Source organism: Streptomyces sp. NPDC055254 (assembly GCF_053606025.1).
This window is the reverse complement of record NZ_JBSGQV010000019.1, coordinates 1-56,035: the sequence shown is the minus strand read 5'-3', so window position 1 is coordinate 56,035 and position 56,035 is coordinate 1. Positions and strand designations below refer to the sequence as shown.

At 71.8% G+C, this 56,035-nt stretch carries 48 protein-coding genes, 3 tRNA genes and 2 pseudogenes (1 of these 53 cut by a window edge); 27 read left to right on the top strand and 26 right to left on the bottom strand.

Going from position 1 to position 56,035, the window contains the following annotated elements; all coding sequences use genetic code 11:
• Both ACWFQ8_RS19585 and ACWFQ8_RS19580 read left to right on the top strand, forming a co-directional pair.
• Positions 1-414 carry the 3' portion of an isoprenyl transferase gene (locus ACWFQ8_RS19585; protein ID WP_030162777.1) on the top strand. The gene continues 408 nt to the left of window position 1, outside the view, so only the last 414 of its 822 coding nucleotides appear in the window; its start codon lies off the left edge, out of view; it ends in the stop codon at positions 412-414.
• A 22-nt stretch (positions 415-436) separates the two neighbouring features.
• Positions 437-961, top strand: a complete 525-nt coding sequence (locus ACWFQ8_RS19580) for a hypothetical protein (RefSeq protein WP_453787503.1) — start codon at positions 437-439, stop codon at positions 959-961.
• A 37-nt stretch (positions 962-998) separates the two neighbouring features.
• Here ACWFQ8_RS19580 and ACWFQ8_RS19575 read toward each other — a convergent pair whose 3' ends face one another.
• The 4 genes from ACWFQ8_RS19575 to ACWFQ8_RS19560 are packed head-to-tail and all read right to left on the bottom strand — an operon-like array spanning position 999 to position 4,167.
• The gene (locus ACWFQ8_RS19575; RefSeq protein ID WP_453787502.1) at positions 999-1,427 is read right to left on the bottom strand and encodes a Fur family transcriptional regulator; all 429 of its coding nucleotides are present in this window, start codon (positions 1,425-1,427) and stop codon (positions 999-1,001) included.
• A gap of 51 nt (positions 1,428-1,478) precedes the next feature.
• On the bottom strand, positions 1,479-2,342 hold the full coding sequence (locus tag ACWFQ8_RS19570; protein WP_453787501.1) for a metal ABC transporter permease: 864 nt from the start codon (positions 2,340-2,342) through the stop codon (positions 1,479-1,481).
• Positions 2,342-3,133, bottom strand: coding sequence for a metal ABC transporter ATP-binding protein (locus ACWFQ8_RS19565; protein ID WP_453787500.1), 792 nt, complete (start codon positions 3,131-3,133; stop codon positions 2,342-2,344). The genes ACWFQ8_RS19570 and ACWFQ8_RS19565 overlap by 1 nt, the downstream gene beginning before the upstream one ends.
• 29 nt (positions 3,134-3,162) lie before the next feature.
• Entirely contained in the window at positions 3,163-4,167 is a 1,005-nt protein-coding gene (locus tag ACWFQ8_RS19560; protein ID WP_453787499.1) for a metal ABC transporter substrate-binding protein, read from the bottom strand.
• Positions 4,168-4,322: 155 nt separating this feature from the next.
• Between ACWFQ8_RS19560 and ACWFQ8_RS19555 the strand changes: the two genes are divergently transcribed.
• Positions 4,323-5,705, top strand: a complete 1,383-nt coding sequence (locus ACWFQ8_RS19555) for a glycine--tRNA ligase (protein ID WP_453787498.1) — start codon at positions 4,323-4,325, stop codon at positions 5,703-5,705.
• Positions 5,706-5,846: 141 nt separating this feature from the next.
• Here the strand turns inward: ACWFQ8_RS19555 and ACWFQ8_RS19550 are convergent, their stop codons facing one another.
• Positions 5,847-6,191, bottom strand: coding sequence for a DoxX family protein (locus ACWFQ8_RS19550; RefSeq protein WP_453787497.1), 345 nt, complete (start codon positions 6,189-6,191; stop codon positions 5,847-5,849).
• A gap of 91 nt (positions 6,192-6,282) precedes the next feature.
• Between ACWFQ8_RS19550 and ACWFQ8_RS19545 the strand changes: the two genes are divergently transcribed.
• Complete coding sequence (locus tag ACWFQ8_RS19545) at positions 6,283-6,738, top strand: MarR family winged helix-turn-helix transcriptional regulator (protein ID WP_453787496.1); 456 nt, start codon at positions 6,283-6,285, stop codon at positions 6,736-6,738.
• 138 nt (positions 6,739-6,876) lie between these two features.
• On the opposite strand, the gene ACWFQ8_RS19540 is transcribed toward ACWFQ8_RS19545, so the two are convergent.
• On the bottom strand, positions 6,877-8,325 hold the full coding sequence (locus ACWFQ8_RS19540) for an MFS transporter (protein ID WP_453787495.1): 1,449 nt from the start codon (positions 8,323-8,325) through the stop codon (positions 6,877-6,879).
• Positions 8,326-8,359: 34 nt separating this feature from the next.
• Here ACWFQ8_RS19540 and dusB point away from each other — a divergent pair, with 34 nt between their 5' ends.
• The 3 genes from dusB (at position 8,360) to ACWFQ8_RS19525 (ending at position 14,069) form a co-directional block, all read left to right on the top strand.
• Complete coding sequence (gene dusB / locus ACWFQ8_RS19535) at positions 8,360-9,520, top strand: tRNA dihydrouridine synthase DusB (protein WP_453787557.1); 1,161 nt, start codon at positions 8,360-8,362, stop codon at positions 9,518-9,520.
• Between the two features lie 376 nt (positions 9,521-9,896).
• On the top strand, positions 9,897-12,605 hold the full coding sequence (gene ppdK / locus ACWFQ8_RS19530) for a pyruvate, phosphate dikinase (RefSeq protein ID WP_453787494.1): 2,709 nt from the start codon (positions 9,897-9,899) through the stop codon (positions 12,603-12,605).
• A 378-nt stretch (positions 12,606-12,983) separates the two neighbouring features.
• A complete protein-coding gene (locus tag ACWFQ8_RS19525) occupies positions 12,984-14,069 on the top strand; it encodes a helix-turn-helix domain-containing protein (protein WP_453787493.1) in 1,086 nt (361 codons plus the stop codon).
• Between the two features lie 56 nt (positions 14,070-14,125).
• On the opposite strand, the gene ACWFQ8_RS19520 is transcribed toward ACWFQ8_RS19525, so the two are convergent.
• Positions 14,126-15,286 carry an alkaline phosphatase PhoX gene (locus ACWFQ8_RS19520; protein WP_453787492.1) on the bottom strand — a complete coding sequence of 387 codons (1,161 nt, stop codon included), beginning with the start codon at positions 15,284-15,286 and terminating at the stop codon, positions 14,126-14,128.
• 265 nt (positions 15,287-15,551) lie between these two features.
• On the opposite strand from ACWFQ8_RS19520, the gene ACWFQ8_RS19515 reads away from it, so the two are divergent.
• Together ACWFQ8_RS19515 and ACWFQ8_RS19510 are read left to right on the top strand one after the other, a co-directional pair.
• Positions 15,552-16,034, top strand: coding sequence for a group III truncated hemoglobin (locus tag ACWFQ8_RS19515; protein ID WP_453787491.1), 483 nt, complete (start codon positions 15,552-15,554; stop codon positions 16,032-16,034).
• 220 nt (positions 16,035-16,254) lie between these two features.
• The gene (locus ACWFQ8_RS19510) at positions 16,255-16,662 is read left to right on the top strand and encodes a VOC family protein (protein ID WP_453787490.1); all 408 of its coding nucleotides are present in this window, start codon (positions 16,255-16,257) and stop codon (positions 16,660-16,662) included.
• Between the two features lie 16 nt (positions 16,663-16,678).
• Here the strand turns inward: ACWFQ8_RS19510 and nirD are convergent, their stop codons facing one another.
• The 3 genes from nirD to ACWFQ8_RS19495 are packed head-to-tail and all read right to left on the bottom strand — an operon-like array spanning position 16,679 to position 20,902.
• Positions 16,679-17,011 carry a nitrite reductase small subunit NirD gene (gene nirD / locus ACWFQ8_RS19505; RefSeq protein WP_384541423.1) on the bottom strand — a complete coding sequence of 111 codons (333 nt, stop codon included), beginning with the start codon at positions 17,009-17,011 and terminating at the stop codon, positions 16,679-16,681.
• Positions 17,008-19,548, bottom strand: a complete 2,541-nt coding sequence (gene nirB / locus ACWFQ8_RS19500) for a nitrite reductase large subunit NirB (protein WP_453787489.1) — start codon at positions 19,546-19,548, stop codon at positions 17,008-17,010. Before nirB ends, nirD begins: the two co-directional genes overlap by 4 nt.
• 1 nt (position 19,549) lies before the next feature.
• Complete coding sequence (locus ACWFQ8_RS19495) at positions 19,550-20,902, bottom strand: NAD(P)/FAD-dependent oxidoreductase (protein WP_453787488.1); 1,353 nt, start codon at positions 20,900-20,902, stop codon at positions 19,550-19,552.
• Positions 20,903-21,059: 157 nt separating this feature from the next.
• On the opposite strand from ACWFQ8_RS19495, the gene ACWFQ8_RS19490 reads away from it, so the two are divergent.
• From ACWFQ8_RS19490 to ACWFQ8_RS19480, 3 genes are all read left to right on the top strand, one after another.
• The gene (locus tag ACWFQ8_RS19490; protein WP_453787487.1) at positions 21,060-22,355 is read left to right on the top strand and encodes a ferredoxin reductase family protein; all 1,296 of its coding nucleotides are present in this window, start codon (positions 21,060-21,062) and stop codon (positions 22,353-22,355) included.
• 67 nt (positions 22,356-22,422) lie between these two features.
• Entirely contained in the window at positions 22,423-22,710 is a 288-nt protein-coding gene (locus ACWFQ8_RS19485) for a hypothetical protein (protein ID WP_453787486.1), read from the top strand.
• A gap of 37 nt (positions 22,711-22,747) precedes the next feature.
• Positions 22,748-23,524 carry a sulfite exporter TauE/SafE family protein gene (locus tag ACWFQ8_RS19480; protein WP_453787485.1) on the top strand — a complete coding sequence of 259 codons (777 nt, stop codon included), beginning with the start codon at positions 22,748-22,750 and terminating at the stop codon, positions 23,522-23,524.
• A gap of 21 nt (positions 23,525-23,545) precedes the next feature.
• Here the strand turns inward: ACWFQ8_RS19480 and ACWFQ8_RS19475 are convergent, their stop codons facing one another.
• Entirely contained in the window at positions 23,546-24,280 is a 735-nt protein-coding gene (locus ACWFQ8_RS19475) for a class F sortase (RefSeq protein WP_453787484.1), read from the bottom strand.
• A gap of 132 nt (positions 24,281-24,412) precedes the next feature.
• Positions 24,413-24,955: a hypothetical protein gene (locus tag ACWFQ8_RS19470; RefSeq protein WP_453787483.1), complete on the bottom strand. Its 543-nt coding sequence runs from the start codon at positions 24,953-24,955 to the stop codon at positions 24,413-24,415.
• A gap of 340 nt (positions 24,956-25,295) precedes the next feature.
• On the opposite strand from ACWFQ8_RS19470, the gene ACWFQ8_RS19465 reads away from it, so the two are divergent.
• Positions 25,296-25,739, top strand: coding sequence for a gamma-glutamylcyclotransferase family protein (locus ACWFQ8_RS19465; RefSeq protein WP_453787482.1), 444 nt, complete (start codon positions 25,296-25,298; stop codon positions 25,737-25,739).
• 13 nt (positions 25,740-25,752) lie between these two features.
• Here ACWFQ8_RS19465 and dnaG read toward each other — a convergent pair whose 3' ends face one another.
• The 4 genes from dnaG to ACWFQ8_RS19445 all read right to left on the bottom strand — a co-directional run bounded on the left by dnaG (position 25,753) and on the right by ACWFQ8_RS19445 (position 31,248).
• Positions 25,753-27,660: a DNA primase gene (gene dnaG, locus ACWFQ8_RS19460; RefSeq protein ID WP_453787481.1), complete on the bottom strand. Its 1,908-nt coding sequence runs from the start codon at positions 27,658-27,660 to the stop codon at positions 25,753-25,755.
• A 34-nt stretch (positions 27,661-27,694) separates the two neighbouring features.
• Positions 27,695-28,969 carry an NAD(P)/FAD-dependent oxidoreductase gene (locus ACWFQ8_RS19455; RefSeq protein ID WP_453787480.1) on the bottom strand — a complete coding sequence of 425 codons (1,275 nt, stop codon included), beginning with the start codon at positions 28,967-28,969 and terminating at the stop codon, positions 27,695-27,697.
• 93 nt (positions 28,970-29,062) lie between these two features.
• Positions 29,063-30,457 (bottom strand): deoxyguanosinetriphosphate triphosphohydrolase, encoded by a 1,395-nt coding sequence (locus tag ACWFQ8_RS19450; protein ID WP_453787479.1) that lies wholly within the window; start codon positions 30,455-30,457, stop codon positions 29,063-29,065.
• A 68-nt stretch (positions 30,458-30,525) separates the two neighbouring features.
• Positions 30,526-31,248: a sirohydrochlorin chelatase gene (locus ACWFQ8_RS19445; protein WP_453787478.1), complete on the bottom strand. Its 723-nt coding sequence runs from the start codon at positions 31,246-31,248 to the stop codon at positions 30,526-30,528.
• Between the two features lie 591 nt (positions 31,249-31,839).
• On the opposite strand from ACWFQ8_RS19445, the gene ACWFQ8_RS19440 reads away from it, so the two are divergent.
• The 4 genes and pseudogenes from ACWFQ8_RS19440 (at position 31,840) to ACWFQ8_RS19425 (ending at position 37,326) form a co-directional block, all read left to right on the top strand.
• Positions 31,840-32,454, top strand: coding sequence for a SanA/YdcF family protein (locus tag ACWFQ8_RS19440; protein ID WP_453787556.1), 615 nt, complete (start codon positions 31,840-31,842; stop codon positions 32,452-32,454).
• Positions 32,455-32,469: 15 nt separating this feature from the next.
• A pseudogene (locus ACWFQ8_RS19435) lies at positions 32,470-33,252 on the top strand (SDR family oxidoreductase); the annotation flags it as partial.
• Between the two features lie 373 nt (positions 33,253-33,625).
• On the top strand, positions 33,626-35,716 hold the full coding sequence (locus ACWFQ8_RS19430; protein ID WP_453787477.1) for a molybdopterin oxidoreductase family protein: 2,091 nt from the start codon (positions 33,626-33,628) through the stop codon (positions 35,714-35,716).
• A gap of 491 nt (positions 35,717-36,207) precedes the next feature.
• The gene (locus ACWFQ8_RS19425) at positions 36,208-37,326 is read left to right on the top strand and encodes an RNA polymerase sigma factor (protein WP_453787476.1); all 1,119 of its coding nucleotides are present in this window, start codon (positions 36,208-36,210) and stop codon (positions 37,324-37,326) included.
• Between the two features lie 60 nt (positions 37,327-37,386).
• Here the strand turns inward: ACWFQ8_RS19425 and ACWFQ8_RS19420 are convergent, their stop codons facing one another.
• The 4 genes from ACWFQ8_RS19420 to ACWFQ8_RS19405 all read right to left on the bottom strand — a co-directional run bounded on the left by ACWFQ8_RS19420 (position 37,387) and on the right by ACWFQ8_RS19405 (position 43,127).
• Positions 37,387-39,309, bottom strand: a complete 1,923-nt coding sequence (locus ACWFQ8_RS19420) for an ABC transporter ATP-binding protein (RefSeq protein ID WP_453787475.1) — start codon at positions 39,307-39,309, stop codon at positions 37,387-37,389.
• On the bottom strand, positions 39,306-41,039 hold the full coding sequence (locus ACWFQ8_RS19415) for an ABC transporter ATP-binding protein (RefSeq protein ID WP_453787474.1): 1,734 nt from the start codon (positions 41,037-41,039) through the stop codon (positions 39,306-39,308). The genes ACWFQ8_RS19420 and ACWFQ8_RS19415 overlap by 4 nt, the downstream gene beginning before the upstream one ends.
• Positions 41,040-41,239: 200 nt before the next feature.
• Complete coding sequence (locus ACWFQ8_RS19410) at positions 41,240-42,709, bottom strand: FGGY family carbohydrate kinase (RefSeq protein ID WP_453787473.1); 1,470 nt, start codon at positions 42,707-42,709, stop codon at positions 41,240-41,242.
• 118 nt (positions 42,710-42,827) lie between these two features.
• A complete protein-coding gene (locus tag ACWFQ8_RS19405; protein WP_453787472.1) occupies positions 42,828-43,127 on the bottom strand; it encodes a YtxH domain-containing protein in 300 nt (99 codons plus the stop codon).
• A gap of 145 nt (positions 43,128-43,272) precedes the next feature.
• Here ACWFQ8_RS19405 and ACWFQ8_RS19400 point away from each other — a divergent pair.
• The 3 genes from ACWFQ8_RS19400 (at position 43,273) to ACWFQ8_RS19390 (ending at position 43,678) form a co-directional block, all read left to right on the top strand.
• Positions 43,273-43,345, top strand: a tRNA-Asn gene (locus ACWFQ8_RS19400).
• A gap of 5 nt (positions 43,346-43,350) precedes the next feature.
• Positions 43,351-43,423: transfer RNA gene (locus tag ACWFQ8_RS19395), tRNA-Asn, on the top strand.
• A gap of 181 nt (positions 43,424-43,604) precedes the next feature.
• Positions 43,605-43,678 (top strand) — tRNA-Ile (locus tag ACWFQ8_RS19390).
• A 613-nt stretch (positions 43,679-44,291) separates the two neighbouring features.
• Here the strand turns inward: ACWFQ8_RS19390 and ACWFQ8_RS19385 are convergent.
• A complete protein-coding gene (locus tag ACWFQ8_RS19385; RefSeq protein ID WP_453787471.1) occupies positions 44,292-44,618 on the bottom strand; it encodes a tyrosine-type recombinase/integrase in 327 nt (108 codons plus the stop codon).
• A 277-nt stretch (positions 44,619-44,895) separates the two neighbouring features.
• Positions 44,896-45,336 carry a hypothetical protein gene (locus tag ACWFQ8_RS19380; RefSeq protein WP_453787470.1) on the bottom strand — a complete coding sequence of 147 codons (441 nt, stop codon included), beginning with the start codon at positions 45,334-45,336 and terminating at the stop codon, positions 44,896-44,898.
• Positions 45,337-45,391: 55 nt separating this feature from the next.
• On the opposite strand from ACWFQ8_RS19380, the gene ACWFQ8_RS19375 reads away from it, so the two are divergent.
• The 4 genes from ACWFQ8_RS19375 (at position 45,392) to ACWFQ8_RS19360 (ending at position 51,067) form a co-directional block, all read left to right on the top strand.
• Positions 45,392-45,760 (top strand): hypothetical protein, encoded by a 369-nt coding sequence (locus ACWFQ8_RS19375; protein ID WP_453787469.1) that lies wholly within the window; start codon positions 45,392-45,394, stop codon positions 45,758-45,760.
• Between the two features lie 977 nt (positions 45,761-46,737).
• A complete protein-coding gene (locus ACWFQ8_RS19370; protein ID WP_453787468.1) occupies positions 46,738-49,488 on the top strand; it encodes an ATP-binding protein in 2,751 nt (916 codons plus the stop codon).
• A gap of 104 nt (positions 49,489-49,592) precedes the next feature.
• Positions 49,593-50,426 (top strand): alpha/beta fold hydrolase, encoded by an 834-nt coding sequence (locus ACWFQ8_RS19365; protein ID WP_453787467.1) that lies wholly within the window; start codon positions 49,593-49,595, stop codon positions 50,424-50,426.
• Between the two features lie 59 nt (positions 50,427-50,485).
• A complete protein-coding gene (locus tag ACWFQ8_RS19360; RefSeq protein WP_453787466.1) occupies positions 50,486-51,067 on the top strand; it encodes a sigma-70 family RNA polymerase sigma factor in 582 nt (193 codons plus the stop codon).
• A 65-nt stretch (positions 51,068-51,132) separates the two neighbouring features.
• Here ACWFQ8_RS19360 and ACWFQ8_RS19355 read toward each other — a convergent pair whose 3' ends face one another.
• Positions 51,133-51,615 carry a TetR/AcrR family transcriptional regulator C-terminal ligand-binding domain-containing protein gene (locus ACWFQ8_RS19355; RefSeq protein WP_453787465.1) on the bottom strand — a complete coding sequence of 161 codons (483 nt, stop codon included), beginning with the start codon at positions 51,613-51,615 and terminating at the stop codon, positions 51,133-51,135.
• Positions 51,616-51,728: 113 nt separating this feature from the next.
• Here ACWFQ8_RS19355 and ACWFQ8_RS19350 point away from each other — a divergent pair, with 113 nt between their 5' ends.
• Complete coding sequence (locus ACWFQ8_RS19350; protein WP_453787464.1) at positions 51,729-52,202, top strand: Dps family protein; 474 nt, start codon at positions 51,729-51,731, stop codon at positions 52,200-52,202.
• Between the two features lie 303 nt (positions 52,203-52,505).
• Here ACWFQ8_RS19350 and ACWFQ8_RS19345 read toward each other — a convergent pair whose 3' ends face one another.
• Positions 52,506-53,738, bottom strand: a complete 1,233-nt coding sequence (locus ACWFQ8_RS19345) for an amidohydrolase family protein (protein ID WP_453787463.1) — start codon at positions 53,736-53,738, stop codon at positions 52,506-52,508.
• Positions 53,739-53,871: 133 nt separating this feature from the next.
• Between ACWFQ8_RS19345 and ACWFQ8_RS19340 the strand changes: the two genes are divergently transcribed.
• Both ACWFQ8_RS19340 and ACWFQ8_RS19335 read left to right on the top strand, forming a co-directional pair.
• Positions 53,872-54,342, top strand: coding sequence for a MarR family winged helix-turn-helix transcriptional regulator (locus ACWFQ8_RS19340; protein WP_453787462.1), 471 nt, complete (start codon positions 53,872-53,874; stop codon positions 54,340-54,342).
• 82 nt (positions 54,343-54,424) lie between these two features.
• Positions 54,425-54,997: pseudogene (locus tag ACWFQ8_RS19335) on the top strand (transposase family protein); the annotation flags it as partial.
• Positions 54,998-55,034: 37 nt separating this feature from the next.
• Here the strand turns inward: ACWFQ8_RS19335 and ACWFQ8_RS19330 are convergent.
• The gene (locus ACWFQ8_RS19330) at positions 55,035-55,367 is read right to left on the bottom strand and encodes a beta/gamma crystallin domain-containing protein (RefSeq protein WP_250287146.1); all 333 of its coding nucleotides are present in this window, start codon (positions 55,365-55,367) and stop codon (positions 55,035-55,037) included.
• Between the two features lie 117 nt (positions 55,368-55,484).
• The gene (locus tag ACWFQ8_RS19325; RefSeq protein ID WP_453787461.1) at positions 55,485-55,811 is read right to left on the bottom strand and encodes a DUF5707 domain-containing protein; all 327 of its coding nucleotides are present in this window, start codon (positions 55,809-55,811) and stop codon (positions 55,485-55,487) included.
• Positions 55,812-56,035: the final 224 nt, after the last annotated feature.

The following is a 56,035-nucleotide window of genomic DNA, read 5'->3' as shown; positions in this document are numbered from 1 at the left end:
GTCGTCCAGGAGCTCCAGGTCGCCCAGGAGCAGACCGTCGACAACGACGCCATGACCCTGTACTTCTGCGTCAACTACGGCGGCCGCGCGGAGATCGCGGACGCGGCGCAGGCGATCGCCCGGGACGTGGCCGCGGGCCGGCTCGACCCGTCGAAGGTGAACGAGAAGACCTTCGCGAAGTACATGTACTACCCGGACATGCCGGACGTGGACCTGTTCCTGCGCCCGAGCGGTGAGCAGCGCACGTCCAACTACCTGCTCTGGCAGAGCGCGTACGCGGAGATGGTCTTCCAAGACGTGCTGTGGCCGGACTTCGACCGGCGCAACCTCTGGGCGGCCTGCCTGGAGTACGCCCAGCGCGACCGCCGCTTCGGCGGCGCCGTCCCGAACCAGGCGGAGGGCTCCGCGGGCTGACAGGCCGCTAGGCTCCACCGCCATGGACATGATGGACCGGGCGGTGGAGCTGCACTACGGCGCGGCCCGCCGCGACGTACGGGAGGTGCTGCGGTGGCGCGCGCTCGGGTCGCCCGCCGGGCGCACGCAGGCGCTGCTGTGGCTGGTGCTGGTTCCCCTGGTGCCGCTCGTGTTGATCGTGGTCCAGCACGGCCGGGGGACGGACCCGGCCGGCCTGGCCTTCGCGGGCGCGGTCGGGGCGGCGCTGGGCGCCCTCTGCCTCTTCCTGGACCTGCGCCGACTCGCACGCCGGATGTACCGCCGGGCGGCACGGCGCCCGGAGTACCGCTGCGTCCTCACCGAGCGGGGCGTCTGCGACCACCGGCCCGACGGCACGGTGATCGCGTACGGATGGGACAAGTACCGGGGCTGGACGGAGACCCGGAACCTGTTCGTCCTCGTCTTCGCCAACGGGGACCTGGGCTGGCTCCCGAAAAAGGCGGCAGCGGCCCCCGGGGACATCGACCGGATCCGTGCGGTCCTCGACCGGAACCTGCCCAGGATCTAGCCGGCAGCAGCCTCTGGCCGGCGGCGGCCTCCGGCTTCTAGCCGGCTGCGGCGCAGTCCGCGCAGGTGCCGAAGATCTCCACCGTGTGGGCGACGTTCACGTAGCCGTGCTCGGCGGCGATGGACTCCGCCCACTTCTCCACGGCCGGGCCCTCCACCTCGACGGCCTTGCCGCACTTGCGGCAGACCAGGTGGTGATGGTGGTCGCCGGTGGAGCAGCGGCGGTAGACGGATTCGCCGTCGCTGGTCCGCAGGACATCGACCTCGCCGGCGTCGGCGAGCGACTGGAGGGTGCGGTAGACGGTGGTCAGGCCCACGGAATCGCCACGGTGCTTGAGCATGTCGTGGAGGTCCTGGGCGCTGCGGAACTCGTCCACCTCGTCCAGCGCCGCCGCCACGGCGGCCCGCTGCCGGGTGGATCGTCCTCGTACTGGCGCGGTATTCATCTCGCCAGGCGCAGTCGCCACCGGTTCCTCCTCGTATCGGCCTCGGCCCATTGTGCCAGGAGACCGCTCCGGCTAGACCTTCACGTCGTCGCCGGTGCAGACCTCCTCGTTGGCACGGGCTGCCTTCGCCCGGCGCCGGGAGAGCGGTGCGGACAGGGCCGTCATCACGACGAAGACGCCGATCGCCAGCAGCACGATCATGGCGCCGGACGGCGCATCGACGTAGTACGTGGTGGCGGTGCCGGTCAGCGAGACGGCGAGGCTGATCGCGATGGCCAGGCCCAGGGTCGCGGCGAAGCCGCGGGTGAGCCGCTGGGCGGCCGCGACGGGGATCACCATCATGGCGCTGACGAGCAGCAGGCCCACGATGCGCATCGCCACGGTGACGGTGACGGCGGCGGTGACGGCGATCAGCAGGTTCAGTGCGCGCACCGGCAGGCCGGTGACCCGGGCGAACTCCTCGTCCTGGCAGACGGCGAAGAGCTGGCGGCGCAGGCCGATGGTGACGGCGAGGACGAAGGCGGCGAGGATGGCCATCGCGGTGACGTCCTCGGACGCGACCGTGGTGATCGAGCCGAACATCGAGCCGAGCAGGTTGGCGGTGGAGCCGCCGCCCACGTTGATGATCATCACGCCGCCGGCCAGACCGCCGTAGAACAACATGGCGAGGGCGACGTCACCGCTGGTCCGGCCGCGGGAGCGGATCAGCTCCATGCCGACCGCCCCGATGACCGCCACCAGCGTGGCCATCCACACGGGGCTGGTCTGGAGCACGAAGCCGAGGGCCACACCGGTCATGGCCACATGGCCGAGGCCGTCGCCCATGACCGCCTGGCGGCGCTGGACGAGGTACGTGCCGATCGCGGGCGCGGTGATGCCCACCAGTGCGGCGGCGATCAGCGCGCGCACCATGAAGGGGTAGTCGAGGAGGCCCATCAGCTCAGCAGTCCCGTCCGCAGGGGTTCGGCGTCGTGCGCCGCGTGGGGGTGTACGTGGTCGTGGCCGGGCAGGGCGTGCTGGCCCACGGCCTCCGGGGGCGGCCCGTCGTGCGTGACGCAGCCGTCGCGCAGGACCACGGCCCGGTCGATGAGCGGCTCCAGCGGGCCCAGCTCGTGCAGGACGAGCAGGACGGTCGTGCCGGCCTCCACCTGGCGGCGCAGGGCGTTGGCCAGGACCTCCTGGTTGGCCAGGTCCACGCCGGCCATCGGCTCGTCCATGATCAGCAGCTCCGGCTCGACGGCGAGCGCCCGGGCTATGAGGACGCGCTGGTGCTGGCCACCGGAGAGCGCGTTGACCGAGGCGTCGGCGTAGGAGTCCATGTCGACCAGGGCCAGGGCCCGCTCGACGGCGGCCTTGTCGGCCTTGCGCAGGACGCCGAAGCGGGTGCGGGCCAGCCGGCCGGCCGAGACGACCTCGCGGACGGTGGCCGGGACGCCGCTGGCGGCGGTGGTGCGCTGGGGGACGTACCCGATGCGCGACCAGTCGCGGAAGCGCTTGAAGTCGGTTCCGAAGAGGGAGATCGCGCCGCTGGACAGCGGGACCTGGCCGACGACGGCCCGAACCGCGGTGGACTTGCCGGAGCCGTTGGCTCCGAGCAGCGCGACGACCTCACCGCGGCGGACGGTGAGGTCGACCCCGCGCAGCACGGGGCGCGAGCCGAGCGAGGCCGTGGCCGCGCGCAGGGATATGACGGGCTGGTCATCCGCCTGTCGGGGCGTGGACTGCATGGCTCGCGCCTCCGTTGCTGCTGGTGTCATTACTTGGCTCCGAGCGCCTTCTGGAGGTTCTTCAGGTTGGACCGCATGACCTCGAAGTAGTCAGCGCCCTGGGACGTGTCGGTGATTCCCTCAAGCGGGTCGAGGACGTCGGTCTTCAGGCCGGTGTCCTGCGCGAGGGTCTTGGCCGTCTTGTCGCTGGCCAGCGTCTCGAAGAACACCGTGGAGACGTTGTCCTTCTTCGCGATGGCCTGGAGCTCCTTCATCCGCGCCGGGCTCGGCTCGGACTCGGGGTCGACGCCGGAGATGCCCTCCTGGTCGAGGCCGTAGCGCTCGGCGAGGTAGCCGAAGGCGGAGTGGGTGGTGATGAAGGTCTTGGAGGCCGTGTTCCCCAGGCCGTTCTTGAACTCGGTGTCCAGCGCGGTCAGCTTGGTGACGAGGTCGGCGGTGTTCTTCTTGTAGTCGGCCGCGTGGTCCGGGTCGGCCTTCTCCAGGGCGGCGCCGACGCCCTTGGCGATCTCCGCGTACTTGGCGGGGTCGAGCCAGACGTGCGGGTCCTCGCCCGCCGCGCCCTGCTCGTGGCCGTCGCCCTCGGTGTGGGCGCCGTCCTGGGCGTGCTCGTCGCCGTCGGTGTGCGCGTGGCCCTCTTCGCCGTGACCGGGGGCGCCGTGGACTTCGAGCCGGGTCAAGGTGGCGGCGTCGACGACGTTCTTCACGCCGGACTGGGTCACGGCCTTGTCGACGGCGGGCTGCAGGCTCTTGAGGTAGAGGACGACATCCGCCTCGGAGAGCTGCGCGGTCTGCTTGGGGGTGATCTCCAGGTCGTGCGGTTCGACACCCGGCTTGGTCAGGGTCTCCACCTTCACGTGGTCCTGGCCGATCTGCTCGGCGAGGAACTGCAGCGGATAGAACGACGCCGTCACGTCGAGCTTGCCGTCCGTGCCGCTCGCGGCACCGGCGTCCGCGGAGCAGGCGGTGAGGGCCGTGGCGCCGAGGGCGACGGCTCCGGCGAGGGCGGCGGTGGGTATGAGGCGTCGTACGTTCATGACATCCATTTTCATCAAAAATGGAAACGATTGTCAAAAACCCAGGTGAGCGGGCCCGGCGGAGGGCCTGGAGGGGGGATCCGATTTGAAAGGGGGGGTGCGGGCGCCGGTAACCTGAGGCATTCGCCGTTCGTCCTCGTAATGAAGAGAGCACCGTGGCCGCCGACAAGATCGACACCATCGTCAGCCTGAGCAAGCGCCGTGGCTTCGTTTTCCCGTGCAGTGAGATCTACGGCGGCTCCAAGGCCGCCTGGGATTACGGCCCGCTGGGTGTCGAGCTCAAGGAGAACATCAAGCGCCAGTGGTGGAAGGCGATGGTCACCGGCCGTGAGGACATCGTCGGTATCGACTCGTCCGTGATCCTGGCGCCCGAGGTCTGGGTGGCCTCCGGCCACGTCGCTACCTTCTCGGACCCGCTGACCGAGTGCACCTCCTGTCACAAGCGCCACCGCGCCGACCACCTTGAAGAGGCGTACGAGGCCAAGCACGGCCGCCTGCCCGCGAACGGCCTCGCCGACGTCAACTGCCCCAACTGCGGCGTGAAGGGCCAGTTCACCGAGCCCAAGCAGTTCTCCGGCATGCTGGAGACGCACCTCGGCCCGACCCAGGACACCGGCTCCAAGGCGTTCCTGCGCCCCGAGACCGCCCAGGGCATCTTCACCAACTTCGCCCAGGTGCAGACCACTTCGCGCAAGAAGCCCCCCTTCGGCATCGCGCAGATGGGCAAGTCCTTCCGCAACGAGATCACTCCGGGCAACTTCATCTTCCGCACGCGCGAGTTCGAGCAGATGGAGATGGAGTTCTTCGTCAAGCCGGGCGAGGACGAGCAGTGGCAGGAGTACTGGATGGCCGAGCGGTGGAACTGGTACCGCGACCTGGGCATCCGCGAGGAGAACATCCGCTGGTACGAGCACCCGGCGGAGAAGCTGTCCCACTACTCGAAGCGCACCGCCGACATCGAGTACCGCTTCAACTTCGGTGGCAACGAGTTCTCCGAGCTCGAAGGCGTGGCCAACCGCACCGACTTCGACCTCAAGGCCCACTCCGCCGCCTCCGGCCAGGACCTCACCTACTTCGACCAGGAGGCCGGTGAGCGCTACACCCCGTACGTCATCGAGCCGGCGGCCGGTGTCAACCGCGCCATGCTCGCCTTCATGCTCGACGCGTACAACGAGGACGAGGCCCCCAACGCCAAGGGCGTCATGGAGAAGCGCACCGTGATGCGCCTCGACCCGCGCCTCGCCCCGATCAAGGTCGCCGTCCTGCCGCTGTCCCGCAACCCGCAGCTGTCGCCGAAGGCCAAGGGCCTCGCCGCCGACCTGCGCAAGAACTGGAACATCGAGTTCGACGACGCCGGCGCCATCGGCCGCCGCTACCGCCGCCAGGACGAGATCGGTACGCCGTTCTGCGTCACCGTCGACTTCGACACCCTGGACGACAACGCCGTGACCGTGCGCGAGCGCGACACGATGAAGCAGGAGCGCGTCTCCCTGGACCAGATCCAGAGCTACCTCGGCAGCCGCCTGCTCGGCTGCTAGGTCCGTCGCGGCGGAGAGAAACCGGGTGGCCCGGTGCGCACGGCGCACCGGGCCACCGCTCCGTCCGGGCGGGGCCGGGTCGGGCCCGCAGGCCCCGGACGACCAGGGCGGTGACCGCCTCGAACTGTCCCGCGGGGAGGGCTATGCCAGGGCGCGCAGGGCGACGGCCGCCGCGGCGAGCAGGGCCAGGACGGCCGCCGGGGCCAGCTCGTAGTCCTTGACCCGCAGGTGGCTGATGACGGCGCCGACGAAGTAGAGGGTCACGCCGATCGCGGCCGCCACGCCGAGCGGCGCGATCCACAGGCCCGCTATCAGCCCGACCGCGCCCACCGCCTTGACCGCGGCCAGTCGTGGCAGCCAGGAGTCCGGCACCTCGACCTTGCGCATGCTCGCGACGATCTGGTCGTTGCGCTGGAGCGTGAAGGTGGCGGAGGCGGTGAGGGTGAGAGCGAGCAGGCCGCCGACGACGGCGTAGGCGATGAACATGGAGAGCTCCAACGGTCGATGAGCTCCAATCATTGAACACTGTCAATCATCTGTCCATCCCCATCGTTTCTCGGTTGTTACGATGGGGAACATGACGGCAGCTCAGGACGGACCGCACCCCCCGCAACGGCTCGGACTGCTGCTCGCCTGGCACGGCTCGGTCACCCAGGTCCGGATGAAGAAGGCCCTCACCGCGGCCGGACTCACCCCGCGGCACGCGATGACGCTGATGCATCTGGCGGACGGTCCCATCAGCCAGCGCGCCCTCGCCGACCGGCTGGAGGTGGACCCGAGCGTGCTCGTCGGGATCCTGAACGACCTGGAGGGCGACGGTCTGGCCGAGCGTCGCCGGGATCCGGCCGACCGGCGACGCCACAACGTGGCCATCACCGAGGCCGGCTCCACAGCCCTGGGTCGGACGAACACGGCGCTCGACGAGGTGGAGCTGGGGCTGTTCGCCGGCTTCTCGGAATCCGACCGGGACGCGCTGCGCGACCTGCTCGCGAGGATCGACGTGCACGCGGACGACTTCGACTGCCAGGAGTAGCGGCAGCGCCGCCCGGACCCGGGCGCGCCGCCTGAACTGGGGCGCGCCGTCCGGACTCGGGCATGGGCGGGCGCCGACCGGGCGAAGGCGGCGTCAGGCGCGCCGCCCGCCCTCAGGCGTCAGGATCACCGTCCGGGCTCACGCGTCCGCCGGCGTGCGGGCTGACCCCGCGGGGTCGAGGGTCCGGGCCGTGCGGGCCGCCGTCTCCCGGGCCCAGGCCCCGCTCGACGCCAGGCCCACCACCAGCACCAGCGCCCCGCAGAGGGTGATGATCCACCAGGCCGGCCGGGCCGCCGTCTCGAAGTCGGAGCCCCCCGCCAGCCCCGCCGCCAGCACCGCGCCGACGATCGCGATGCCCAGCATGCTGCCGGTCTGCCGGCTCGTGGAGGCGATGGCGGCCGCGACGCCCGCCTGGGAGCGAGGCATCCCCGACACCGCCGTGTTCGTGACCGGCGCGTTCACCATGCCGAAGCCCAGTCCGAACAGCACGTACCCGGTGAACAGCAGCGGCATGGACGTCTCGGCGGCGAAGACGGCGAACAGCAGCCCGCTCGCGGCCATCGCGACACCCGCGATCAGCAGCGGGAGCCGGGGCCCCCGGGTCCCCACCATCCGCCCCGACACCGGAGCGAACGCGAACGTCAGCGCCGCCATCGGCAGCATGTACAGACCGGCGTCCAGGGCGCTGAGCCCCTTCACGTCCTGGAGGTACAGGGTGTTCAGGAAGAGGAAGCCGGCCATGGCGGCGAAGGCGCTGACCGCGATCACGGTCGCGCCGCTGAACGGAGCGCTGCGGAAGAACCGCAGGTCGATCAGCGGCTCCTCCCGCCGAGGCTCGTAGATCAGCAGGCCCGCGAGCGAGCCGACGGCCACGACGGCGCAGGCCGCGATCAGCGGCGAGCGCCATCCGGCGGCCGGCGCCTCGATGATCCCGTACGTCAGGCTGCCCAGCAGCGCCATCACCAGCAGCTGGCCGACCGGATCGAACCGGCGCGGCCGCGCCGCCCGGGACTCCGGGATGTGGCGCAGGGTCAGTGCGAGGGCGAGCAGGCCGAAGGGCAGGTTGACCCAGAAGATGGAGCGCCAGCCCACCGAGTCCACGAGCACCCCGCCGATCAGCGGACCCGCGGCCATGGCGATGCCCGCGACCGCGCCCCACGCGCCGATGGCCCGGGCCCGCTCGGCGGGATCGGTGAAGGTGTTGGTGATGATCGACATCGCCACCGGGTTCAGCATCGCGCCGCCGACGGCCTGCACCATCCGGAAGACGACGAGCCAGCCCAGGCTCGGAGCCAGCGAGCACAGCACGGAGCCGGCGGTGAAGAGCACCAGGCCCGCGACGAACACCTTGCGGCGGCCGATCCGGTCGGCCGTGGAGCCCGCGAGCATCAGCAGCGAGGCCAGCACCAGGGTGTAGGCGTCGATGGTCCACTGCAGCCCGGCGACGGACGCGTCCAGATCCCGGCGCATCGAGGGGAGCGCCACGTTGAGCACGGTGTTGTCGAGGCTGACGATCAGCAGACTCATGCAGCAGACCGCCAGGACGATGACGCGCTGCCGGCGGCCCGGCTGACTCGGCTCGATCATGCGGCCGATGGTACGTCTGCCGCACCGGCCCGGCATGCGGGACAATGGGCGGATGACCACGCTCCCGCCGCCTCTCGCGATCGGCCCGCACACCGTGCAGCCGCCGGTGGTGCTCGCGCCCATGGCCGGCATCACCAATGCCCCGTTCCGTACCCTCTGCCGCGAGTTCTCGGGCGGCAAGGGGCTGTTCGTGAGCGAGATGATCACGACGCGCGCCCTGGTCGAGCGCAACGAGAAGACCATGCAGCTGATCCACTTCGACGAGACCGAGAAGCCCCGCTCGATCCAGCTGTACGGGGTCGACCCCGCGACGGTCGGGAAGGCGGTCCGCATGATCGTCGAAGAGGACCGCGCCGACCACATCGACCTGAACTTCGGCTGCCCGGTCCCCAAGGTGACCCGCAAGGGCGGTGGCTCGGCCCTCCCGTACAAGCGGAACCTGCTGCGCGCGATCCTGCGCGAGGCCGTCGCGGGCGCCGGCGACCTGCCGGTGACCATGAAGATGCGCAAGGGCATCAACGACGAGCACCTCACCTACCTCGACGCGGGCCGCATCGCCGTCGAGGAGGGGGTCACCGCCATCGCCCTGCACGGCCGCACCACCGCCCAGCACTACGGGGGCACCGCCGACTGGGACGCCATCGCGCGGCTCAAGGAGCACGTGCCGGAGATCCCGGTGCTCGGCAACGGCGACATTTGGTGCGCCGAGGACGCGCTGCGCATGGTCCGCGAGACGGGCTGCGACGGCGTGGTCGTAGGGCGCGGCTGCCTGGGGCGGCCGTGGCTGTTCAATGACCTGGTGGCGGCCTTCGAAGGGCGCCCGGAGGACTTCCACGAGCCGACGCTGCGCGAGGTGGCCGCGACCATGCACCGGCACGCGAAGCTGCTGGGGGAGTGGATCGGCGACGAGGCCCGCGGGGTGATCGACTTCCGTAAGCACGTGGCCTGGTACTTGAAGGGCTTCTCGGTGGGTTCCGAGATGCGCAAGAAGCTCGCGGTGACCTCGTCCCTGGCCGAGCTGGACGCTCATCTGAGCGAGCTGGACCTGGACCAGGCGTGGCCCGACAGTGCGGACGGTCCGCGCGGGCGGACGTCCGGAAACAACCGGGTTGTCCTGCCGGACGGCTGGCTGAACGATCCGTACGACTGTGCGGGCGTGAGCGAGGAAGCCGAACTGGACACGTCCGGAGGCTGAGCACGGCTGGCAAAGCGTGCCATTGGTGGCGTGACATACGCCACGCATGGGAGGCCTTGCGCTCACATGAGCGCGAAAGTCACGGGTATGACTTCCAAAGGGTGGCACTGGGTGCCACTCTTTGTGTGTTCAATTCTTGAACACAAAGGGATCGATGATCGCTCATCCGAGCAGGATCGAGCCTTGATGAGCACTACTCCCTTCGGGATGTGAAGACTCTTCGTATGTTCGGGCTACCGATGAGTTACTTTCGATCTCCTGGCGCACGGGTGGTTACAGCCGTATGACCGCCAAGTGGACGTACCCAGAAGCCTTCGATCTGGGTATGTTCCTGGCCGTCAGGGCAGCCACCCGAGTCCTCGAGGAGTCGAGACCCGTGTCGGAAAACAAAGATCAGAAGTTCGTCTACGACTTCACCGAGGGAAACCGCGACCTCAAGGACCTTCTCGGCGGCAAGGGAGCCAACCTCGCCGAGATGACCAACCTGGGCCTCCCGGTTCCTCCCGGCTTCACCATCACCACCGAGGCGTGCAAGGTCTACCTCGACAGCGGCACGGCCCCGGCCGCGCTGCGCGACGAGGTCAGCGCCCACCTGGACGCCCTCGAAGCGAAGATGGGCAAGAAGCTCGGCCAGTCGGACGACCCGCTGCTGGTCTCCGTGCGGTCCGGCGCCAAGTTCTCGATGCCCGGCATGATGGACACCGTCCTCAACATCGGCCTCTCCGACGAGTCCGTGACCGGCCTCGCCTCCCAGGCCGGTGACGAGCGCTTCGCGTGGGACTCCTACCGCCGCCTCATCCAGATGTTCGGCAAGACCGTCCTGGGTGTCGAGGGCGAGCTCTTCGAGGACGCCCTCGACGAGGCCAAGGCGGCCAAGAAGGTCACCGTCGACACCGACCTCGACGCCGCGGACCTGAAGAAGCTGGTCAAGCACTTCAAGAAGATCGTGGCGAAGGAAGCCGGCCGCGAGTTCCCGCAGGACGCCCGCGAGCAGATGGACCTCGCCGTCGAGGCCGTCTTCAACTCGTGGAACACCGACCGCGCCAAGCTCTACCGCCGCCAGGAACGCATCCCGAGCGACCTGGGCACCGCCGTCAACATCTGCTCCATGGTCTTCGGCAACCTGGGTCCCGACTCCGGCACCGGCGTCGCCTTCACCCGCGACCCCGCCAGCGGCCACGCGGGCGTCTACGGCGACTACCTCCAGAACGCCCAGGGCGAGGACGTCGTCGCGGGCATCCGCAACACCGTGCCGCTCGCGGACCTGGAGTCCATCGACAAGGCCTCGTACGACCAGCTCATGACGATCATGACGACGCTGGAGAACCACTACAAGGATCTCTGCGACATCGAGTTCACCATCGAGCGCGGCCAGCTGTGGATGCTCCAGACCCGCGTCGGAAAGCGCACCGCGGGCGCGGCCTTCCGGATCGCCACCCAGCTCGTGGACCAGGGCCTGATCGACGAGGCCGAGGCGCTCCAGCGCGTCAACGGCGCCCAGCTGGCGCAGCTGATGTTCCCGCGCTTCGACGAGGACGCCAAGACCACCCTCCTGGGCCGCGGCATCGCCGCCTCCCCGGGCGCGGCGGTCGGCAAGGCCGTCTTCGACTCGTACACGGCCGTCAAGTGGTCCCGCTCCGGCGAGAAGGTCATCCTGATCCGCCGCGAGACCAACCCGGACGACCTCGACGGCATGATCGCCTCCGAGGGCATCCTGACCTCGCGCGGCGGCAAGACCTCGCACGCCGCCGTCGTCGCCCGCGGCATGGGCAAGACCTGTGTCTGCGGCGCCGAGGAACTGGACGTCGACACCAAGCGCCGCCGGATGACCGTGGGCGGGACGGTGATCGAAGAGGGCGACGTCGTCTCCATCGACGGCTCCACCGGCAAGGTCTACCTGGGCGAGGTACCCGTCGTACCCTCCCCGGTCGTCGAGTACTTCGAGGGCCGCATGCACGCCGGCGCCGACGACGCCGATGAGCTCGTCGCCGCCGTGCACCGGGTCATGGCCTACGCCGACCGCGTCCGCCGGCTGCGGGTGCGCGCCAACGCCGACAACGCCGAGGACGCGCTGCGCGCCCGCCGCTTCGGCGCCCAGGGCATCGGCCTGTGCCGCACCGAGCACATGTTCCTCGGTGAGCGCCGCGAGATGGTCGAGCGCCTGATCCTCGCCGACACCGACGGCGAGCGCGAGGAGGCACTCAGTGCCCTCCTGCCGCTCCAGAAGAAGGACTTCATCGAGCTCTTCGAGGCGATGGACGGGCTGCCCGTCACCGTCCGGCTGCTCGACCCGCCGCTCCACGAGTTCCTGCCCGACATCACCGAGCTGTCGGTGCGCGTCGCCCTCGCCGAGTCCCGCAAGGACGCCAACGAGAACGACCTGCGGCTGCTCCAGGCCGTGCACAAGCTGCACGAGCAGAACCCGATGCTGGGTCTGCGCGGCGTCCGGCTGGGCCTGGTCATCCCCGGTCTGTTCGCCATGCAGGTACGGGCGATCGCCGAGGCCGCGGCCGAGCGCAAGAACGCCAAGGGCGACCCGCGCGCCGAGATCATGATCCCGCTCGTGGGCACCGTCCAGGAGCTGGAGATCGTCCGCGACGAGGCCGACCAGGTCATCGCCGAGGTCGAGGCAGCCACCGGCATCAGCCTCACGCTGCCCATCGGCACCATGATCGAGCTGCCCCGCGCCGCGCTGACCGCCGGTCAGATCGCCGAGGCCGCGCAGTTCTTCTCCTTCGGTACGAACGACCTGACCCAGACGGTGTGGGGCTTCTCCCGCGACGACGTCGAGGCCAGCTTCTTCACCGCGTACCTGGAGAAGGGCATCTTCGGGGTCTCGCCCTTCGAGACCATCGACAAGGACGGTGTCGGCGCGCTGGTCCGCAGCGCCGTCCAGGCCGGCCGGGCCGCCCGCCCCGACCTCAAGCTCGGCGTCTGCGGCGAGCACGGCGGCGACCCCGAGTCCGTCCACTTCTTCCACGAGGTGGGCCTCGACTACGTCTCCTGCTCGCCGTTCCGGATTCCGGTGGCGCGCCTGGAGGCCGGTCGCGCGGCCGCCGAGTCGAAGGGCAGCGACAGCCGCTGACCCCCGCCCGAGAGGGCCACTGACTGCGCCTGCCCCCGGGTTCCCTGACACCCTGGGGGCGGGCGCACCCATTTGTTGTTCAACAAATCTTTACGCCAGCAGGCGGTGGACGGATCCCCACCCGTCCACCGCCGCTGTCATTCTGCCGGGCACGTCGGCGCTTCCCGATGCGACCGACCGCCAGGCCCCGCAAAGCCCCCCACGGCCTTCGCGGAGCGTTTCGGTCGCACCGGAGTGTGCCCGGCGGAGTACAGGATTTCGGTTGTCACGCCCCTGCCGAAAGGGGTTTCAACTGTGGCTGAAAGGGCGTGGTGACCACGTGTGACGGCGTGCATACTCATGGGGCGGGGGGATTGCGGTTGCACAGGTGGGGGTTCGGTGCTGCGTATCCATTTCACTGGAGTGGACCTGGCACGCGTACGGATGGCAGGGCGTCCCGATGCGTTGTGGGAAACGATTCTCAGCTTTCACCGGTTAAGGGACCGGCGTGATGCGCGGTTGTTCGGTGAATGGCGGACAGAAACCCGGAGCAGGTTGAATAGTGAAACACGCATGCTCGGTATGCTCATACCGAGTCGCGGCTATTTCCCCGATTTCCTGACCCCCGTGGAGGGGCAGTACGGGTGGGACGTGGCCGTGGACGCCCTGCGCGGCATCAGGCCCGAGCGGATGCGGCGCGAGCTGCTGCTGCTCACCTCGGGGATCGGCGCGAGAGCGGCCGCGGGCTTCGGAGCGGGCCTCGGCGGCTCCGGGAGCCCGGCGGACGCGGGCGGCCGACCCGGCGCGGTCGCGCTGCTGCCGCCCAGACTGCGGGAGTTCCTCGACGACGGCCCCCGGCACCTGCCGAGGCTGCTGGGGGAGCTGCGCGCGTACCACCGGGCGGCCGTGGAGCCGTACTGGACCCACATCCAGGCCCAGATCGAGGCCGAGCGGGCCGCGCGCGGCCGTGCGCTGCTGGACGGCGGCGCGGACGAGCTGCTGGCCTCGCTGCCGCCGATGCTGCGGTGGCGGGCGCCGGTGCTGGAGTGCGACTACCCCGTGGACCGCGACGTGCGGCTGCGGGGGCGCGGGCTGCTGCTCCAGCCGTCCTTCTTCTGCCGGCGCACCGCCGTGACCCTGCACGACCCGGAGCTGCCGCCCGTACTGGTCTACCCGGCCGCCGCGCAGCTGGCCTCGGCACCCGCCGGCGGCGAGGCCGCCCGGCCGGTGGAGGAGCAGCGCCAGCGCACCCTGGGCAAGCTGGTCGGTCACACCCGCTCGGTGGTGCTGCGAGCCATCGGCGACGGGGCCACCACCAGCGAACTGGCCCGCCGGGCCGGGGTCTCACTGGCCTCGGCGAGCCAGCACGCCTGCGTGATGCGCGAAGCGGGCCTGGTCACCACCCTGCGCCACGGGAACGCGGTCCTGCACACGGTGACCCCGCTGGGGGCCGCCCTCCTCAAGGGCGGAGCCGTGGCCTCCTGACCAGGGGCCGCGGTGCCGTCCCCCGGACCGGGTCCGGGGGACGGCCGGGCCCGGTCCTAGACGCGGAAGGGGCCGGTGACCTCGTAGGTGATGCCGCCGGTGGAGCTGCCGCTCGTACCGCGCTGGCTGGAGAAGTACAGCCGGTTGCCGGCCGGGGAGAAGGCCGGGCCGCAGATCTCCGAGGAGGACTGGCCGGTGATCCGCAGGAACGGCGCCACCACGTCGTCCGGGGTGATCACGCAGATCTCCATGTTGCCCCCGTCCTCGGCGACGTACAGGTCCCCGTACGAAGAGCCGGTGACGTTGTCGACACCCGTCAGCGGGGCCGCGCCGCCGGGCACCAGCGAATCGTCGTAGGCCAGCTCGTAGGTGTTGTTGGTGAGGTTGAGCTGCCAGAGCCGGTTGTCGCCCTTGGTGGTGAACCAGACCGTGTCGTTGGCGTAGTGGCAGCCCTCGCCGCCGTTGAACTTCTTCGAGCCGGAGACCTGGCTGCGGGTCGCGGTCGGCGAGCCGTCCGGGTCGGGGACGTCGGCCCAGGTGAAGGAGCCGGAGGTGGCCGTGCCGGCCTTCAGGACCTGGAGGGTGCCGGAGGAGAGGTTGCCCCAGGTGTTCGGGATGAACCGGTAGAAGCAGCCGCTGCTCTCGTCCTCCGTCAGGTAGATCACCCGGCGGACCGGGTCGGCCGCCGCCGCCTCGTGCTTGAACCGGCCCATCGCGGGCCGCTGCACGGAGGCGTTCACGCCGTACGGGTCGGCCTCGTAGACGAAGCCCCGGTCGACCTCCTCACAGGACAGCCACGTGTTCCACGGGGTCTTGCCGCCGGCACAGTTCTGCCGGGTGTTGGAGAGGATGCGGTAGGCGCCGGTGACGGTGCCGGAGGAGTTGAACTTCACCGCGCTGGCACCGCCGCTCGGGTTGATCTCCGAGTTGGACACGTAGATCCAGCCGGAGCCGTCGACGTAGCAGGCGCCGCCGTCGGGAGCGCTGTGCCAGGTGTACGAGGTACCGCTGACGGTCTGGCCGGAGCGGGCGATCACCCGGCTGGTGAAGCCGCTGGGGAGCATGATGCCGTTCGTATCCGCCGCGCCCAGCGCCCCGTAGGGGCCGGGACCGGGCTGGGCGGGCGCCGCGTAGGCGGCGCCGCGCATCAGCGTGCCGCCGAAGGCGGCCGCCGACGTGCCGATGACGGCACCGCGAAGGAAGTTACGACGTTCCACGGTCACTCCTGTGGGAGGAAAGGCCCCGCAGCCGGTCGGACGCGGGGTCGCACGCGTCGAGGAACCTAGAAGACGCCAGTTGACGTGACGTCAACTCCTCATTACGCCCGAGCGACCGGTCGGGGTTCAATCCTCCGGCGGGGTACTTCGGCGCGCCGATGCGCTCCGCGCGCAGAGCCCCGCGCGCCGCCGGCCGGGCCGGTCGTGCCCCAGGAGGGGACTTTGCGCCCTGGGAGCGGGACCGGTGGGGGAGGATGGTGGAAGGATGAACCACTCCGTCGTTGCCGACATCTCCGGCCGCGCCGACCTGGAGGTCGTGCTGCGCCGCTTCTACACGGCCGCCTTCGCCGACCGGCGGATCGGGCCGTTCTTCACCGAGATCGCGGGCACGGACCTCGACGTCCACCTGGCCCGGATCGCCGACTTCTGGGAGCGCGCCCTCTTCCGCACCGCCGACTACCGCCACGACGCCTTCGCCCCGCACGCCGCCCTGAACTCGGTGCGGTCCATGACCGCCGCGGACTTCGGGCGCTGGGTGCAGCTGTGGACCGCGGCCGTCGACGGCCGGCACCGGGGGCCGCACGCGGAACGGGCCAAGGCGCAGGGCGAGCGGATCGCGCTGGCCCTGCACAAGCGGCTGTCGGGAGGCGACGGCGACGGCCGGGGCCCGGGCCCCGGCTCGCTGCGCGGCGAGGGCCGGCTGGGTTTCGTACCCCTGGCGGCGGTGGAGCTGCGCTCGGCCGCCTGAGGACCGTGCGGGGGCCGGCGCGGAGGACCCGCGGGGGCCCGTACTGCGGACCGTGCGGCGGCGCGTACCTTCCGCTCACGGCCCTGGCCTGCTCGTTCGCGCGGCCGCGCGGAAGACGCGAAAAACTTCGCCCGGCACCGATGATTTCCGCCCGGCCCCTCGGTCTGTCCCTCGAAGGCGCCGCACGACGCCCGAGTGATGCGAGAGAAGAGGAACCGAGATGTCCGCCACCATGATCTTCGTCAACCTGCCGGTCAAGGACCTGGACGCGAGCAAGGCCTTCTGGGGCAAGCTCGGCTACTCCTTGAACGCCCGGTTCAGCGACGAGAACTGCGCCTCCGTGGTGATCAGCGACACCATCGTCGCGATGCTGCTGACCGAGGCCCGCTACAAGGACTTCACCCACAAGGAGATCGCGGACGCCACTCGGACCTCCGAGGTCCTGCTCTGTCTGAGCGCCGAGAGCCGCACCGCCGTCGACGAGCTCGTCGACGGGGCCGTCGCGGCCGGGGCGACCGAGCCCCGGCCGGCCCAGGACCACGGGTTCATGTACGGCCGCGCCTTCGACGACCTGGACGGCCACACCTGGGAGATCATGTGGATGGACCCGGCGGCGGTCCAGGGCTGACCCGCCCGCGCGTCGCTCAGGAGGTCGCGGCGGTCCGCACCCGGTAGGTCCGGACCGCCACCTCCTCGTCGTCCAGGCAGCGCCCCGACTCCAGGTCGAAGCGCTGCTTGAGCAGCGGTGAGGCCACGAAGGGCCGCCCGCCCGCGCAGCCCAGCAGCCCCCGCGAGAGCACGTGCGCCCCGGTGAAGGGGTCCTGGTTGCCGATGGCGTACGTACGCCCGGAGCGGTCCACGAACACCGCGGCCTGGCTCCCGTCGGGCAGCAGGGCGGCCACCCCGCGCCCCGGGGTCAGCGAGGAAAGCTCGCACACCGTCAGCCAGCCCTCGGCCACGCGCAGCTCTACGGTCATCGGGTGCCTCCCAGGGATTCCAGCGGCTGAAGGGTGAGGACGGTCAGGTCCGGCTTGACCTGGTCCCGCTCGGGGACGAACCGCACGGTCGGGTCGGGGGCGCCGGGAGCGTTGACGAAGGAGACGAATCGGCGCAGCCGCTCCGGGTCCTCCAGCGTCTCGGCCCACTCGTCGCGGTAGTGCGCCACGTGGTCGGCCATCAGGGACTCCAGCTCGGCGCACAGGCCCAGGGAGTCGTGCACGACGACGTCCCGCAGGTGGTCCAGGCCGCCCTCCAGCCGCTCCAGCCAGGTGGAGGTCCGCTCCAGCCGGTCGGCGGTGCGGATGTAGAACATCAGGAACCGGTCGATGAGCCGGATCAGCTCGGCGTCGGAGAGGTCCTGCGCGAGCAGGTCGGCGTGGCGCGGGGTGGCGCCGCCGTTGCCGCCGACGTAGAGGTTCCAGCCGCTCGCCGTCGCGATGACCCCGAAGTCCTTGCTCTGTGCCTCCGCGCACTCGCGGGCGCAGCCGGACACCGCCGACTTGAGCTTGTGCGGGGCGCGCAGCCCCCGGTAGCGCAGCTCCAGGTCGATGGCCATCCGTACGCTGTCCTGCACCCCGTAGCGGCACCAGGTCTGCCCCACGCACGACTTCACCGTCCGCAGGGCCTTCCCGTACGCGTGCCCGGACTCGAAGCCGGCGTCGACGAGGCGGGCCCAGATGCGGGGGAGCTGGTCGACGCTCGCGCCGAACAGGTCGATCCGCTGGCCCCCGGTGATCTTCGTGTAGAGGCCGAAGTCGCGAGCCACCTCGCCGATCACGATCAGCTTGTCGGGGGTGATCTCACCGCCGGGGATGCGCGGGACGACCGAGTACGAGCCGTTGCGCTGCAGGTTCGCCAGGAAGTGGTCGTTGGTGTCCTGGAGGGAGGCCTGCTCGCCGTCCAGGACGTAGCCGCTCGCGCCCAGCGTCGCGGCGAGCGAGGCGATGATCGAGCCGACGGTCGGCTTGCAGACCTCGCAGCCGTCGCCACCGCGCGCCTCCGGGCGGCCGTGGCCGTCGAGCAGCTGCTCGTACGAGGTCAGCCGGCGGGTGCGGACGATCTCGTACAGCTCGGAGCGGGTGTACGGGAAGCAGCCGCACAGCCCCTGGTCGGCCGCGGCGGGCAGCAGCTGGCCGATCACCTTGAGGCAGCTGCCGCAGCCGGTGCCCGCCTTGGTGCACTTCTTGACCTCGGGGACGGTTGAGCAGGCGGTGATGGCCTTCTTGGTGACGTTGTGGCAGGAGCAGATCACCGCGTGGTCGGGGAGCGAGGAGGGGCCGAGGGCGACGGGCGCGCCGAGGCCGGCGGGCAGCACCAGCTGCTCGGGGGCGACCGGCGGCACGCTGCCGGTGAGCGGGCGCAGCAGCCCGTAGGAGTCCGCGTCGCCGACCAGCACCCCGCCGAGCAGGATGCCGTCGGGGGAGACGACCAGCTTCTTGTAGACCCCGGTGCGCGAGTCGGACCAGACGACGTCGAGGCTCCCGGGGGTGGCGCCGTGGGCGTCGCCGAAGGAGGCCACGTCGACGCCGAGCAGCTTGAGCTTGGTGGAGAGGTCGGCTCCGGTGAACTCCTTCTCCCGGCCCAGCAGGTCCTCGGCGGCCGTCTCGGCCATCTCGTAGCCGGGGGCGACCAGACCGTAGACGCGGCCGTCGCAGGCCAGCGCGCACTCGCCGATGGCGTAGACGTGCGGGTCGGAGGTGCGGCAGCGGGCGTCGACGGCGATGCCGCCGCGCTCGCCGACGTCCAGCCCCGCGTCGCGGGCCAGCTGGTCGCGGGGGCGGACGCCGGCGGAGAAGACGACGAGGTCGGCGTCGACGGTCGAGCCGTCGGAGAGCCGCATGCCGCTGACCGCGCCGTCCTCCCCGGTCACCACTTCCTGGGTGCCGACACCGGTGTGGACGGTCAGGCCCATGGACTCGATGGTGCGCAGCAGGGCGGCGCCGCCGCCGTCGTCGACCTGGACGGGCATCAGGCGCGGCGCGAACTCGACGACCCGCGTGGCGAGGCCGAGGCCCTGGAGCGCGCCCGCGGCTTCCAGCCCGAGGAGGCCGCCGCCGACGACCGCGCCGCTGGTGCGGTCCTTGGCGTACTCCTCGATGGCCAGGAGGTCCTCGATGGTGCGGTACACGAAGCAGCCGGGGGCGTCCTTGCCCGGAACGGGCGGCACGAAGGGGTAGCTGCCGGTGGCGAGGACGAGGACGTCGTACGGGAAGACCTGCCCCGAGCGGGAGGTGACGGTGCGGGCGTCGCGGTCGATGTGCTCGGCGGGGTCGTCGAGGTGGAGCGCGATGCCGTGCTCCGCCATGAACCCGGCCGGGGTCATCGACAGGTCCTCGGGGGTGCTTCCGGAGAAGTACGAGGTCAGGTGCACGCGGTCGTAGGCGGGCCGGGGCTCCTCGCAGAGCACGGTGATCCGGTGGGTCCGGGTCGCACCGCGCTCGGCGAGCGCCTCCAGGTAGCGCTGGCCGACCATGCCGTGCCCGATGAGCACGATCGTGGGCAGGGGCTTGGTCATGTCAGTGGCCTCCGTCGTCGGTGAGCAGATGGAACAGGTCGGCGGGGTCGTGCAGGGGTTCGTCGCCCTCCCAGCCGCGGGCGAGGGCGCCCACGGTGGAGAGCTCCCCGAGCAGCACGCCGCCGACGAGGCGGTCGCCGCGGACGACGACCTTCCGGTAGGTCCGGCGGGTGGCGTCGGCGAGGCGGACCACGTCGTCGCCCGGGAGGGCGGTGGTCTCGCCGAACGCGGCGAGGTCGAAGTGCCCGTGCGCGGTTGCGCCGAGGGTGAGACGGGTCAGGGCCCTGGTGCCGGCGTACGGGACCGGGGCGCCGGGCGGCGGGACGGCGCCGGCGCCGCCATCGGTTCCGGTTCCCGTGTCGGTGTCGGTGCCGGTGAGGACCGAGGCGAGCGCGTCGGCCTGCTCCAGTGCGGCGCCCGCCAGGCCGTACACCCGCCCGGCGTGCTCGGCGCAGTCGCCGATGGCGTGGACGCGCGGGTCGCTGGTGCGGAGCCGGTCGTCGACCACGATGCCCTTGCGGACCACCAGTCCGGCGGCCAGGGCGAGACCGGTGCGGGGCCGTACGCCGCAGGCCAGCACGACGAGGTCGGCGTCGAGCCGGTAGCCGTCGGCGAGCTCGACCCCGGTGACCCGGCGGTTCCCCCGGCCCCCTTCCGCCGACGGACCCTGGTGCGGGGCGCGGGATCCGGGCCGGGATCCCGGCAAAGGGGCCGCGGTGACGAGGCCGCGGACGCGGCACTCCGTGTGGATCTCCACGCCCAGAGCGGTGAGGTGGGTGTGCAGCAGGGCGGAGGCGTCCGCGTCCAGCTGGCGTTCCATCAGGCGCTCGCCCTGCTGCGCCAGGACCACCTGAGCACCGCGTGCGTTCAGGGCCCGGGCCGCCGAGACGCCCAGCAGGCCCCCGCCGATCACCACCGCCCGCACACCCGGGCGGACGGCCGCCGACAGGGCCAGGCAGTCGTCCATGGTGCGGAACGCGTGCACGCCGTCCGGGAGGTCCCGCCCCTCGGGCTCGAACAGCCCCCGCAGCGGCGGCAGCACGGGGTTGGACCCGGTGGCCATCACCAGCGTGTCGTACCGCTCCACCGTGCCGTCGTCGCAGTGCACCGCCCGCTCCGCGCGGTCGACGCGGACCGCCCGGACCCCCCGGCGCAGCACTGGGCCGGGGGACGGGAGCGCGGTGACCTCGGGGGCGTAGCGGCCCGCCAGCACTTCGGCGAGCAGCACGCGGTTGTACGGCGCGTGGCTCTCCTCGCCGAGGACGGTCACCGCCGCGGCCGGGCCCATCCGCTGCGCGAGCCGCAGGCCCGCCAGGCCGCCGCCGATCACCACCACACGCTGCTCCGAGGTCATGGCACGAGCGTGCGGTGCCGCTGTTTCCCCGCCGCATCGCTCCTGTTACCCGGACGGAACGCCGACCTCAGCACTGGGGTTAAGGGTCCGTGAGGCCTTCCTCAAGGCCGACTTAAGGACCATCCGCGTCACCGGCGGTGCCCTTAGCGTGACGCCCATGCGAGATGCTGCGGTGCGGGTCAGGAGCGCGATCCTGGGCGGGACGGGGGTGGTGGCCCTGCTCTGGGCGGTGCAGGTACGGCCCTCCGCCCGGCCCGAGGCCCTCTTCGCCACGGCCGCGCACCTGACGGGCCTGCTCGCCGGGTACGGAGTGCTGGTCGTGCTGTTCCTGATGGCCCGGGTGCCCGCCGTCGAGCACGGGGTCGGCGCCGATCGGCTCGCCCGCTGGCACGCCCGCGGCGGCCGGTACGTCCTGCTGCTCTGCTTCGGGCACGGACTCTTCGCCCTCCTCGGGTACGCCGTGCACGAAGGCGTCGACGTGGTCACCGCCGCCCGGGAGCTGCTCGGCTACCCCGCGCTCGCCGCCGCCGCGGCCGGGACCGTCCTCCTGGCCGCGGTCGGCGCCACATCCGCCCGCGCGGTACGCCGCCGGGTGCCGCACGAAACCTGGCGCGGGGTGCACCTGCTCGCCCACCTCGCCGCCGCGCTGGCTTTCGGCCACCAGCTCGCCGGGCCCGATCTGGCGCCGGTGGCCTGGTTCTGGGCGCTCGCCCACACCACGGTCGCCGTCCTGCTGCTCTGGTACCGGGTCGTGGTGCCCGTACGGCAGGCACTGCGGCACGGGCTGCGGGTCGCGGAGGTCCGGGTCGAGGGGCCCGGGGTGGTCTCCGTCGTCGTCCACGGGGAGCATCTGGCGGAACTGCGGGCCGAGCCGGGGCAGTTCCTGCGCTGGCGGTTCCTCCAGCGGCGGCTGTGGCACACCGCCCTGCCGTTCTCGCTCTCCGCGCCGGTCCGGGGGAACACCCTGCGGATCACCGTCAAGGGCCTGGGCGGCCACTCGCGCCGCATCCGCCGGCTGCGCCCCGGCACGCGGGTCCTCGCCACCGGGCCGTTCGGTGCGCTCACCGCCGCCCGGCGGACCCGGCCCAAGGTGCTGCTCATCGCCGGCGGAGTGGGCATCACCCCGATGCGGGCCCTGTTCGAGACCCTGCCGGGCGGCCCCGGGGACCTCACCCTGCTCTACCGGGCCGGGGGCGAGGAGCACCTGGTCCTGCGCACCGAGCTGGAGGCCATCGCCGCCGGGCGGCGGGCCGCACTGCACTACCTGCTCGGGCCGTCGGACGCGGCCCACGACCCGCTCGCTCCCCGGGCCCTGGCCGAACTGGTGCCGGACCTGGCCGATCACGACGTCTACCTGTGCGGGCCGCCCGGGATGACGGAGTCGACCCGGACCGCGCTGCTGCGGGCCGGGGTGCCGGCCGCCTCGATCCACAGCGAGTGCTTCACCGCCTGAACCCGCCCGCCCGGTTCCGTCACGCCGGGTCCCCGTTCCTCCTCGCGTTCCCGAGAGGCCACCGCTCATGCGCCATCCGCTGCACATCGCCCTGTCCGCGCCCGTCCCGGTGGGCGCTCCGGCCGGCCGCCGCCGCACCGCCCCGCCGCGCCACCGCAAGCCCTCCGCGGCGCGGACCGGGCTGGCCGCACTGGCCGCCGTACCGCCCGCACGGCGGCTGGCGGCCGGGCTCGGGCTGGCCGGCGTACTGGCCGCGAGCGTGCTCACGGCGGCCGTGGACCCGGCCGCTCCGGTGGCCCCGGACCGGGCGCCGGCCAGGCAAAGCTCAACGTTTGCGCAAGTTTCCGGAGATTGATGGGCCGTGCACCGAACGGGTCCATAGGGTCGTGGCCGTGCCTGACATATCAACGACCATGATCATCGTTCTGTGCGTGGCCGCCGCGGCGGCCGGCTGGATCGACGCGGTGGTGGGCGGCGGCGGCCTGCTGCTCCTGCCGGCCCTGCTGCTCGGCCTGCCGAACGCCCACCCGGCCACCGTCCTCGGGACCAACAAGGCGGTGGCGGTCGTCGGCACGGCCGGAGCGGCCGTGACGTACGTGCGCAAGGCGCCGGTGGACGTGAAGCTCGCCGTCCGCATCGGCCTGGCCGCGCTCGCCGGTTCGATGGGCGGCGCCGCCCTCGCCGGGGGCATCAGCAAGGACACGCTGCGCCCGCTGATCATGGTGGTGCTCGTCGTCGTCGCCGCCTTCGTCCTCTTCCGGCCCGGCTTCGGCACCGCCCCGGCCGCCTCGCCCGTCAGCCGGGGCCGCGTGCTGCTCGCCATCGGGCTGGCCGGTCTCGGCATCGGCTTCTACGACGGCCTCGTCGGGCCCGGCACCGGCACCTTCCTGGTGCTCGCGCTCACCGCGCTGCTCCACCTCGACCTGCTGACCGCCTCCGCGACCGCCAAGATCGTCAATGTCTGCACCAATGCCGGAGCGCTCGCGATGTTCGCCTACCAGGGCATGGTGCTCTGGCAGTTGGCCGCGCTGATGGCGGTGTTCAACCTGGCCGGCGGCATGGTCGGCGCCCGCATGGCGCTCAAGAAGGGCAGCGGCTTCGTCCGGGGCGTGCTGTTGACCGTCGTGGGCGCGCTGGTCGTCAAGCTCGGCTTCGAGCAGTGGGGCTGACGGCCGGCCCGGCGGGAAGCCTCAGTACGTACCGGTGAGGTGGGCGAAGACGACCACGTTCCCCCGGTAGCCCGTGCGCGGTGAGAACCCGCCGCCGCAGGTGATCACCCGCAGCTCCGCCCTCCGCGAGGGGCCGTACACACGGGAGTCGGGGAAGGCCCCGGCGTCGTACACCTCCACCGCGTGCACCGTGAAGACGGCCGTACGCCCGTCCGCGCGCGGGATCTCCACGGCGGCTCCCCGGCGCAGCGCGCCCAGGTGGTAGAAGACCGCCGGGCCCGCGGCGTCGTCCACGTGCCCCGCGACGACGGCCGTACCGGTGGCCCCCGGAGTGGTGCCCTCGCGGTACCAGCCGGCCAGGTCGCGCCGGGCGGGCGGGGGCACTTCGAGACTGCCGCCCGGCTCCAGGCCGAGCCCGGTCAGCGGGGCGTCGACCCGGATGGAGGGGATCCGGATCCGGGTGGGCGGTGAGCCGGGCAGCGGGGCGATGCCGGGGCCACCGAAGCCGTCGGCGGTCAGGGCCTCGGCGGGGGAGGGCAGGGGCGGCCCGACGGGCTCGCGGGAGCCGCTGGTCACGAGCCAGACACCGACGCAGGCGGCGAGGGCGACGAGCCCGGCGTGGCGGGCGGTGGGGGTGCTGCGGCCGGACGAGCCCGTACCGCATCCGGATCGACCGCCGCCGGGGCGGGGGTGGCCGCCGGCCGGGTGCCAGGGCCGCGGGCCCCGGCTGCCCGCGGCTCCGAATTCGCCACCCATGCGTAGGACCCCCTCCGCTTCCGTTTCGGGGTGACTGGCCGTCGCCCGGCCCCGCGAACGGGGGGACCTCGCGGGGCGGGCGACGGGGGACGGTACCGGTCGGACCGCGGCCGGAGCCGCGGTGGGCGTCCGTCAGCTCCGCGTGCCGCTCGCCCGGCGACGCAGGAGCCAGGTACCGCCGACGGCGGACACGGCCAGTACGGCCGCTCCCGCCGCGATCTTGACGGGGTCGGTGGTGGTGGTCGTGCCACCGCCCACCCCGGTTCGGACGTGGCCCTGCGGGCCGCGTTCGGTGACGACCAGGTCGCCGGTGGCGAACTTGCCGTTCGCGCAGGTCGCGCCGATGGCGTAGGTGCCGGGGCGGGTGCCGCGGGCGACCTGGAACTGCCCCACGACCACCTCCTTGTGCGTGCCCGGCACCAGCTTGAACCGGCCGCCGCCGACCGTCGTGGCATCGCCGTCGGCGTGGCTGCCACGGCCGCAGGCGGTGGTGTTCACGGTGACCGTGCCGCCGGGCGCGGCCGACTTGGGCCACACCTCCAGCGCGGCGAAATCACCGGGGGCGAAAGTCGCCGTACCCAGCTCCGCCGCCGCCACCGCACCGGCGACCGGGCAGGTGAACGCGGCGGCGGTCAGCGCGGCTGCGGTCAGCGCGTGGGCGGTACGTCGGCGCATGGCGGCTCTCCTGGAGACACGGGGTCGTGTTTCCGAGGTAACCCGGGCCGGGCGCCACCCGCCTGCTGAGGTCCCGTCAGCTCGGCCCGTTCGCCCTCCTCGGGCCGTCCGTCCCCGCAGGTCAGTGCCGATCCTGCGGCCATCCGGGGCGCCCGCGCCGTCCGGGTGACGCCGCTGCGGTCCCGACTCGCGTCGGACGGCGGCCGGTGCGCCCGAGCGGTACCGGCCCACGGGCGGCGGGAGGCCGTCCGGCAGCGGTGCGTACGGTGGTGGTGCGCGGGCGATCGGGGACGTCGGTCCGAGCCCGCCGACCGTGCCCGCACACCCGAGGGAGGGCCCCGTGACACCGGTCGTCCGGCCGAACGATCCCGGCGCGCCGCTGCCGTTCTTCGTCTACGGCACCTTGCGCCCGGGCGAGGTCAACCACGCCCTGTTCCTGCGCGGCCGCACGGCCTCGGAGGAGCCCGCCCGGCTCCCCGGCGCCGCCCTCTACGACGGTCCGGGATACCCCTTCGCGGTGGAGCGGCCCGGTTCCTCCGTGGCCGGCGAGCTGGTCACCGCCGCCCCGGGCGGCTACCCGGAGCTGCTGGCCGCGCTGGACCTGCTGGAGGAGTACGGGGGCCCGGGCCGCCCGGGGAACGTGTACGACCGGACGGCCCGCGAGGCCCTGCGCCCCGACGGCACCCCGGTACGGGCCTGGGTCTACCTGGCGTCCCCGCTGCTCGCCCGCGACCTGCGGCGATCCGGTACGGAGATACCCGGCGGGGACTGGCTCGCGCGCTGACGCGGCCGCGGGGCTACAGGCCCTCGGCGCCGCGGTTGCGCAGCCGCTGACCGTACTGCTGGAGCACCCACAGCTCCTCCTGGACCGCGGCCAGTTGCTCCGGGGGGGCCTGCGGGCCGAGCCGGGACAGCGTGCCCTGGATCTCGTGGACCCGGCGGTCGACGGCGCGCAACCGCACCTGGACCAGCTGGACCCCCGCGTAGATCTCGTCCACCGTCTTGGCGTGGATGGCCTCGACGGCCAGCTCCGTGACGAGCGCGCGGACGGTGTCGTTCGGCGCGGCCCCACGGACGCGCGCCAGGTAGTCCTCGGTGCCGAGCGAGGCGCCGCCCGCGTCCTGGATCGCCTGGCGCACGGCCGCGTAGGGCGGAGCGGTGAACTCGTCCATCCCGTACGCGTCGAAGGCCGGGGAGACCAGGGCCGGCCGCTGGAGGGCCAGCTTCAAGAGCTCCCGCTCGGTACGGTGGGCCGGGCTGCGCAGGTTCAGGGCCGGACCGCCGGCCGGCCGCGCGGCGGGCTCGGGGGCGGCCGCGTAGGACTGCCGGCCGCCGCCCCGACCCTGCTGCGGGGGCTGGTTGCCGCGCTCCCGGGCCCAGCGCGCGAGCTGCGCGACCCGCTTGACGACGAACTGCTCGTCGCGGATGCCCAGCATCCCCGCGAGCTGGACCGCCGACTCGTGCTGGATCGCGATGTTCTTGATGTTGGCCACCACCGGAGCCGCCTCGTCCAGCGCCGCCGCGCGGCCGGCCGGATTCTCCAGGTTGTGCCGGGCCACGATGTGCCGCAGCGCGAACTCGAACAGCGGAGTGCGGGACTCCACGAGCCCGGAAACCGCCGCGTCCCCCTGCGCCAGGCGCAGGTCGCACGGGTCCATACCGCCGGGGGTGACCGCGATGGAGGTCTCGGCCGCGAACTTCTGGTCGTCCTCGAAGGCGCGCAGCGCCGCCTTCTGGCCGGCCGCGTCGCCGTCGAAGGTGAAGATCACTTCGGCGGTGGCGTTGTCCATCAGCAGCCGGCGCAGGATCTTGATGTGGTCCCCGCCGAAGGCCGTGCCGCAGGTGGCGATCGCGGTGGTCACCCCGGCCATGTGGCAGGCCATCACGTCGGTGTAGCCCTCGACGACCACGGCCCGCGAGGTCTTCGCGATCTCCTTCTTCGCCAGGTCGATGCCGTACAGCACCTGGGACTTCTTGTAGATCGCCGTCTCGGGCGTGTTCAGGTACTTGGGGCCGTTGTCGTCGTCGCGCAGCTTGCGCGCGCCGAAGCCCACCACCTCGCCGCTGATGTCGCGGATCGGCCACATCAGCCGGCCCCGGAAGCGGTCGATGGGCTTTCCGCTGCGGCTGTCCTGGGCGAGCCCGGAGGTGATCAGTTCCTTGTCGCTGAAACCCTTGCCGCGCAGGAAGCGGGTCAGGTGGTCCCAGCCGGCCGGACTGTAGCCCACGCTGAAGTGCGCGGCCGCCCCCTGGTCGAAGCCGCGCTCCGCCAGGAAGGTGCGGCCGATCTCCGCCTCGGGGCTGCCCAGCTGGTCCATGTAGAACTGGGCGGCGGCCTTGTGCGCCTCGACCAGCCGGATCCGCTCGCCGCGGCCGCTGGTGCCGGCGGTGTAGCCGCCCTCTTCGTAGCGCAGGGTGATGCCGGCCTGGCCGGCGAGCCGCTCGACCGCCTCCGAGAAGGAGAGGTGGTCGATCTTCATGATGAAGTCGAGGGTGTCCCCGCCCGCCTGGCAGCCGAAGCAGTGGTAGAGACCCTTGCTGGGACTGACCTGGAAGGACGGGGACTTCTCGTCGTGGAAGGGGCAGAGGCCCTTGAGGTTGCCGCCGCCCGCGTTGCGCAACTGGAGGTAGTCGGAGACCACGGCGTCGATCGGGACCGCGTCCCGTACCGCCTTCACGTCGTCGTCATTGATCCGTCCTGCCACGCGTGAAGTCTACGGCCGGGCGCGGACAATCCCGTCAGGCCCCCCGGGACCCGATCAGCGACGTGAGCGGAACCGACGGGTCCGCCAGCGCTTCGCGGTCCACCGGCGCTTTCGACCTGATCAGGGCCTGGATGTGCTCGGTGACGTCCCACACGTTCACGTTCATTCCGGCCAGTACCCGCCCCTCCGAGAGCCAAAACGCGATGAACTCCCGCTTGCCCGCGTCGCCCCGGATCAGCACCTGGTCGTAGCCGCCGGGCGGCGCGTACCCCGAGTACTCGAGCCCCACGTCGTACTGGTCCGAGAAGAAGTACGGCACCCGGTCGTACGCCACCTCCTGCCCCAGCATCGCCCGCGCGGCGGCCGGACCGCCGTTGAGCGCGTTGGCCCAGTGCTCGACCCGCAGCCGGGTCCCGAGCACCGGGTGGTGGGCGGCCGCCACGTCCCCCACCGCGAAGACGTCCGGGTCGGAGGTCCGCAGCGAGGCGTCCACGGCGATCCCGCCGCCGTGCTCCCGGTCGACCAGGGACAGCCCGGAGGTCTCGGCGAGCGCGGTCCGGGGCGCGGCCCCGATCGCGGCGAGCACGGCGTGCGCCGGGTGCTCCTCCCCGTCATCCGTACGGGCGGCCAGCACCATGCCGTCGTGGCCGACGATCTCGGTCAGCCGCGCCCCGAAGTGGAAGCGCACCCCGTGGTCGGCGTGCAGGTCCCCGAAGAGCCGGCCGATCTCCGGGCCCAGCACCGCGTGCAGCGGCGTGGCCAGCGGTTCCACGACGGTGACCTCGGCCCCGTAGCCCCGGGCCGCGGCCGCGACCTCCAGGCCGATCCAGCCGGCACCCGCGATCAGCAGGTGGCCGTTGTCCCGGCCGAGGGTGCCCAGTACGTTGCGCAGCCGCTCGGCGTGGGCCAGCCGCCGCAGGTGGTGGACCCCCGCGAGGCCGGTGCCCGGGATGTCCAGGCGGCGCGGCTCGGCGCCGGTGGCCAGCAGCAGCTTGTCGTAGTGCAGGGCGGTGCCGTCGCCGAGCACCACCTTCTTCGCGTCCCGGTCCAGGTGCACCGCCGGCTGGCCCAGGTGCAGCTCGATGTCGGAGGCGGCGTACCAGGACGGCTCGTGGACGAAGACGCTGTCGCGGTCGTCCTTGCCCGTCAGGTAGCCCTTGGACAGCGGGGGCCGCTCGTACGGATGGTCGCGCTCGTCGCCGATCAGGATCACCCGCCCCGTGAACCCCTCGGACCGCAGTGCCTCGGCCGCTTTTGCCCCGGCCAGCCCCGCGCCGACGATGACGAATGTCCGGTGTGCGTCGACCACCTGATGCCTCCTCATAACCTCACCGCCACATGCGACCACATGCGAGCGTCCCGCACCGAGCCTGCCGCGTGAAGGGGGAGTGGCCCGATCAGCTCACCCTTCGGCGCGTCGCGTGCGCCGGGTGAGGCGTGCGTGCAAGGAGCGGGCCGAAGCGTCGGTCAGGGACGCGATCTGGTCGATGACCGCCCTTTTCCTGGCCCTGTCGTCCGCCGCGGCGTCGAAGAGCGCCCGGAACTGCGGGTCCAAACCCTCGGGGGCGCGGGCGCTGAGCGCCTCGGCGAGTTCGGCCAGGACGACGCGCTGGTCGGCGCGGATCCGCTCCTGATCGTCGCGCTGCATGACGTACAGGTCGGCGACCGCCTTGAGCACCGCGCACTCGTTGCGCGCCTCGCGGGGGACGACCAGTTCGGCCGTGTACCGGGTGAGGCGGCCGGAGCCGTACGCCTCGCGGGTGGCCCCCTCGGCGGCCAGGCAGAAGCGGCCGATCAGCTGGCTGGTGGCGTCCTTGAGCCGGGCCTGGGCGACGGCCGAGCCGTCGTACCCGTGCGGCCACCACTCCTGTTCCATCAGGCGGTCCAGTGCCTCGCGCAGCTCCTCCGGCTCGGTGTCGGCGGGGACGTACCGGCCGATGGCCACCCGCCAGATCTCGGTGCGCTCGGGCTCGGCGAAGAGCAGGTTGGGGTCGAGGTGGCCCGCGTGCAGGCCGTCCTCGAAGTCGTGGACGGAGTACGCGACGTCGTCCGCCCAGTCCATGACCTGGGCTTCGAAGCACTTGCGGTCGGCGGGCGCGCCGCGGCGCAGCCACGTGAAGACCGGCAGGTCGTCCTCGTACGCGCCGAACTTCACCGAGCCGGGGTCGGTGGGGTGGTCCCCGCGGGCCCAGGGGTACTTGGTGGCGGCGTCGAGGCAGGCGCGGGTGAGGTTGAGGCCGACGCTGACGAGCTCGCCGCTCGCCGGGTCGGGCACGAAGCGCTTTGGTTCCAGCCGGGTCAGCAGGCGCAGGGACTGGGCGTTGCCCTCGAAGCCGCCGCAGTCGCGGGCGAACTCGTTGAGCGCCTCCTCGCCGTTGTGGCCGAAGGGCGGGTGGCCCATGTCGTGGGAGAGGCAGGCGGCCTCGACCAGGTCGGGGTCGCAGCCGAGGGCCGCGCCGAGCTCGCGGCCGACCTGGGCGCACTCCAGGGAGTGGGTGAGGCGGGTACGGGGGCTCGCGTCCCAGTCGTACGAGCGCGTGCCGGGGGTGACGACCTGGGTCTTCCCCGCGAGGCGGCGCAGCGCGCCGGAGTGCAGCACGCGGGCGCGGTCCCGCTGGAAGGCGGTGCGGCCGGGGCGCTTGTCCGGCTCGGCGGCCCAGCGTTCGGTGGCGGCCGGGTCGTAGGGGTCGTGGGGGGCGTGGAGGTCGTGCGGCGGTCGGGACTCGGGCTGCTCGTGCGTCTGGTGCGGCTGGGGCGTCTCGTACGGATCTGCGGGGGCGGGTGCGGTGCCTTCCATGGTGCGACGTTAACCGGAGACACCGACAATCCGAGCAATCCGCCCGAAATCTTACGGGCCCGCAGGCCTCACGCGGTGGCCGCGGCGGCCAGTTCGAGGTGGGGGCGCCGCTCGGCGAGGGCCTCGTCGTAGCGATGGAGGACGAGGCGGGCCAGTGCCGGGTGCGCGCCGAGCGGGGCCGCGGCGGGGCCCGGTGCGAAGGTGGCGCTGCGGGTGGCGAAGAGTCCGGGGGCCCCGAAGTACGAGGCGACCGCGGGCCGGTGGTGGCCGCGGGCGGCCAGCGCGCGGACGGCGTCCGGGACGGTCGGGGCGGCTGCGGAGGCGTAGGCCGGTACGACGGGCACGGCGCCGAGGCGTTCGGAGAGCAGGGCGGCGGTGCGGCGGGTGTCGGCGGCGGAGTCGGGGTCGCGGGATCCGGCGGCGGCCAGGACCACGGCGGTGCCCTCCGTCCAGCCGGCCTCCAGGAGCCGGTCGCGCAGGGCCTCGACGAGCAGCGGGTGCGGGCCGAGCGGGGCGGCGATCCGGGTCCGCAGGTGGGTGGCGCGGGCGGCGGCGGCCGGGAGGTCGCGCTTGACGTGGTGGCCGCGCCCGAGGAGCAGCGGTACGAGCACCGCGGCGCCGGAGGTCCCGCTCAGGGTGTCGGCGAGCAGCGGCCGGTTCAGCTCGATGTGCCCGAGCCGGACGTCGAGGCGCGGGCGGAGCTCGCGGACCAGGTCGAGGAGGGCCGAGACGGTGTGCGGGGCGCGCGGGTCACGACTGCCGTGTGCCACGGCGACGAGGGTGGGCTGCATGGGGGGGCTCCGTGGGGCCGGGCGCGAGGCGGGCGCGGGGCGGGCGCACCCCGCTCAGCTGGGTGCCGAGTTGGGTGGTGATGCGGGTCAGCATTTCGGCCGCGCTGCCGAAGGGGAGGGTCGGGCTGTCGGGAGGGTGCACCGGCTCCGTCATGAACCGATCCTGCGCGGTGGAGGTTGCCGGGGCGTTGCGCCGGGGTGACGGGTGTTTTCCGGCTGCTCACTCGGTCATTCGTACGGGTGATAGGTGGTGGGGGCGGAACTGGGGGGCCGGGGTCGTTCGTCAATCCGTGCGAGTGGGGACGAATTCGGGACACGAGGGGGCGGGTCATGAGGGCGAAGACTGCGACGGCGACGGCGGCGGCGGCGGCGGCGACGACGGTGAGGGCGGCGGCGAGGGCGGCGGCGAGGGCGAGGACAGCGGCGGTGAAGATGACGGCGAAGGCGAAGGCCAGGACGTCGGCGGGCTTGCCGCGGTCGTCGGCGGGGCGGCGGTCGTGGGGCGCGCGGCGGCCGCGGTGGTCGGTGCGGTCTTCGTGGGCGGCCTGGTCGTGGGGGGTGCGGGCCCGCAGGCGGGCCGTGCGGGCGGTGATGGCGGGGTGCGCGCTGGCGCTGCTGCCCTCGGCGTGGACGCACGCGGTCGCCGCGGACCGGCTGCGGAGCACCGCCGACGTGCCCGGCGCGGAGGTGGCGGTGGTGTTCGGGGCGGGGCTGTGGAACGGCAGGCCGACCCCGTACCTGGCCGACCGGCTGGACACCGCCGCCGAGCTGTACCGCGCGGGGAAGGTGAAGGTGGTGCTGGTCACCGGCGACAACAGCCGCGCGGAATACGACGAGCCCGACGCGATGCGCGGGTACCTCACCGAGCAGGGGGTGCCGGACGAGCGGATCGTCAGCGACTACGCCGGCTTCGACACGTGGGACAGCTGTGTGCGGGCCAAGGAGATATTCGGCGTCGAACGGGCCGTGCTGATCACACAGGGCTTCCACATACGCCGGGCGGTGGCCCTGTGCCAGGCCGCGGGACTGGACGCGTACGGAGTCGGGGTGGCCGATGTGCACGACGCGACCTGGTACTACGGCGGCGCCCGGGAGGTCTTCGCGGCGGGCAAGGCGGCCGTGGACGCGGCGTTCGAGCCCGCGCCGAAGTTCCTTGGACCGAAGGAAGAAGGGGTGTCGCGGGCCCTGGCCGCTCTGGCAGACTGACCCGGCCGTCGACCTATGCCGATTAGTCATACGGGGGGCGTGGCGGTTGCGGATCTCAGCGACAAGGTCGTCGTCAACACCGGTGGGGCCCGGGGGCCGGGCGCCGCCGCCGCGCGGGCCGTCGTGGACGGCGGTGGGGCGAGCGGTGCTCACCGATGTGCCGGAGGAGGAGGGCGCCGCGGCGGCCGCGAAGCTCGGCGACGGGGCGCGCTTCGTCCGCCACGACGCGACGGGCGAGCCCGACTGGCGGGCGGCGCCGGACAACGCGGCGGCCGAGTTCGACCGCGTCGATGGGCTCGTCAACAACGCGGGCACAGCCACCGGCCAGTTCCTGGAGCACGAGAGCGTCGAGCACTTCCGCCGGGTCGTGGAGGTCAACCCGGTCGGCGTTTCATCGGGCTCAAGACCGCCGTCCCGCTGCTGAGGGCCGGGAGCGGGGGCTCCGTCGTCAACATCTCCTGCGCCGCCGGGCTGACGGGCCTGGCGCTCACCGCCGGGTACGGCGCCTCCGAGTGGGGCGTGCGGGGCCTGTCGAAGATCGGCGCGGTCGAGCAGGCCGAGTCCCGGATCCGCGTCAACGCCGTTCACCCGGGCATGACATTGACCCCGATGACCGCCCCCACCGACATCCGGCCGGGCGAGGGCAACTACCTCGGCACCCCGATGGGCCGCGTGGGCGCCCCCGAGGAGATCGCCGCCGCGCTCGCCTTCCTCCTCTCGGACGCCGCCGGCCACCTCACCGGCGCGCAACTGGCAGTGGACTGCGCCTGGACGGCAGGCCTCACGGCACACCACCTGACACGCTCCTGGCCCTGGCCCTCGGCCTGGCCCTGGCCCTCGGCCTGGCCCCGCCCTCGGCCTGGCCCCGGCCCTCGGCCTGGCCCTGGCCCTCGGCCTGGCCCCGCCCTCGGCCTGGCCCCGCCCTCGGCCTGGCCCCGGCCCTCGGCCTAGCCCCGGCCCTGGCCCCGGCCCCGGGCCCCCTCGGCCCGGCCCCGGCCTCGGCCCGGCCCCGGCCTCGGCCCTCGGCCCTCGGCCCCCCGGCCCTCGTCCCCCGGGCCCCGGGCCGGGGCGGCGGGCCTCACCGGGGGGTGAGGGGGGCGCTGAGGGCGCGCATCCCCAGCCGTAACGGGAGGCGGCGGTGCGTGTAACACCAGCGACGCAGGCTGGACGCATGCACAATTCGGGAGCAGCCGCCACCGCCACGCACTGCCCGTACTGCGCGCTGCAGTGCGGGATGATGCTCCGCCCCCACCCGGACGGCGCCGCCGTGACGGTGGAGGAGCGCGCTGACTTCCCCGTGAACCGCGGGGCGCTGTGCGGCAAGGGCCGCACCGCCCCCGCCGTGCTCTCCTCCCGGGTGCGCCTGACCGAGCCGCTTGTCCGCACCCATGCCGGGCGGCTCGAACCGGCCACCTGGGAGGAGGCCCTCGACGCCGTCGCCGAGGGACTGGCCCGCACGGGACGCGCGTACGGCCCGGACGCCGTCGGCGTCTTCGGCGGCGGCGGGCTCACCAACGAGAAGGCGTACGCGCTCGGCAAGTTCGCCCGCGTCGCGCTGCGCACCTCGCAGATCGACTACAACGGCCGCTTCTGCATGTCCTCGGCCGCCGCCGCCCACCAGCGCGCCTTCGGGCTCGACCGGGGGCTGCCCTTCCCGCTGGAGGACATCCCCCGCACCGGCTGCGTGATCCTCGTCGGCTCGAACCTGGCCGAGACCATGCCCCCCGCCCTGCGCTACCTCACCGAGCTCAAGGCGAACGGCGGCACCCTGATCGTCATCGACCCGCGCCGCACCCGCACCGCCGACCAGGCCGATCTGCACCTCGCCCCGCGCCCCGGCACCGACCTCGCCCTGGCCCTGGGACTGCTGCACCTCGTGGTCGCGGAAGGCCGGACGGACGAGGAGTTCATCGCCGAGCGCACCACCGGCTGGGAGGAGGCCAGGGCCGCCGCCATGGCGCACTGGCCCGAGCTCGTGGAACGCATCACCGGCGTCCCCGTCCCCAAGCTCCGCGAGGCCGTCGCGATGTTCTGCGCCCCCGAATCCGCCATGGTCCTCACCGCCCGGGGCCCGGAGCAGCAGTCCAAGGGCACCGACACCGTCGGCGCCTGGATCAACCTGTGCCTGGCCACCGGCCGGGCCGGCCGCCCGCTCTCCGGCTACGGCTGCCTCACGGGCCAGGGCAACGGCCAAGGCGGCCGTGAGCACGGCCAGAAGGCCGACCAGCTCCCCGGCTACCGCAAACTGACCGACCCGGCGGCCCGCGCGCACGTGGCCGGGGTCTGGGGAGTGGACCCCGATTCCCTCCCCGGCCCGGGCCGCAGCGCCTACGAACTCCTCGACGCCCTCGGCACGGACGTCCGCGCCCTGCTGCTTATGGGCTCGAACCCGGTGGTGTCGGCCCCCCGCGCCGCCCACGTCGAGGAACGCATCCGCTCCCTGGACTTCCTCGCCGTGGCCGACGTCGTCCTCTCCGAGACGGCGGCGCTCGCGGACGTGGTGCTCCCCGTGACCCAGTGGGCCGAGGAGACCGGGACGACCACCAACCTGGAGGGCCGCGTCCTGCTCCGCCGCCGCGCCCTCACCCCGCCGCCGGGGATCCGCAGCGACCTGGAGGTCCTGCACGGCCTGGCCGGCCGCCTCGGCGTCGAGAAGGGCTTCCCGACCGCCCCCGAGGAGGTCTTCGACGAACTGCGCCGGGCCTCGGCCGGCGGCCCGGCCGACTACTCGGGCATCACCTACGACCGGATCGAGGCCGAGCAGGGCGTCTTCTGGCCCTGCCCCGAAGGCTCCCCGGGCACCGAACGCCTCTTCCTGGACGGCTTCGCCACCGACGACGGCCGGGCCCGCTTCGTCCCGGTCTCCCACCGGGACGCCGCCGAGGTCCCCGACGCCGAGTACCCGGTCCTGCTCACCACCGGCCGGGTGGTGGCCCAGTACCAGTCGGGGGCCCAGACCCGCCGGGTGGACGAGCTCAACGCCGCCGCCCCCGGCCCCTTCGTGGAACTCCACCCCCGCCTCGCCGCCCGGATCGGTGCGGTCGACGGCAGCCCGCTGGCGGTGACCTCGCGGCGCGGCCGCGCCGTGGCCCCGGCCCGGATCACCGACGCCATCCGCGCGGACACGGTCTTCATGCCCTTCCACTGGCCGGGGGAGGGCCGCGCCAACAACCTGACCAACCCGGCCCTGGACCCCACCTCCCGGATGCCGGAGTTCAAGGTCTGCGCGGTCCGCGTGGAGCCGGCCGCGGACGCCCGCTAGCGCTGTAGCCCGAAAGGTTCGCCGGGTCGCGTCACGACCCGGCGGCCCTTGCCGACAGCCCTCGCGGGCGTCCGCGAAGGTCGCGCGCAGTGCCTCGACCAGGCGCGCGAGAAACGCCTCCACACCGGGTCCGGCCAGGTGCGGGTACTCCGCCTCGAAGTGCTCCCACTCGGCGCCCGAGTAGCCGTTCGACACCACGTTCTTGATGTGCTCCGCCCCAGCTCCGCGTGCGGGTACGGCCACCCCCCGGCCTCCCGGAACACCTCCCGCACCAGGGCGTTCGACGAACTCGCGCTCCCGCGGGTGGATCGCGCGGCCCGCCGCCGTCATGTCGCACATGCGTCCGGTCCGCATCGGGCTTCCCGGCGGAGGGTAACCATCGGTCACGCGCCGGACTCAGAAAGTGCTCGCACGCCCCTCGTGGCAGTGATGTGTCGTACCCCACACTGAGGTGCGGTGCCCCCGTCCTCGGAGCCCTGGAGGTCGCCCCCGTGCAGACCCAGACCCTGACCGTGAACGTGAGCGTGAGCGAGTCCCCGGAGGCCGAAGAGGCCGAAGCCGGGACCGAGGCCGGGACCGAATTCGGGACCGAATCCGGGACAGAGGCCGAAGCCGTGGACGACGAGCCCGAAGTACTGGAACTGATCGAACCGGCCCCGCCGCAGCGCCGGCGCGCGGCCGAGGGCACCGGCGGAGCGGGCCCCTCCGCCGACCTGTTCCGCCAGTACCTGCGCGAGATAGGCCGGATCCCGCTGCTCACCGCCGCGGAGGAGGTCGACCTCGCCCGCCGGGTCGAAGCCGGCCTGTTCGCCGAGGAGAAGCTGAGCACCACGCCGGACCTCGACTCCCGGCTAGCCCTCGACCTCGACAAGCTCGTGGTCATGGGCCGGATGGCCAAACGCCGCCTCATCGAGTCGAACCTGCGGCTCGTCGTCTCCGTCGCCAAGCGCTACGTGGGCCGGGGCCTGACCATGCTCGACCTCGTGCAGGAGGGGAACCTCGGACTGATCAGGGCCGTCGAGAAGTTCGACTACGCCCGCGGGTACAAGTTCTCGACCTATGCCACCTGGTGGATCCGCCAGGCGATGTCCCGGGCCCTCGCCGACCAGGCCCGGACCATCCGCGTACCCGTCCACGTCGTGGAGCTGATCAACCGCGTCATCCGCGTCCAGCGGCGCATGCTCCAGGAGCGCGGCTACGAGCCCACCGCCGAAGAGGTCGCCGTCCACCTGGAGCTGACGCCCGAGCGGGTCATGGAGGTGCTCCGCCTCGCGCAGGAGCCCGTCTCCCTGCACGCGCCGGTCGGCGAGGAGGACGACGTGGCGCTCGGCGACCTCATCGAGGACGGTGACGCCACGTCACCCATGGAGTCCGCCGCGTTCTTCCTGCTGCGCGAGCACCTGGAGGCCGTGCTGTCCACGCTCGGCGAGCGCGAGCGCAAGGTCGTCCAGCTGCGCTACGGCCTCGCCGACGGCCGCCCCCGCACCCTGGAGGAGATCGGCCGGATCTTCGGCGTGACGCGCGAGCGGATCCGCCAGATCGAGTCCAAGACCCTCAGCAAGCTCCGCGACCACGCCTTCGCCGACCAGCTGCGGGGCTACCTGGACTGACGGCGGCCGGACCGGGGGCGCCCCGCGGGACGTCCCCACCCCGAACCCCACCCCGGCCGGTCAGTCGACCTCGGCGACCGCCTGCGCGAACTGCGCCGCGTACAGCCGCGCGTACGCGCCGCCCGCGGTCAGCAACTCCTCGTGCGTGCCCTGCTCCACGATCGACCCGTCCTCCATCACCAGGATCACGTCGGCGTCGCGGATCGTGGACAGCCGGTGCGCGATCACGAAGGACGTGCGGCCGTGCGCCAGGCGCGCCATCGCCTTCTGGATCAGCACCTCGGTACGGGTGTCCACCGAGCTCGTCGCCTCGTCGAGCACCAGGATCACCGGGTCCGACAGGAACGCGCGCGCGATGGTGATCAGCTGCTTCTCACCCGCGCTGACCCCCGCGCCCTCGTCGTCCAGCACCGTGTCGTAGCCGTCGGGCAGGGTGCGGATGAACCGGTCCGCGTGGGCGGCCCGCGCCGCCTCCTCGATCTCGGCGCGCGTCACCTCCCGCGAGGCGCCGTAGGCGATGTTCTCCGCGATGGTGCCGCCGAACAGCCACGTGTCCTGGAGCACCATCCCGATGCCGCCGCGCAGCTCCTCGCGCGTCATCTTCGCGACGTCCACCCCGTCGAGGGCGATCTCCCCGCCCGTGACCTCGTAGAACCGCATCAGCAGGTTCACGAGTGTCGTCTTTCCGGCGCCCGTCGGGCCCACGATCGCGACCGTCTGGCCCGGTTCGACCGTCAGCGACAGGTTCTCGATCAGCGGCTTGTCCGGTTCGTAGCGGAACGCCACCTTGTCGAGCGTGACCTGCCCGCGCAGCGCCCGCGGGCGCTCGGGGACCTCGGCGTCCGGCTCCTGCTCCCGCGCGTCCAGCAGCTCGTAGACCCGCTCCGCCGAGGCGACACCGGACTGGACGAGGTTCGCCATCGACGCGACCTGCGTCAGCGGCATCGAGAACTGGCGCGAGTACTGGACGAAGGCCTGCACGTCGCCGATCGACAGGGTGCCCGAGGCGACCCGCAGACCACCGACTACCGCTATCAGCACGTAGTTGACATTCGAGATGAAGAACATCACCGGCTGCATGATCCCGCTGACCAGCTGCGCCTTGAACGAAGCCCGGTACAGCGCCTCGTTCTGCTCGGCGAAGACCGCCGCGGACTCCTTCTGCCGGCCGAAGACCTTGACGAGCGCGTGGCCCGAGTACATCTCCTCGACATGGGCGTTGAGCGCGCCCGTCGTCTTCCACTGCGCCACGAACTGCGGCTGCGACTTCTTGCCGATCTTCGCCGCGACGAACACCGACACCGGTACGGTCACCAGCGCGACCAGCGCCAGCAGCGGCGAGATCCAGAACATCATCGCCAGCACCCCGACGATGGTCAGCAGGGAGTTCAGCAGCTGCCCCATCGTCTGCTGGAGCGTCTGGCCGATGTTGTCGATGTCGTTGGTGGCCCGGCTCAGCACCTCGCCGCGCTTCTGGCTGTCGAAGTACGACAGCGGCAGCCGCGAAAGCTTCGCCTGGAGCTCCTCGCGCATCCGGTACACGGTGCCGTTCATGACGTGGTTCGACAGCCGCGTGGCGACCAGCATCAGCAGGCCGGCCAGGACGAAGACCACCAGCGCCCACACCGAGACCACCGCGACCGCACCGAAGTCGATGCCCTCGCCGGGCGTGAAATCGGTGCCGGACAGCATGTCCGCCGTCCCGTCCTCGCCCCTGGCCCGCAGCCCGTCCAGCGCCTGCTGCTTGGTGAGCCCGGCCTCCATCCCGCGGCCCACGATCCCCGCGAACACCAGGTCGGTGGCCATGCCGAGGATCTTCGGCCCGATCACCGTGAGCGTGACGCTGCCGAAGACGGCCACGACCATGCCCCACAGCTTGCCCCGGTCCTGCGCCAGCTGGCCCAGCAGGCGCTTGCCCGACCCCTTGAAGTCCATGGACCGCTGGGCCGGCCCCGTCATCATCCGTCCTCCGGGCCCGCTCACGCCGCCTCCGCCTCCGTCAGCTGGGAGAGCACGATCTCCCGGTAGGTCTCGTTCCCGGCCATCAGCTCGTGATGGCGTCCCTCGCCCACGACCTGGCCCTCGTCGAGCACGATGATCCGGTCCGCGTCGCGGATCGTGGAGACCCGCTGCGCCACGATGACCACGGTCGCCTCCTCGGTCTCGCGGGCGAGCGCCGCGCGCAGCGCCGCGTCCGTCGCGTAGTCGAGGGCCGAGAAGGAGTCGTCGAACAGGTAGATCTCCGGGCGCTGCACGAGGGTGCGGGCGATCGCCAGGCGCTGGCGCTGGCCACCGGAGACGTTGGTGCCGCCCTGGGTGATCGGCGCGTCGAGCCCGCCTTCCAGGGCGGACACGAACTCCTTGGCCTGGGCCACTTCCAGGGCCCGCCACAGCTCCTCGTCGGTCGCGTCCGGGCGCCCGTAGCGCAGATTGGACGCGACGGTTCCGGAGAAGAGGTACGGCTTCTGCGGGACCATGCCGACCGTCCGCGCGAGCAGCTCCGGGTCGAGCCGGCGGACGTCCTCCCCGTCGACCAGCACCTCGCCGCCGGTCGCGTCGAACAGCCGGGGGACCAGGCCCAGCAGCGTGGACTTGCCGCTGCCGGTGGATCCGATCACCGCCGTGGTCTCGCCCGGACGGGCCGTCAGGTCCACCCCGCGCAGCACCGGCGCCTCGGCGCCGGGGTAGCGGAAGTCGGCGCCGCGCAGCTCCAGGAGTCCGTGCCGGGCGAGCTCGCGCACCGGATCGGTGGGCGGGACCACGCTGGAATCGGTGTCCAGGACCTCCTGGACCCGTTCGGCGCAGACCTCGGCGCGCGGCACCATCATGAACATGAAGGTGGCCATCATCACGGACATGACGATCTGCATCAGGTAGGCGAGGAAGGCCGTCAACTGGCCGATCTCCATGCCGCCGCTGTCGACGCGCATCGCACCGAACCAGATGACGGCGACGCTGGAGACGTTCACTACCAGGATGACGGTGGGGAACATCAGCGCGAGCAGCTTGCCGGCGGCCAGCGAGACGCCGGTGAGGTCCGCGTTGGCCTCCCGGAACCGCTCCTTCTCGTAGTCGTCGCGGACGAAGGCGCGGATCACCCGGTTGCCGGTGATCTGCTCGCGCAGCACCCGGTTCACGGTGTCCAGGCGCTCCTGCATCTGCCGGAACAGCGGCCGCGTCCGGAAGACGACGGCGCCGACCGACAGGCCGAGCACGGGCACCACCGCGAGCAGTACGCCCGACAGCCGCACGTCCAGCGAGAGCGCCATGGCGATGCCGCCGACGCACATGATCGGCGCCGAGACCATCAGGGTGAAGGTCATCAGCACCAGCATCTGGATCTGCTGGACGTCGTTCGTCGTACGGGTGATCAGCGACGGGGCACCGAACTGGCCGAGCTCCCGCGCGGAGAAGCTCTGCACGCGGTCGAAGACGGCGGCGCGGATGTCCCGGCCGACGGCGGCCGAGGTGCGCGCGCCGTAGTAGACGGCCCCGACGTTGCAGACGAGCTGGACGAGCGAGACGCCGAGCATCAGCGCGCCGTAGCGCAGGATGTAGCCGGTGTCGCCGTGGACGACGCCGCTGTCGATGATGTCCGCGTTCAGGGTGGGCAGGTAGAGGCTCGCGCTGGTCTGCAGCAGTTGCAGCAGGACCAGCGCGGCGATCGGTTTCCGGTACGGACCCAGGTGGGTCCGCAGAAGTCGTATGAGCACGCGCAGGCTCCGGTCGGCAAGATCGAGGGGGTTCAACCCATCTTGAGCCAACCGGTGGTCCGATCCCCAGCGGATTTCGCAAAGCCCGGTCAAAAGGATGAGACCCCTGCGACCGGGGTCCCGGGCCGGGCTTCACTACGCCCCGGGGCCGGGCTTCACTACGCCCCGGTCCGGGCTTTGCTACGCCCCCGGTCCGGGCCTCAGTACGCTCCGGGCCGGGCCTGGAACGCGCCCGGGTGGACATCCTCGCGCGTCGCGATGTACTGCTGGCGCACCGCCTGCCAGGCCGGGAAGTCCTCGCCCGGCTCGAACACCTGCGCCGTCGGGGACGGCCACAGCGGCGGCGTGTGCGGAGCCAGCGTGCCCCGCTGCACCCCGAGCGCCCACGCGGCCTGGCGCGCCGCGCCCAGCGCCGCGTAGTCGGCCGGAGCCGGTACGACGATCTGCGTCCCGAACAGCCCGGGCGCCGCCGCCTGCACGGCCGGCAGCTCGGCCGACGCCCCCAACAGGAACACCCGGCGTATCTCCACACCGCGCGACCGCAGCACGTCCAGTGCGTCCACCAGCCCGCACAGCATGCCCTCGAAGGCGGCCCGGGCCAGGTGCTCCGGCTTCATGGAGTCCCGGCGCAGCCCGGAGAGGGTTCCGGCGGTGTGCGGCAGGTTCGGCGTCCGCTCGCCCTCCAGGTACGGCAGGAGTACGAGTCCGTGCGCGCCCGGCGTCGACTTCAGCGCGAGGTCGGACAGCCCCTCCAGATCCGTCCCCAGCAGCTCGGCGGTGCCGCGCAGGGCCCGTACCGCGTTCGAGGTGTTCACGACCGGCAGGTGCATGCCGCTGGCGTCGGCGAGGGAGGTGATCAGACCGCCCGGCTCCGAGAGCGCCTCGTGGTGCACGGCCATCACGGACCCGGACGCGCCGAGCGAGACCACCGCGTCACCCGGCCCCAGCCCCAGCCCGAGGGCGGCGGCCATGGTCTCGCCGGTGCCGGCGGAGATCAGCAACCCTTCGGGGGTGGTTCCGGCGGAGTCGGCGGGGCCCAGTACCTCGGGCAGCAGCGCCTGGTGGCCGAGCGCCAGCTCGACCAGGTCGGGGCGCCACGACCCGGTGGCCGCCGACCAGTACCCGGTGCCCGAGGCACCGCCCCGGTCCGTGGTGCGCCGGGCGGGGCGGCCCAGCAGCTGCCACACCAGCCAGTCGTGCGGGGACATGAGCACGGCGGCCCGGCGCGCCGCCTCGGGCTCCGTACGGGCCAGCCAGGCCAGCTTCGCCACGGGCTGCGCGGCGTGCGGCACGGAACCCACCGCCTCGGCCCAGGCCTGTCGGCCGCCGAGCGCGTCGATGAGGTCCGCGGCGGCGACCTGGCCGCGCTTGTCGTTGCCGATCAGGGCGGGGCGTACGAGGCCGCCCTGCGCGTCGAGCGGCAGCAGGCCGTGCTGCTGCGCGGAGACCCCTATGGCCTGGACGCCTTCGAGGAGCCCGCCGCCGGCGGCCTCGCCGAGCGAGAGCAGCCAGGCCTGCGGGTCGGTCTCGTGGGGGCTGGAGCCCTCGGGTTCCCCCGTCGGCTGTGGATGGGGCGCGTACCCCTGGCGCAGCACGGCACCCGTTTCGGCGTCGCAGACGACGATGCGAGTGAAGGCGGAAGAGCTGTCCAGCCCGGCGACTATCCCCATGCGGAGAATTCTGCCGCACGCCGCGCCGGTCTCCACAGCCGCGGAGGCCCCGGGAGTCCCGGGAGCCCCGCGCGGCGTGGCCCGGCCCGTACCGGCGGCTTCCGCCGCCCCGGCCGCCTCAGGTGTTACTGGTGCCCCAGTCGTCCTCGGCGCCGCCGATCCGGCCGCGCAGCCCCCGGACCCGACCGGCCAGGGACTCCGGTACGGCGTCGCCCACCTTCTGGCTCACCGCGGCGAACGCCTTCCCGGCGAACTCCCGCCCGCTCTGCCCGGCGGTCTCGGCGGCGTTGCGCACCGCCGGGTTCTGCGCGAGCTCCCGCGCGGACTTCTTGAGCTGGTCGTACCGCTCGCGTCCGGCCCGTGTTCCGAGCACGTACCCGAGGGCCAGTCCGACCGCGAACGTGACCTTGTACCGCATGCCTGTCACCCTTCGTCGTGTGGTGCCCGGCCTGCTGTCGATACCGATTGGCGGAGCACCCCCCTGCTTGCGCTAATCTATGACTCGCAACGGGCGCTCGCCCTCCGGCAAGGCCGGAGGTGGGCCGTTCGATGCACCGCAGCAATCCCCTGTAGCTCAATTGGCAGAGCAGCCGGCTGTTAACCGGCAGGTTACTGGTTCGAGTCCAGTCGGGGGAGCGCGGTCCCCTGTAGCTCAATTGGCAGAGCATTCGGCTGTTAACCGGAGGGTTGCTGGTTCGAGTCCAGCCGGGGGAGCAAGGAAGAAGAGGGCCCTCGGGTCCTCTTCTTTTTTTGCCCCGGCAGGGAACCGGGCAGCCCTCACTGCGGTCTCCCTGGACAGGCGAAGCCGATCATGCGAGGCACCCGAGGCAGGAGATCGTATGAGCGGCTATGCTGCGGCAGACGGCGCGCACACCTGTACGCGCCACGCCGTGAAGGGGCGGTAGCTCAGCCGGTTAGAGCAGCGGACTCATAATCCGTCGGCCGTGGGTTCGAGTCCCACCCGCCCCACTGCGAGCCGCAGGTGAAGAAACGATCTCACCTGCGGCTTTGGCGTGTCCGGGGTCTGCCGTGCCATCAGGCGAGCCGAGCTCAAGCCTTTGGCTGGGAACCACCTGGGAACGAGAGTCCCCCGGTTGGACCTGCTCGCGCCGCCGGCGCGGCACGAGGGACGCCGCCTTCTCGGCGGCGTCGCGCCCGACTCCACCCGGCAGGTGTGAGTACAGGCCCGTGGTGATCGTCACCGTGGAGTGCCCGAGGTGCTTCGACACGATCGCCATGTCGACCCCGGCGGCGAGCATCAGCGACGCCTGCCCGTGCCTCAGGTCGTGCAGCCGCACCCGCCGCAGCCGCCGGCGCTCCCCGCCGGGCAGGTACGCGTCGTCCTCGAACCGGACGGCGTCGATCAGGCCACCGAAGAGCTTGCAGACGTGATCCGGGCGCAGGGCGTCGCCGCCCTCATGGGCGAACCCGAGCCCGTGGTCCCGGTACGCCGACTCCCACTCGCGGCACTCCTCCTCCTGCCGCAGCTTGTGACTAAGGAGCGCACCGACGGTCAGCTCGTCGAGGTCGTTGATCCGATCCTCGCGGCTCGCCGTCCAGCAGATCGTGCAGGTGCCCGGGCTCAGGGCAGCGTCGGGTGAATCCGGCGCACGGTCGCCGTCTTCCGCTTCCCGTCGTTGATCTCGGCGAGCAGCTCGTCGACGTGCGAGGGCCGCAGGTCGCGCAGGCGTATGCGGCCGAGGTGCGGCACGAGGTAGTCGTGGATGTGGTGCCGGTACGAGCGGCGCGTCGTCGGGCGCCGACGCGTCCGCTCCTTGAGCTCCATCCACTTCTTGAGCCACTGCTCGACGGTCTGCCCGTCGTCGTGCGTGTAGCTGCCCTCACTGATCCGGGCGAGGACCGTGCTCAGCTCGCGCTCGGCCTCGTCGGCCGTGGCGAACCCGCCCACAGCTCTCCCTCGCCACCGTCCGCCGTGCCCGCGAAGCTGACCTCGCCGGACTGCGTGGGCGCCTCGACGGCGGGCTCAGCCAGGCCCGAAACTTCCGTGACCCCGACCTGAGAGCCAAGCCCGAGGGCTTGGCCGCCTCTACTGGACCGAAGCGGACCCCGCCCCGGTGCTGCGCACGATCGACCGGGCACTCGTCGACCGCCTGCCCAAGGCGCAGAGTGCGGCCTACAAGCACACCCCCCCCAATGAGCGGAGCTGTGCTTTGTAAGAGAAGACGTCAGGCCCTGTCAGCCGACGGCTGGCCTGCTTCCCATCCGCCCAAGTGAGGCCGAGGAGCGTGCTTGGCGGTGCCGGGCGGCAGAGCGCCGAGGCAGGCGGTCGAGCAGGCGTTGACGAGCAGCGGCAGGACGTCGGTGGCGACCACGAGCGAGATCCACCGCTGGTGAAGCTCTCGTCCCTCCACCGGCCCGTCACAGACACTGCACGTACTGATTGCTGTCGTGCCCCACCGCTTCGGGTCCAGCGCGGCGAGGTGACCGCCGGATTGAGACTCGCCCGTCGTCCGCAGCAGGGGGAAGGGCGGGCGCAGCTTGAAGTTGCCGAACAGCGAGCGGGTGCTGACCGTGCTCCGCACCAGCTTCGAGCAGCGGGTGATCTCGTACGGGAACCAGTGCAGCCGGTGGGAGGTGTACGGGCTGAACTCCTCCAGGCTGGTCATGGCGCCGATCTCCAAGCGGGGGAACCCGCACCAGGTTGCTGCCGTAGAGCCTCAGATGCTTGACCGCGATCAGCCGGCCGATGCTCGCGGGCAGGGTGATGACGTCGTGCCGCTCTTGCGGGCTGAGCTCGACGAGCGGGTTGAACTCTTCCCGGCCGTCCGCGGCCGCCTCTTCGACGAGCGCGAGAAGACGCAGCCAACCCGCCGAGGACGTGTTCTGCTGCTCGCCGTGAAATCCGACCCGGGCGCGCGGGTGCACCCTGTACTGATCGAAGCAGGTGCAACGTTCCCGGTGGATGGGCTGACCATCCGGCCCGATTCCTTCGGGCCATCGGTTCGCGAACAGGCGGGGCTCGGGGGGTGTGGCATCCATGCGATCAAAATGGGAACCCGGCAGGACGATCGCACTGGGTTTCGGTACTAAGCGTTGTGCACATCCTGGCTGCTGCGATGCCTGGACCATGCTCGGGCGGCAGCGATCAGCGGGGCGCGGTGCGGCGCCGGGTCGTTGGCAGCGCGGCTCTCCCAGACGCCACAGAGGGTGGCTGCGAAGGTGGCGACGGCCGAGGGCTCGGCGGAGTGGTAGGCGGGCACCGCTCGGGCAAGGGCTTCGGCTTGGTCCACGGTGTGGCCGGCGTGAATGAGGCGAGGGATGGCGAATGCTGCATCTGCCCACGCCGGGCCGGGACAGGCCAGGGCCCAGTCCACCTACCCGGATTCCGTTCGCGGTGGCCAGCATGTCCAGCGGTGACACGTCGGAGTGGACAAGGGCACGGCCTTCGAGATCGGGGCAGCGGTCGTCAGGGAAGAACCCGACCCAGCGGATGTGCAGCGGCTTCTTGCGGACCTGCTCCGGCCACGACGCCTCGGACATCGTGGTGAGAGTGCCGAGGTAAGGGCCGAGGTCGGGTGAGCCGGGTCTGAGATCCGGGTGCGGGCCGACGAGGTACTCGTACCCGGTGAGCAGCCACCCGCCGGCGTCGACCTGCCAGAGCACGCGGGGGGCGAGCGGCGCGACTCGGGTCACGCGCGCTTCGTAGTCGTACATCCACGCTGTGGGCTCATCGCTGCGGGTGCCCTTGACGAAGACCGGGTGATCGTTGAGGCAGACGATGATGCCCGCCGCGAGCGCGGCTTCGGCCACCATCCAGAGGCCGAGCGTGAACCCGGGCCTTAGGCCAAGGCCCGAAAGCCGTTCGGCCCCGCCGTGATCTCGCCGGCTCGGTTTCACGGGCGCGGACCGCGGTCGTTCCCACCCGGCGGCGTGCATACCATTGCACGGACGGCAGCCAGACCCGGCCTCCAGATCGCCTGCCAGTGGAGATGTGGCCGGGTCGCCTGGTTCCGCGAGGACGCGGAGCCCTCGAGTGCTGGGGAGACGCAGAGAATCGGAGTGAGGGCATGCAGAGGCGGGCGCTGCTGGGCCGCGAGACGGAGCGTCGCGCGCTGGCTGCCCTGGTCGAGCAGGGGGCCTCCGGGTCGGGTGGCGCGACGGTGATCATCGGTGCGCCGGGGGTCGGCAAGTCGGCGCTGGTCGCAGAGGCCGCGGCCGCGGCAGCGCGCGGCGGGACCCATGTGATCACTGCTGTGGGGGTCCAGTCGGAGGAGAACCTGCCCTGTGCCGGCCTGCATCAGCTGGTTCACCAACTACGGGACCGAATTGACGACTTGCCGGAGCGTCAGCGTACTGCGCTGCTCGCAGCCGTCGGGCTCGTCGACGAGGCCGTCCCCGATCTGTACCTCGTCGGCCTGGCCGCGCTGACTCTGCTGACAGACGCGGCAGCGGAGGCGCCGCTGCTGGTGGTCGTCGAGGATGCCCACTGGATGGATCATGCCAGCCTCGATGTGCTCGGGTTCGTGGCGCGGCGGATCGAGTCCGACCCCCTCGTCCTGGTCGCCGTCACCCGGCGCCTCGACGACCGCCTCGGCAGCGCCGGCCTGCCTGTGCTGCACCTGGGTCCGCTGACGGATGAGGTGTCGGGTGAGGTGTTGGACGCGGTGGCCCCCGGCCTGGGACAGCAGGTCAGGCGGCGGCTGTTGGAGGAGTCCGCCGGGAACCCGCTGGCACTGACCGAGCTGCCGGTCGCGCTGCAGTCGGTCGGCGGGGCGTACGCGCTCAACCCGGGTCCGTTGCCGCTGACCGCACGGCTGGAGAGGACCTTCACGGCACGGGTCTCTCGCCTTCCGGCCGACACCCATACGGTTCTGCTCCTCTCGGCCCTCAACGGTGACGGAACGATGGACGAATGCCTCGCCGCGGCGACTCGGATGCTCGGAAGGGTGGTCGACGGCGCCGCTCTTGAGGCAGCGATCGACGCGGGTCTGGTAGAAACTCAGGGGCTGGCCTTCAGACACCCGCTCATCCGCTCGGCGATGTACCACGCCGCTACCGCGGCGGAACGACAGACCGCACACGCCGCTCTGGCCGCCGCGCTCCAGGGGCAGCCCGATCGACAGGCATGGCACCGTGCCGCCGCCACCGCGGGTCCCGACGAACGAGTAGCACGGGATCTGGACTCCACTGCCGGCAGAGCCCTGCGGCGAGGCGGTGTCGCCGCAGCCCTTGCCGCGCTGAGGCGGGCTACGGAGCTGACGAAGGACCCGTCCGCGCGGGCAGACCGGCTGCTCCGGGCGGCGGAGCTCGCGCTGGAGTCGGGCCAAGGAGACGTCGCGGCACATCTGCTGGCCCAGGCGCGCTCACTGGACCTTTCGGTCCGGGACCAAGGCCGTGCGGCCTGGGTCAGCATCGCTCTGGCCGAGGGGACACGGGGCGAGGGCGCCGCGACCGCCGCACTCGCCGAGCTGGCGGTCGAGATCGCCGCTGGAGGCGAAGCGACACTGGGGCTGCGCATGCTGTGGGGCGCGGTCCTGCAATGCTTCTGGGGAGAGCCAGGGCCGGCCGCCCGCGAGCGGGTCGCCGCTGCCGCCGACCGGATGCCCGTGCATGCCGACGACGCCGACCTGGTCGCTCTGCGGGCGTACTCAGCCCCGGTCGAGCGCGGGGGAGCGGTCATGGAAGGCCTGGCGGGGCAGATGGAGCGCTCGTCCGAGAACGCAGAGGGAGACCAGCTCCTGGGGGGCGCCGCCGTGACGGTGGGTGCCCCCGCCCTGGCAAGCCGGTTGACGGCGAGGTCGCTGGACGCCCTGCGAGCGCAGGGCAGGCTGTCGATGCTGGCCCGCGCCCTCTGCGTCCAGGCGGGGAGCGCAGCACGGCTGGGTGACGTGCGCGCTGGCTTCCTCGCCGCGGAGGAGGCTGCGTCACTGGCCCGCGAGACCGGTCAGCCTCTCGTGCACGCGATGGTGAACGCCATCCGCGCGCAGCTGGCCGCCGTCAGCGGCGACCCGGCGTCGGAGGCGTGGGCGGCGGAAGCCGAGCGCGTGGCCCTTCCCAGCGGAGGGCGCCCGGTGCTGGCCATCGTGCAGATGGCCCGCGGGCAGGCGGCGCTCTGCCAGGGCCGCTACGGCGACGCGTACGGGCACCTGCACCGTGTCTTCGACCCGGCTGACTCCGCCTTCCACCCCTGGTTGCGCTTCTACGCGGTCGCGGAGCTGGTCGAGGCGGCTGTGCGCAGCGAAGCCCCGGAGGTGGCGCGCGACGTCGTGCAGGAGCTGACGCCGCTCGGGGAAATGACTTCCTCGCCCGCCCTGCTCTGCGGATTGCGACTGGGCCGGGCCCTGCTGAGCCCGCAGGATGCCGCCGAGCCGCTCTACAGGGCGGCCCTCGACGCCGTCCCCACGGAATGGCCGTTCGAGCGGGCGCGAGCGTGCCTCGCCCTGGGCGAGTGGCTGCGGCGGCACCGGCGGCCCGCGGAGTCCCGCGCCTCCCTGCAGGCCGCGCGCGAGATCTTCGATGCCCTCGGCGCGTCGGCATGGGCGGAGCGGGCACGGCAGGAGCTGCGCGCCGCGGGCGCGTCGTCCCCTCGCCAGGATCCGGCCGCGGTGGACCAGCTGACCTCCACCGAGCTGCACGTCGCCCAGCTCGCCGCGCAGGGTCTCACGAACCGGGAGATCGGCGAGCGGTTGTACGTCTCGCACAGGACGGTGAGCACCCATCTCCAGCGGATGTTCCCCAAACTGGGGGTGGCGTCCCGCGGCGAGCTCGCCGCGGTGCTGGGCGGCACGATTACGTACGCCGAAGGCGCGGCGTCATGACGTACGCCGAAGACGTAGTCCGACGGACGCGGTCCCCCCCTGCTTGTTTCCTAGCTTTGTGCCATGCCCGGTTCGCACACGGCGGACGGGCGGGAAGGCACACCATGGGAACCATCACCGTCGGAGCCGAGGGCTCGACCAGCATCGAGCTCTACTACGAGGACCACGGGGCAGGGCAGCCGGTCGTCCTGATCCACGGCTACCCGCTGGACGGGCAGTCGTGGGAGAAACAGACCGATGCGCTCGTCAAGGCCGGCTACCGCGTCATCACCTACGACCGCCGTGGCTTCGGCCGGTCGAGCAAGACCATGACGGGCTACGACTACGACACCTTCGCCGCCGACCTGGACACCGTACTGACGCAGCTGGACCTGCGTGACGTGGTTCTCGTCGGGTTCTCGATGGGCTCGGGCGAGGTCGCCCGCTACCTCGGCGTCCACGGCTCGCAGCGGGTGGCGAAGGCGGCGTTCCTCGGCTCGCTCCAGCCGTTCCTGTTGCAGACGCCGGACAACCCCGCCGGTGTGCCACAGAGCGTCTTCGATGGCATTGCGGAGCAGGCAGAGGCCGACCGCTACGCCTGGTACGAGAGCTTCTTCGTCGACTTCTTCAACACGGACGAGACGCTCGGGACGCGGCTCAGCGAGGCCGCGCTGCGGGCGAACTGGGCCACCGCCATCGGCTCGGCGCCCATGGCGGCGTACGCGTGCGTCCCGGCGTGGCTGACGGACTTCCGGGCCGACGCGGAGCGCATCGACGTGCCGTCGCTGATCCTGCACGGGACCGCCGACCGCATCCTGCCGATCGACGCCACAGCCCGCGAGTTCCGCCGCCGCCTGCCCGACGCGCGATACGTCGAGATCGACGGCGCTCCGCACGGACTGCTGCTCACCCACGCAGCCGAGGTCAACGCCGCTCTGATCGACTTCCTCACCGCCTGAAAGCCGGCGTCTCTCCCCCTGCACGCCACGGAACACTCGAACAGGATCGGGCGCCTCTCATGAACGGGATCATGGAAACGGAGGCCACTGCCCTCGTTCCGACTTCGTCGCAGACCCGGCACCTCGCATCGAACGCTGACTGCGACGCCTTCATCAAGGACATCTACGACCAGTACGGCTCTCTGCTCGTCCGATACGCCACGCGGCTGCTGGATGGTGACTGGCACAAGGCAGAGGACATTTTCCAGGAGACCGCGGCCCGCGCCTGGAAACACGCCCGCTTCCTGGGCAGTCGCAACGAACGCCTCAGACCCTGGTTGTTCACCGTGGTCAGAAATCTCGTCATCGACCACTACCGGGCACGCCAGGTCAGGCCGTTGGAGCTCGTGCCCGTGGAGGAGCTGGACACATCCAGCGACAGCACGGCATCCACGATCAACTCCCATGTAGTGGTGCAGGCCCTCGGGGAGCTGAACGAGCAGCAGCAAACCGTCATCCGCCTCATGTACTTCCTGGAATGCAGCGTAAATCAGGCTGCCGAGCACCTCGGCATACCGCCCGGCACCGTCAAAAGCCGTGCCTTCTATGCCATGCGGGCGTTGCGCAAGGCGCTGGAGAAGCAAGGGATCCTGGGGGTGTAGCCGCCGCGAGGCCACGTGCCCGCCGGAGCTCTCCCACGGGCCCCGCATTGCCGGTCGCATAATCTTCAGCGGGGTCTGTGGTCCAAGCTGAGAAGCACCACACAGGTGAAGTGCGAGCGCAGGTACGCCGCGTCGGCGTCTGCCCCCGTCACTGCCCGCTGCGACAGCATCGCGCCGAGCACCAGTTGAGGGAAGTAGGCGATGGCAGGACAGTCCATGGAGACTTCCCCTCGCTCAACCGCACGGCGTAGCAGCAGACGCAGCGCCTCCAGGTGCCCCTCGACGACATGTCTGCGCACGGCTTCCGCTAGATGGCTGTCGCCGCGAACCGCGTGCGTCGCTGAAGAGAGCAGACGGGCGCATTGCCCCCCGTCTTCTCCTGCCCGCACGGCGACTTCGTCCAGATCGCCCGCGAGAGTGCGGTCACGGACGCATGGGACGTACGAGCTCTGCCCGGAGCCCGTCGTCCGCCCGAGCGGAGCCCCGCACGCGCGGTTCGGGATCCATTGCCGGATGAGCTGAACCCACGGCGGGCTCCCGCCGTTCAAGCCTCGGGCTCATCACCGCCCCACAGAAACGAGCTGCGCACGTTTCTGCCAACGGCAGTCGTCGGCGTCCGCGACCAGGACGTCGGCGCCTCTCATGAAAGGACGGCACTTCTGTGCTGGTTATCAACAACCCTCTGCCAGAGCGCGAGCGCGAAACCGCGGGTGCGGCGCTGCAGGCGACCCTGGCCGACCTTCTCGATCTGTCCCTGGTGGCTAAGCAGGCCCACTGGAATGTGTACGGCCCGCGTTTCCGTTCGGTTCACGCCCAGCTGGACGAGGCCGCCACTGTCGCCCGGAACCACGCTGACACGGTGGCCGAGCGTGCGGCCGCCTTGGGCGTCAGCCCGGACGGACGGGCCGGGACCATAGCGGATACCAGCGGTGTGCCCGCCTTTCCGTCAGGTTGGACCAAGGACAGCGACGCCGTGGAGGCTTTGGTGCACGCGCTCTCCGGGGTAACGAAAAGACTGCGTGAGCGCATCGTCGAGATCGGCCCGGTGGACGTGGTCACAGAGGACCTCCTCATCGGGCTGACGGCTGATCTGGAGCAGCAGAGTTGGATGTTCCAGGCGGAGAACCAGGTCTGATCAGTCCCCGGTTCCTGCGAGGCGATCTCCGCCCTGCGCTCCTGGCGCCGGCGGAGATCGCCTCGCGGACAGGAGCGTCGGCGGGTCCAGGTCTGGTTCGCGGCACCGGTGCGAGGCCACAGTGCTGCTCGCCCTTGCCGACGTCCAGGCCGAGATGACGTCGATGTCCCCGGTGTCGATCACGTGCATCCTGCAGTCGTGCTTCTGCCCGGCCTCGTCCACGGCGCCGATCGCCACATGCACATGATGAAGAGCCTCCCGACCTGCGAAGAGCCGGTGGTCCTGCCCCTAATGGGCGGTCGGTCAGTGCCGCCGGGCTCGGGTGCCGCGGCGCCATACGGCCCGGGTGTTGAGGGTGTCGCCGATGGTGGTGGTGGGGTCGCCGTCGACCAGGAGCAGGTCGGCGCGCAGGCCTTCGGCGATACGGCCGCGGTCGGTCAGGGCGAAGCGCCGGGCGGCGGTGGAGGTGGCCGCGCGCAGGGCCTGTACCGGGGTGAGGCCGGCCCGTACGAGGTACTGCAGCTCGTGGTGGACACTGGCGCCGTGGGCGAGTCCGCCCAGGAACGGCATCGCCATGGACACATCGGTCCCGGCCAGGATGTCGACACCAGCGTCGTGCAGCGCGCGCACGGACCCCAGCACGTCGGTGATGTTCCCCTGAGGGTAGTGGTTGAAGCTGCTGCGCAGCGTCTTCGTCCAGGCATCGTCCAGCCGGGACGCCACCCGCGGGTCATCGGCCAGCTCGTCACCGCTGATGCCCATCATCGAGGCGTCCAGCACGATGCAGGGCACGACAAAGGCTCCCGAGTCCCGGATCAGCGTGATGATCTCGTCGGTGTGCGGGCCGTCCATGAACAGGTGAACCAGGCCGTCGATGCCGGCCTCGATCGCCATGCGGGTCGCGTCGATCGTCAGTGTGTGGGCGACGGTGAGCATGCCGAGCCGCTTGGCCTCGGCGACGCCCGCGTCCAGGGTTGCCCGGTCGAGCATCGGTAGGCCGGGGTGGCCTTCGATCGAGCCGTCGTCGACCATGAACTTGATGTAGTCCGAACCGCGTTCGATCAGCTGCGGAATGAACCCGACGGCCTGCTCGGGGGTGGTCGAGAACGGCATCAGCGGCGCCGGCCCGGCCGGCCGGGCCGCACCGGGCGGCGGGCCGGGACGGAAACCCTCGGGAAACAACTCGCTGGGGTGGCCGCCGGGCGGGGTGATGCCGAATCCGGAGGAGCGCACGTCCGCCAGGGCATCGTTACCGGTGATGTGCGCACGGTTGTCGGCGGTGTTCGTCCCCTGCATCTCCAGCTCGGTCGTCACCCCGAACCGCAGTGCCAAAGCTAGAGACTCCGCATTGGTGTGGACGTGGGCGTCGATCAGGCCGGGCAGCAGCGTTCCGCCCTGCGCATCCACGATCTCGGCTCCCGCGGGCGCCTGCCCGCCGACCGCGAGGATCCCGGTGGCGTCGAGGACGACGGTGCTCGCCTCCAGCGTCCGGTCGCCGTCGAAAACCCGTGCGTTGATGATGGCCGTGGTGCTCATGGCTGTTTCCTGTCGTTGTCCGTCCGAAGCGGTCACCGGTTCTTCCGGCTCCACCAAGATCCTGCAAAATGCAGATGCATGCATCATGGCACGTAATTGCGTTCCGCAGTGATCTGGAGCTACGCTGTCGGGTGTGACCAGGGGAAACGAGACTCAGGACGACGCACTGCTGGACGCGGTCGGCGCGGCGTTCGCCCGGCTGCGCCGCCGCACTGCCCTGGTGGACGTCGATCCACCCGTCACGCGCAAGGACATGGCCCGCAACCAGGTCATCAACATCGTCGACGAGGCCGACGGCGAGATGACCGTCGGCGGCATCGCCTACCAGCTCACCGTCGACTCCTCCGTCGCCAGCCGGATGGTGAGCGACTGCATCAACGCAGGACTTCTCGTGCGAGCCGCCTCCCAGCGCGACGGCCGTCGTACCGTGCTCCACCTCACCCCCGCGGGCATCGCCCTGCGCGACCGCTTCAGAAGCCAGCACCGACAGGCCTTCGAACACATCACCCACGACTGGCCCCAGGCCAAACGCCTCGAATTCGCCCGAATGCTCATCGACTACGCCGACGCCGCCGCCGAACTCGGCACCCGCATCACACCCTGAACGGCCACGGGTACGCCCGCGAGAATCCGCACCCCCACCAGTCCAGCCGTGGACGCTGTCACCTCCGTGCGGCCCATCGTGATACGCCACCGCCGTCGTGCGGCTCCTCGCCGATCGGACGCCGGGCCTGCTCGAACACTGCGCGACCACGACCCGGACTACGTGCTGCCGGACGGCACCCTCAGCGAGTGCGACCGCCTGGGCGACGGAAGCGCCTATTGCGCCCACGAACACCGGCGCCACGGCGTGGACGCGAGGATCGTCACCAATCCCGAAGGTCGGCCTTCTGCGGATCTCGCAGACCTTGCCGGGCCGCGCTCAGGAACTGACCGCCGCGCGCAGTCACCGCCTCATCCGAATCCGCGAGCGCCAGGACGTTCCGATCGTCGCCGGCCGCGCCTGCACCGGTGCTGACTCCTGGGCCGCGCCGCCCGCTTAACGGCGAACTGTCACCGACCGTACGGACGCTGAACGGGGCACTCGCCCAGGCCCGCGCACCTGTCGAACGAGGCGTCGCCCGCCGGAAGCCCCGGCGGATTCTCCACCGGAGCTGCCGCAGCCCGAGCCGTACGACGGACATCGCCGCCACGGCCCCGCCCTGGAGAGGCGACGCCGAAAAGACTCGATGGACCCAGCGCAGCGACGTCAGCGCTGATGAGGACCCGCTGTCACCTCATTCGCGGCGACGGACGCTACCAGATCCTGATCTTCGTGATCTTGTGGATGGAGAGGTTACCGAAATGCCACTTGTCCACGGTCCCGCTGGTCGCCGGCTCGCCCAGCCTCGGCACGTACTCGAACGTGACCTTGTTGTCTCCGGTCCAGATCCGGTCCACGCCGTAGATCGCCACGCTCTGCACGCCCGCGTTGGCGAAGCAGAGGTCGCCGCCTGCGTTGTGAAGCTTCAGGAGACCCAGTCCATTGCAATCGGTGCGGTTGATGGCGGACGCCGACGAGGCAGGCAGCACGACGGCCATAGCTCCGGCCGCCGCGACTACCGCGAGGCGTGTGATGAAGCGCTTCACTGGTGAGTGGTTCCTTCCATGGTGGTGGTGTGGTGCCGCCGAGAGCCGCAGCGCACGGCGGCATCGCAGGGACGCATGCACGTCCAATCAGCGCAACGTAGAAAAGGGTGCTCCCGTTCACCACTTGAGCGCCTTACTTCGGGCGCGGTCGCGGTCTCCCTGAACAGCGGGGCGAGCTGCCGCGCGCATCTCCGCCTCGGTCGGATCAAGCTCGGCACTCGCGGGCCGTACGAGGACCTTGAGACCGTGGACGCCCGAATCGTCCTGCACCTCCGCCGAGAAGCTGAGCGGCCCGGCGCGGCTGCTCGGCGGAGTTACGCGATGGGGCTGGTCATTCTTCACGGTCGGCTCCGTGGCGGGTGAGGCCATGGCGAGGCCACCTGCGGTCACCGCGCCGATGGCGGCGACGCCGATGAGGGACGGGAGGAGGATGCGCTTGGACATAGGAGGTCCCCTGGTTCATGCGGGGGCCGGCGCGGTGTGCCCGGGGATGCGGCCGGGGGGTCAGGGGCGGAAAGGACGGTGACACCGTCTGCGGAGCCGCCTCCGGGCTGTCCCCCCGACGTTCTCGGGACTAGGCAGTGTCTGATGGCTCTTGCCCGGATGGTGGATCTGTTGCCGTTCCGGGCAGGAGGCCGTCATGGTGCGTCGGCATGAACTGACGAATG

Coding starts and splice junctions, on each gene's coding strand:
- ACWFQ8_RS19380 (WP_453787470.1), bottom strand. CDS start 45,336: ATGACCAGCCTGGAGGAGTTCAGCCCGTACACCTCCCACCGGCTGCAC.
- ACWFQ8_RS19560 (WP_453787499.1), bottom strand. CDS start 4,167: ATGAACGTACGACGCCTCATACCCACCGCCGCCCTCGCCGGAGCCGTC.
- ACWFQ8_RS19490 (WP_453787487.1), top strand. CDS start 21,060: ATGCGAGATGCTGCGGTGCGGGTCAGGAGCGCGATCCTGGGCGGGACG.
- ACWFQ8_RS19580 (WP_453787503.1), top strand. CDS start 437: ATGGACATGATGGACCGGGCGGTGGAGCTGCACTACGGCGCGGCCCGC.
- ACWFQ8_RS19485 (WP_453787486.1), top strand. CDS start 22,423: ATGCGCCATCCGCTGCACATCGCCCTGTCCGCGCCCGTCCCGGTGGGC.
- ACWFQ8_RS19565 (WP_453787500.1), bottom strand. CDS start 3,133: ATGCAGTCCACGCCCCGACAGGCGGATGACCAGCCCGTCATATCCCTG.
- ACWFQ8_RS19325 (WP_453787461.1), bottom strand. CDS start 55,811: ATGTCCAAGCGCATCCTCCTCCCGTCCCTCATCGGCGTCGCCGCCATC.
- dusB (WP_453787557.1), top strand. CDS start 8,360: ATGCGGGACAATGGGCGGATGACCACGCTCCCGCCGCCTCTCGCGATC.
- ACWFQ8_RS19570 (WP_453787501.1), bottom strand. CDS start 2,342: ATGGGCCTCCTCGACTACCCCTTCATGGTGCGCGCGCTGATCGCCGCC.
- ACWFQ8_RS19375 (WP_453787469.1), top strand. CDS start 45,392: ATGCTTGACCGCGATCAGCCGGCCGATGCTCGCGGGCAGGGTGATGAC.
- ACWFQ8_RS19410 (WP_453787473.1), bottom strand. CDS start 42,709: ATGGGGATAGTCGCCGGGCTGGACAGCTCTTCCGCCTTCACTCGCATC.
- nirB (WP_453787489.1), bottom strand. CDS start 19,548: ATGACCAAGCCCCTGCCCACGATCGTGCTCATCGGGCACGGCATGGTC.
- ACWFQ8_RS19515 (WP_453787491.1), top strand. CDS start 15,552: ATGAACCACTCCGTCGTTGCCGACATCTCCGGCCGCGCCGACCTGGAG.
- nirD (WP_384541423.1), bottom strand. CDS start 17,011: ATGACCGTAGAGCTGCGCGTGGCCGAGGGCTGGCTGACGGTGTGCGAG.
- ACWFQ8_RS19405 (WP_453787472.1), bottom strand. CDS start 43,127: ATGCGGTACAAGGTCACGTTCGCGGTCGGACTGGCCCTCGGGTACGTG.
- ACWFQ8_RS19430 (WP_453787477.1), top strand. CDS start 33,626: ATGCACAATTCGGGAGCAGCCGCCACCGCCACGCACTGCCCGTACTGC.
- ACWFQ8_RS19495 (WP_453787488.1), bottom strand. CDS start 20,902: ATGACCTCGGAGCAGCGTGTGGTGGTGATCGGCGGCGGCCTGGCGGGC.
- ACWFQ8_RS19360 (WP_453787466.1), top strand. CDS start 50,486: ATGAACGGGATCATGGAAACGGAGGCCACTGCCCTCGTTCCGACTTCG.
- ACWFQ8_RS19470 (WP_453787483.1), bottom strand. CDS start 24,955: ATGCGCCGACGTACCGCCCACGCGCTGACCGCAGCCGCGCTGACCGCC.
- ACWFQ8_RS19450 (WP_453787479.1), bottom strand. CDS start 30,457: ATGGAAGGCACCGCACCCGCCCCCGCAGATCCGTACGAGACGCCCCAG.
- ACWFQ8_RS19475 (WP_453787484.1), bottom strand. CDS start 24,280: ATGGGTGGCGAATTCGGAGCCGCGGGCAGCCGGGGCCCGCGGCCCTGG.
- ACWFQ8_RS19540 (WP_453787495.1), bottom strand. CDS start 8,325: ATGATCGAGCCGAGTCAGCCGGGCCGCCGGCAGCGCGTCATCGTCCTG.
- ACWFQ8_RS19345 (WP_453787463.1), bottom strand. CDS start 53,738: ATGAGCACCACGGCCATCATCAACGCACGGGTTTTCGACGGCGACCGG.
- ACWFQ8_RS19545 (WP_453787496.1), top strand. CDS start 6,283: ATGACGGCAGCTCAGGACGGACCGCACCCCCCGCAACGGCTCGGACTG.
- ACWFQ8_RS19510 (WP_453787490.1), top strand. CDS start 16,255: ATGTCCGCCACCATGATCTTCGTCAACCTGCCGGTCAAGGACCTGGAC.
- ACWFQ8_RS19550 (WP_453787497.1), bottom strand. CDS start 6,191: ATGTTCATCGCCTACGCCGTCGTCGGCGGCCTGCTCGCTCTCACCCTC.
- ACWFQ8_RS19440 (WP_453787556.1), top strand. CDS start 31,840: ATGGCGGGGTGCGCGCTGGCGCTGCTGCCCTCGGCGTGGACGCACGCG.
- ACWFQ8_RS19445 (WP_453787478.1), bottom strand. CDS start 31,248: ATGCAGCCCACCCTCGTCGCCGTGGCACACGGCAGTCGTGACCCGCGC.
- ACWFQ8_RS19370 (WP_453787468.1), top strand. CDS start 46,738: ATGCAGAGGCGGGCGCTGCTGGGCCGCGAGACGGAGCGTCGCGCGCTG.
- ACWFQ8_RS19365 (WP_453787467.1), top strand. CDS start 49,593: ATGGGAACCATCACCGTCGGAGCCGAGGGCTCGACCAGCATCGAGCTC.